Genomic DNA, 57671 nt, shown 5'->3' on the forward strand with positions numbered 1-57671 from the left:
TAATTAGGTTACCATAGGCAACTTTCGCATTTATCAATCGGTCTTGCATTTTCGAAACTACGCTGTTTATTGCTAAACGATAGGCAGAATCTAACCTAAAAAACAAGGCTTCTTCTTTGTACTTTGTTCCTGGATAATCTGAAATAAAGTTATCTAGTGCCACAATTGCCGATTTATAATCTGAAATTGTATTGTATTCTTTAGCATTCTCGTATACTTTCTTCTCGATTTTATCCGTTAATATTTTTAAATCTGCATTAGCTTCAGTAACAAACTCAGAATTTGGATAAACATCAATAAATTCTTGTAATTTATTAATTGCTTTAAAAGTATCTGCTTGATCTAAACTATATACTGGGGATAATTTTGAATAACTTTTAGCTCCTAAAAAAGACGCTTCTTCTACTTTCTCACTTTTTGGATAGCTTGAGGCAAAACTTTCAAATTGATATCCTGCTAAATAATATTGCTTGGTTCTATAATAAGACTGAGCAAACATATAAAACATTTTTTCAGCTTGAGGCTTTCCTCTATAGGCTGGGGCAATTTCCTCAAAAATACGTATCGCTTTTTCAAATTTTCCTAAATCGTATAACTTAGAAGCCATTTCATATTTTACTCCAACATCTTCAGATTTTAATGCTTTTTGATATTCGCTACACGAGCAAAAAAAGCTCACAAGAAGGATATAACATAAAATTTTCTTCATTTTTAATGGCAATATGCTAATGATTTAAAACAATATTGGTATTATAAAACCAACTGCAAATTTAGTTTTTATTTTAATGAATACAAATATTTATTTTATTAAAAAAAACATAATTAAAGTTGGAAGAAATACCAATTGTGAAAGGATATTTAATTTTCACTTGGATAAAGCTTTTTTTGATTTTTTATCAGGACTTTTTTAAACTATAAACTGAATGAATTAAAATAAAAATCGCACACAATATTTAGTTTTTCAAACAATACTAAATTAATTTAATACATTTGAATTCTTTAATATTTACGCTATCAAACAAGATAAAAAATTAAAATTTATTTAAAAATGAAACATAAAATAAATAAGTCACTATTATTGCTACTTTTTATTTTTTTATTAAGTTTTAATGTTTTTTCTCAAATCTCATTCGAGAAGGGTTATTTTATAACTAATACAGAACAAAGAATTGAGTGTTTAATAAAAAATCTCGATTGGAGAAGCAATCCAACAAATTTTGAATATAAATTATCCGACAATGATGAAATTATCAATAATAACATAAAATCAGTAAAAGAATTTGGTATTTATAACAATTTAAAATATATAAGTTATAATGTAAAAATTGATAAATCAAATGAAAATATTAATAATCTTAACTATGAAAGAAATCCAGTTTATAATGAAGAATTACTTTTTTTAAAAGTTTTGGTTGAAGGTAAATCTAATTTATATTTTTATGAAAATGGAAACCTTCAAAAATTCTTTTATAATATTGACAACTCTACTATAAAGCAGTTATTTTATAAAAAATACCTAACTACTGACAATAATATAGGGAAAAACAGTTTATTTAAACAGCAATTAAATAACGATTTAAAATGTCAAACTATAGATTTGAATAAAATTGAAAATTTAGAGTATAAAAAAAACAGCTTAATCAATTTTTTTAATGAGTACAATACATGTTCCAATTCTGATGTAAAAAATTATGATAGGAAAGTAAAAAAAGATTTATTCAATTTAACAATTAGAGCACATGTAAATAACTCTTCTTTATCAATTGAGAAATCTATTTCTGAGCGTAATGTTGATTTCGGAAACAGATTAGGCATTGGTTTGGGAATAGAAGCAGAATTTATTCTTCCTTATAATAAAAACAAATGGGCTGTTGTGATCGAGCCTATATATAGAAGCTTTAATTCTGAAAAAACCTCTGATGTTTCCTTTGTTTCTGGAGGCAAGCTAAAATCAATTATTAATTATAGTTCTATTGAAGTACCTTTAAGCGTTAGACATTATCTTTTTTTAAAAAATGGTTCTAAAATTTTTATCAATGCTTCGTACATCTTTGATTTTAGTACAAATTCTTCAATAGAATTTAATAGATTGGATAACTCTAGTTATGATTCTCTAAAAATTAACGCTCGAAACAATTTAGCTTTTGGTTTAGGATATAAATTTAAAGAAAGATACAGCATTGAAATGAGAGTCCAATCTAATAGAAATATTTTAGGAGATTATGCCTATTGGAAAGCAAACTATAATACATCATCAATAATTTTTGGATATTCTTTGTTCTAATTTAATCAATTAAAAATAGTTTTTTCTGATATTAAGTTGGTATTAAATTTAAGTATATTTGGATTATAGATATTTTATTAATTTTATTTTAACATGTATTTATTATGTTAATTTAATCAAATAAATTGATTTTATTTATTCTCTTTTCTTCTTTATGTAATCTACTTGCTAAATTTTCATCGACATTTACTAATGGCAATCTCACTGTGTTTTCCGACAATCCTAGTGATTTAAAAATTTCTTTTATTCCTGCAGGATTTCCTTGTTCAAAAATCATATCGATACTATCTAATAAAAGATAATGCAGCTCATAAGACTCTTTAACTTTATTTTGCAAGGCTAGTCTTACCATATCAGATGTTTGTTTTGGAAAACCCTCCCCTATAACTGATATGACTCCGCTTCCTCCTGCAAAAATAATAGGCAAGGTTACCATATCGTCACCAGAAATAACCAAGAAATCTTTTGGTTTGTGTTGAATTAATTTCATAGCTTGAACTAAATCACCTGCTGCCTCTTTAATAGCAACAATATTTTTAAAATCAGTAGCTAAACGAATCACTGTCGATGGCAATATATTGCTCGCTGTTCTTCCAGGCACATTATACAAAATAACAGGAATAGATGACGCTTGAGCAATCGATTTGAAATGCTGGTATATTCCTTCTTGAGTAGGTTTGTTATAATAAGGAGAAACCGATAGGATGGCCACAAATGGAGATAAATCTCTGGTTTTTAATTCTGTAACAACCTGATGTGTATCATTTCCTCCAACCCCAAGTACTAATGGCAACCTACCGTTATTAGCATCAATAATAGTTTTTATAACTACTTCTTTTTCCTGGTCATCAAGAGTAGCATTTTCGGCAGTAGTCCCTAAAATTACAAGATAATCAATTCCGTTATCGATTTGATATTGAACGATTCTTTTTAGAGCTTCAACATCTACCGAAAAATCTTTTTTAAATGGTGTAACTAGTGCAACTCCAGTTCCTATTAATGATTGCATATTATATTTTGTTTAATATTTTTAGATATTTAAATAATTCGTCTATAAATACCTTATAGTTTTCAGCATTTGTTTGAATCATAAAATGATTCAGTTTTTTATCAATTGAAGCAAATCCTACTTTAAAACTCGCTTTTGATTGATTGGAAACTAAAAGCAGTGCAGATTTTTCAGTATCGTAATAATTAATTAATAAATCGAATTTTCTTGCAACAAATTCTTTTACTTCTGATTTTTCGAAAGTTGCCGTCCAACTTAAATCTTTATGACTAAATGTTGGATAATCAAAAACCTCGTTCTTCTTTATTTTATCTTTAAAAACCAGTATCTGAATATTACTTTCAAGAATTCTATTCTCAACTAATTCGTGAACTAATGCTTCCTTCTCGTAAAAATAGGTCTCGTCAAATACAATTCCAACCGTTTTTATAGTAGTATCAGAAGAAATATTCTTTACATTTGATAATGTATTTTTAACTATCTTTTTGGTAAAAAAATTCTTTAAGTAATTTAAAAACATAGTATTTTTACTTGGGCTACAAAATTAATTAAATAAGTTGCACTTTAGATGACAAAACTAAAAAACTACAATGCATTATTCCAACATTTTGTTATATTCTTAACATTATTATTTTTTATAGGTTGTGCACAATCAAAAATGTTTGTCACAAAAATTGAGGGTAAAGAAATTGGCATTACTGATAAAAATAAGGAAATACCTTCAATTGAAGAATTCATAAAACCTTATCGAGAAAATATAGACAAAGATTTGAATACAATTTTAGCCTATGCTCCTCAAACTATCGATAAAACTGGAGAGTGGCAAACAACAATTGGAAATTTACTTGCCGATGTTACGCTACAAAGAAGCAATTTGATTTTTAGTTCTAGAGAAAAAAAAGATATTGATATTTGTTTGTTGAATCATGGAGGAATACGCTCAATAATTTCTAAAGGTAATGTAACTGCTAGAACAGCTTATGAAATTATGCCTTTTGAAAACAGTGCAATTATTGTTGCTTTAAAAAGTGATCAAATTATTGAAATTGCCAATTATATAATCTCAGAAAAGAAACCTCATCCTTTGTCAGGATTAAACTTTACTATTGGAAAAGATAAAATGGCAAAAAACATATTGGTACATGGCAAACCATTAGAAAATGAAAGAATGTATTATGTTGTAACTTCTGATTATTTAGCAAATGGAGGTGATAATATGACTTTTTTTAAGAAAGGAATCGCTAGCTATACTATAGATTATAAACTTAGAAATGTATTAATTGATTACTTTAAAGAAGTAGATACCATTCCAATTATTACTGATAAAAGAATTAATATTGAATAAAAAGAAAAGAGGTTGCTTTGTGCTTCGCATTGACATATGAAAAGAAGAGATTTTATACAGAAAACAGCAGCTAGTTCTACACTTTTAGGATTAGGATTATCGTTGAGTAGTTTCGAAAATGTAAAATCGAGACATCTCACTGTACTTCATACCAATGATGTTCATAGTTACATTGATCCGTTTCCGGTAACACACCCTAAAAATCCAAATATGGGAGGAGTATCAAGAAGAGCAGCATTGATAGAAAGTATTCGTAAAGAAAACCCCAATGTTTTATTGCTAGATGCCGGTGATATTTTTCAAGGCACACCATATTTTAATTATTACGGTGGCGAATTAGAGTTGAAGCTCATGAGCATGATGAATTATGATTTGGCAACATTAGGTAATCACGATTTCGATAACGGAATTGATGGATTTTATTCTCAAATGCATCATGCAAATTTCGATTTTGTTTCGGCCAATTATAATTTTGAAAATACTATTTTGAATGGAAAGGTGAATCCTTATAAAATTATTCATAAAAACGGAATAAAAATAGGTGTTTTTGGCCTAGGAATAGAACTAGAGGGATTAGTAGATAAAAAGAACTACAAAGAAACGGTCTATCTAAATCCCATAGAAATTGCTCAAGATATGAGTCGAATTTTGAAACAGGAAAAAAAATGTGATTTAGTGATATGCTTGTCACATATTGGGTATCAATATAAAAATGACCCCGATAAAATTTGTGATGTAAAATTAGCCACTCTTACCAAAGATATTGATTTAATTATTGGAGGACACACACACACTTTTTTAGATAAACCAACCGTTTTAAAAAATGCTGAAGGTAAAGATGTTTTAGTAAATCAAGTAGGATGTTATGGGATTAACCTAGGTAGAATTGATTTTTATTTTGATAATGATACTTCTTTAATTTCTAAAGGTAAATCAATAATTGTTTAACTAAGATGTTTTTAGAAGTATTTTGTAAATCAATAAACTACTATTCTTTCTCCCATTTCCCAATGGCTGATGTAGCTAATGCGTTTCCTAATACATTTGTTGCGCTTCTAAACATGTCACAAAAATGATCTATTGGTAAAATTAAGGCTATGCCTTCTACTGGAATTTTAAACATCCCGCAAGTGGCTGCGACAATTACTAAACTAGCTCTAGGAACACCTGCAATACCTTTACTTGTAAGCATTAAAACAAACAACATCGTTAATTGAGTAGGTAAATCTAAAGGAATATCATAGGCTTGTGCAATAAAAATACTTGCAAAAGTCATGTACATCATACTACCATCTAAATTAAAAGAATAGCCTAAAGGCAACATAAAGGATACAATTTTATCTTTAACTCCAAAACGTTCCAACTCTTCGGTAAGTTTAGGGAAAACGGCTTCAGAACTTGTAGTACCGAATGCTATAATTAAAGGACTAATAATATGTTTTAAAAGTGTAATCATTCGTTTGCCTAGAAGAACAAATCCAATAGCTAAAAGAAAAAACCATAGCGACGTTATCCCAACTAAAAAAGAACCAAAAAACTTGGCATAGGTCAATAGTAAATCATTCAAATCTCGAATGGCAAAAACCCCAGCAATAGCTCCAAAAACACCCATCGGAGCAAACTTCATCACATAATTAACCATTTTTAAAATAATATGTGATGTTTTGTCTAGAGCATTAATTACAGGTTTAGTATACTCCCCTATTGATGCTGCGGCCAATCCAAAAAATATAGAGAAAATTACAATTTGCAAAATCTCATTCATAGCCATAGCTTCTATAATACTCTTTGGAATGATATGTTCTACAAAGTTTTGAGCAGAAAAATTTTGTGTTTTCTCAGTTACTTCGGCAGCAGTTGATAAATCTATTGTATTTAATTGAAGTCCAACACCTGGCTGTAAAACATTTACCCAAAACATTCCTATTAACAACGAAATAAATGAAGCTGAAAAGAACCAAGCCATTGCTTTTCCACCTATTCTTCCTACGGTTTTAATATCGCCTAATTTTGCTATTCCGACCACTAAAGTTGTAAAGACCAGCGGAGCAATTATCATTTGCACCAATCGAATAAAAATAGTAGCCAATATTTTTATTTTATCGCTAAATGCCTTAGCAGTAGCTACATCATAATTTTTGAATACCAATATCCCTAAAGCTGCTCCAAAAAGCATAGCAATAAGTATTTGAACCGTTAAATTGGAGAAATACGATTGCTTTTTGGTTTCTATTGTTGTCATAAATAGTTTAGATTGTTTGAAAAAACTTAAAACTAAGGTAGAGCATTATTAGTAATAATAAATTGACTTCTGTTTACAAATACGTCTTATTTATCAAATAAAAATCAGCTAAAACTAGGGCTGCCATAGCTTCAACAATAGGCACAGCACGTGGTACTACACACGGATCATGACGTCCTTTTCCGGTAAGCTCAACAATGTTTCCTTGATTGTCTAAAACTTCTTGTTTCTGAATTAAAGTAGCCACTGGCTTGAATGCCACTCGGAAATAAATATCCATTCCGTTGCTGATTCCACCTTGAATTCCACCAGATAAGTTAGTTCTTGTAGTCCCGTCAGGGTTGTATAAATCATTGTGTTCGCTTCCTTTCATTCTAGCTCCACAAAATCCGCTTCCGTATTCAAAACCTTTCACAGCATTTATAGAAAGCATGGCTTTACCTAATTCGGCATGTAATTTATCAAAAACGGGCTCACCTAAACCAATTGGAACGTTTTGTATTACACATGTAATGGTTCCGCCAACGGTATCGCCTTGTTTGCGAATGTCACGAATGTGTTCCTCCATTTTTGCAGCTGCCTCTTCGTCAGGACAACGCACAGGGTTGCTTTCTATTTTAGAAAAATCCAATTCTTGATAGGGTTTATCAATAAAAATTTCGCCAACAGACGAAACAAAAGCATTGATTTTAATGTCTTTTAAAACTTGTTTGGCAATAGCACCCGCTACTACTCTACTAGCGGTTTCACGAGCTGAACTTCTACCGCCACCCCGATAATCGCGTATGCCGTATTTTTTTTCATACACATAATCGGCATGACTAGGTCTATACGTATCTTTTATATGCGAATAATCATCCGATTTTTGATTCGTATTCGGAATTATGAAACCCATTGGAGTTCCTGTAGTTTTGCCTTCAAAAATTCCTGAAAGAAATTGAACCTCATCTTCTTCTTTTCGTTGTGTAACAATTGCTGACTGTCCCGGTTTTCTTCGAGACATTTCGTATTGAATATTTTCTAAATCGAGAACGATTCCCGCCGGGCATCCATCAATAATTCCACCTAAAGCTTCACCATGTGATTCCCCAAAAGTGGAAAGTTTAAAAAGTGTTCCGTAACTATTTCCTGCCATTATAATTTAATTTTAAACAAAAGTACCATTTTAGTTTTAGGTTTAAAAGCATAAAATTAAATCTTATAAATAAAAATAAACACTTCAGTCACTTTTTGAACTATTTATTAATGTTTAGTTTATTCCTTGTTAATATACATTGTATTAATTTGTAAAACTTCAAATCATTTACATTGAAAAAGCGAAAAATAGAATTAGTTGTACTCTCTGACATTCATTTGGGTACTTTTGGATGCCATGCTAAAGAATTAGTTAACTATTTATCTTCTATAAAACCAAAAATTTTAGTACTTAATGGAGATATTATTGACATTTGGCAATTTAGAAAATCATATTTCCCATCGACTCATTTAAAAGTAATTCAAAAGATTATAAATCTGGCTTCAAAAGGCACAAAAGTATATTACATCACTGGTAATCATGATGAAATGCTTCGCAAATTTAGCGATCTTACTATGGGGAATATTTCCCTAGTAGACAAAGTCGTTTTAGAATTAGGAGATAAAAAAGCATGGATTTTTCATGGAGATGTTTTTGATGCCTCCGTACAACATTCAAAATGGATAGCAAAATTAGGTGGTGTTGGATACGATTACCTGATTTTAACAAATCGATTAGTAAATTGGTTATTGTTCAAAATAGGAACAGAGCCGTATTCATTTTCTAAAAAAATAAAATCTAGTGTCAAGAAAGCCGTAAAACATATTTCTGATTTTGAGCAAACTGCTACAGAACTTGGAATAGAAAAAAAATATGACTATGTTATTTGTGGTCATATTCATGAACCTAAAATTATAAAGAAAGAAAATAAAAATGGCTCAATTATGTATTTGAATTCAGGCGATTGGGTAGAAAACTTAACTGCATTAGAATACAATTATAAACGTTGGAAATTGTATCGTTACAAAGACACTAACTATACCGAAGATGAAGATTTATTTGAAATGGAAGATATGATTAGCAGTCAATTAATTGCTTCGCTTATTTTTACTGAAAAAAAATAATTGTTTAAATACTCATATGCTTTTTGAAACAAATTTTATTATAAGATTGTATATTTGCAATAACAAATACATTTATTATATGAAAAAACTTATTTTATCTGCTTTTATGCTTATTGGATTAGCATTTAGCTCACAAGCACAAGACATTTCAAAAAATGCTTTAGGACTTAGATTAGGGGATAACAATGGATTTGGTGGAGAAATATCTTATCAAAGAGGACTATCTGATGAAAATCGACTTGAACTTGATTTAGGTTGGAGAAATAGCAAAAGTATAGATGCCTTTAAATTAACTGGAATCTATCAATGGGTTTGGGAAATAGACAATGGTTTTAATTGGTATGCAGGAGTTGGTGGTGGATTAGGAAGTTGGAGTGCCAATAATGATAATAATGGTTCTTTTGTTTATATTGCAGGAGACATTGGAATTGAATATAATTTTGATGAAATGCCAATTCAACTTTCGTTAGATGCAAGACCTGAATTTGGATCTGGGGACTATTTTGATAATGATAACTTCTTAGATATTGCTTTAGGAATTAGATATAAATTCGATTAATAATTTATTTTTTTTAATTAAAATCCTGTTTTTTTAATAGAAACAGGATTTTTTGTTTATAGATTGTATATTTGTAAAAAAATAAAATTATTTTTTATGAAAAAATTCATATATATACTAATTCTTACCGTCTCGTTTTCATTTTTATCTCTAGCCCAAGAAATTGCAACAAATGCAATTGGAGTTCGAATAGGGAGTTACAATAGCTTTTTAGGGGAATTGTCTTATCAGAGAGGGCTTTCAGATAGTGATAGACTTGAGTTTAATTTAGGTTTAAAAAGAAGTAATAAAGATATTGACTCCTATAAATTTACAACTCTTTATCAATGGGTTTGGTATATAGATGACCGATTTTATTGGTACGCAGGTGCAGGTGCAGGATTTGGCATTTGGGAAAATGATGTAAAAAACGAAGACTTTAATGGGAATTTCCTTTTTGCAACTGGAGATATTGGTCTTGAATATTCCTTTTGTGACACCCCATTAATTTTGTCTTTAGATTACAGACCTGAAATGTACTTTAGTGATTACAAAGAAAAAAATCAAGATAATTTTAGAGGGAATATTGGATTAGGAATAAAATTTCGATTTTAAATTAATTTACAACTATTTCTTTTTTAGAATTTATTTTAACAATTGTATACGGATAAACAAAATCAGGAAGTTTTATATTTGAAGCAGTTGATTGTTTTTCCTCCGTCTGAATTATAATTTTATCAGCTGTTTCGGTAACATTTTTTATTACAATTGAAGACCCTGAGATTTCTTTTTCGCCAAGATTTAGAATAATAAAATTACAAGTTTTTACATCATCTTCTTTGATTTTCTTCCTCAAATTAACATCTCCAAGTAACATCTTTATTTCTCTTGGCTCTGTTAGTATTTCAAAAAAACGAATATGGGCACCACCATCCTCCTGCTCAGTTAGTACTTCGTATAATTTTTGATTTGATGTTGTTTTTGTAACTGATTTACATGAAAAAAAGAATGATAAAGTGAAAAGGAGTATTATTTTCCAATACTTCTTTTCAACTATGAATGATGGAAAAATAGTATTCATTTAAACCTTTTTTTTATTTACAACTTCTTTTCCTTTAGAATCATCAATCGCATTACGATAAATCGCTTCATATAAAGGAAGGATATTTCTGATGTCAAATTTCATGGCTGTCTTCAACGCATTCTCTTTGAAATTATTTAATGTACTATCATCTTTTAATATTCTTAAAGCATTTAGAGCCATTTCATCAACATTACCTACATCGCTTAAATATCCTGAAAACCCATCAGAATTTACTTCAGGTAATCCTCCCGAATTACTTGAAATTACTGGAACATTACAAGCCATTGCTTCAAGAGCAGCTAATCCGAAACTTTCAGTTTCAGAAGGCAATAAAAACAAATCAGAATAACTCAAAATTCGGTCTATTTCATTACTGTTTCCAAAGAAAATAACTTTGTCAGCAATTCCTAATTCATTACACAATCGCTCTGCCTTTTCTTTTTCGGGCCCATCGCCTACCATTAATAATTTGGCTGGAATTTCTTTCTGAATTTTGTAAAATATTTTAATGACATCAGGAATGCGTTTCACTTTTCTGAAATTACTGATATGAGTTATAATGCGCTCCTCTTGTTTTGCTAAAACCGAACGATAACAAGGAATATCAGAATCAATTTTTTTAGTATCTAATTCTATAAAATTAGGGATTACAACTATTTCTTTTTTTATATCGAACAACTTTAACGTGTTGTCTTTTAAACTTTGAGAAACCGAAGTTACCACATCTGATTTATTGATACTAAAAGTTACTGCTGGCTTGTAAAAGGGATGATTGCCCACTAAAGTAATGTCGGTACCGTGAAGTGTAGTTACCATTGGGATTTTGATTCCTTCTTCTTTCAGCATTTGCTTGGCCATATACCCTGCATAAGCATGCGGAATGGCATAATGAACATGAAGCAACTCTATTTGATACAATTTGACCATATCGACCAATTTGCTCGATAACGCCAATTCATAAGGTTGATAATGAAACAATGGATATTCAGGAACATTTACTTCATGATAGTGCACATTTGCATTCAATAAAGCCAAACGAACAGGCTGACTGTAGGTAATAAAGTGAATTTCGTGTCCTCGTCTTGCCAATTCAAGACCAAGCTCGGTGGCTACTACTCCGCTACCTCCAAAAGTTGGATAACAAACTATGGCTATTTTCATTTACTTTTTTTAATTGGAAACGAATTTAAGAAAATCAGAGTGTGTTTTAGGAAAACTTACGTTAAAAGATTTAGGGGAAAAACTATTTCACTATCGCCTCGTAAATCACTTTCTGAATATCCTCTCGAATGTTTTCTTTTGACAATTTATTTACAGTGGATTCTGGAAATGTTCTATTAGACAAAAACACATAAATTATATCCGTTTCAGGATCTGCCCAAGTCATGGTTCCTGTAAATCCTGTATGACCAAAGCTAGTTAATGAAGCACAGCCACAAGTAGGCCCAGCAGTTCCAGGTTGTTGCGGTTTATCAAAACCAATTCCTCTTCTATTTCCTTCTGCACAGAAATAACAGGTATTAAAATCGGTAAATGTTTTTTCAGAAAAATATTGGCGATTGCCGTAATTTCCTTTTTGCAGATACATTTGCATTATTTTAGCAACATCCATAGCATTAGAAAAAATGCCAGCATGACCACCAACTCCACCTTCCATAGCTGCTGCCATATCATGAACGTACCCTTGAAGCAACTGATGACGGAAATAGGTGTCGATTTCTGTGGGAGGAATAATGTATTTGTTGAATTTTTGTAACGGATTATAAGTAGTATTATTCATTCCTAGTAAACCGTAAAATTGTTCTTGAACTATAACATCTAGGGTTTTACCTGTAATTTTTTCTAGATATTCTTTAAGAATAATAAAAGTAAAATCGCTGTATTTGTACTCTTTTTTAGGCATTAACTTGCTATCAACAATTTTTTTCATAATCGTGTCATGATAATCATTTCTTAAAAAAAGACTATCAGCTACTTTTTTAGAAAATTGTTCATTAGCTACTTTGCTGTAAAATTTAGGCAAAGGAATTTTCGAACTGTCTAGTGTGGATTTATAAAAAGGAGTCCAAGCCTGAAAACGTGCATAATGGGATAATAACTCTTTAAACGAAATATCTTTTTTATCTGACTGATTAAAAATAGGAAGCATAGTGCCTAAAGTAGTTTCCATAGTAACCTTTCCTAGATCGTATTGTTGCATTACATTAGGCAAAGTTGCAACGATTTTAGTTAATGAAGCAATATCATAAATATCAGAATTTACCACTTTTACTTTATTATCATAGGTATGATACCCGAAAGATTTTTGATAAATTACTTTTCCTTTTCTAGCCACTAGAACCTGAATACCAGGCGTCATTTTTTGATTAATGGCTTTATTGGCCAAATTGTCAATTTTGGATAAAATTTCACTATTCATGCCAACATTTTCTGGTGTAGTAAACCCAAGTCGATTGAATTTTTGAGTCGTTAAACCGTCATTGATTTTAAAATTTGTACTTATAGAAACTGGCAATTTACCTTTGGCATCAACAGCACCAAAAAGCAATTCGGCAGAAACAATCTGTGCTACATCGCTATTTTGATAAGAAAGTACAACACCTTCAATTTCATCAAAATTTGAAATAGTGTTTAGAGCATAGGGCTTTGTAAAAACATCTAAAATAACGATGTTGTTTTTTGCTATTTCTTGCAACCAAAGTAATTCTGTTTCTGTTAAGTCATATTTTTTCCAAGCTTTATCCGACTTATGAAAACCAACAATTACAGTGTCATAATTTTTAAGTTTTACATTTAAACTATCTATATTTTCATCAAAGACATCAGTAACCTCAGTATATTTTTTTAAAGTAGTAACGAAAGAACTATTTACATCATCTCCCAATTTAACATACGCAATTTTGTTGTTTTCTAGATTCTTAAGTGGTAAAATCTCATTTTTGTTTTTTAAAACCGTTATTGCATTTTCATATAATTCATATTGCAATGCATCATTGGCTGTCGAATTTATATCTTTATATATACCAGGAATTGATATCGGTTTAAAATTATTCAAACCCACTTTATATTTGTATTTCAATATTTTTTTAACTGAATACCCCAATCTTTTCTCCGTAATTATACTGTCTTGATAAGCTATACATATTTTTTCTTTAGCAATAGGAACATTTTCGGCACAAAGTAGAATGTCATTTCCTGCAAGAAAAGCTTCTAAATCTATTTCACCTGGATCTCTAAAATTCTTTGCGGCTTTCATATTCAAAGCATCGGTAAAAATAAGTCCTTTAAAACCAAGTTGCTTTTTTAAGATATCGGTAATTATAGTATGAGAAACAGATGATGGTAAATTTTCCTTAGGCTCCAAACTAGGCACGTTTAAGTGTGCAACCATTACTGAGGCTAAACCTTCATCGAATAACTTTTTATAAGGATAAAACTCTATATCGTCTAATCGTTCTTTAGAAAAAGTAATTGTTGGAAGAGCTGCATGCGAATCAATTTCGGTATCTCCGTGTCCCGGAAAATGTTTTCCTGTTGCTAACAAATTCAAACTTTGATAGCCTTTCATTAAAGCTAAAGCACTTTCGGCAACATTTACTTTGTCTTCACCAAAAGAACGAAATCCAATAATTGGGTTTTTAGGATTGGTATTAATATCTAAAACTGGCGCAAAGTTAAAATGTACTCCTACCCTTTTGCTTTGTTCGCCCATTTGAACTCCTACTTTCTCAATCAATTTTTTATCTTGAATAGCGCCAAGAGTCATATTCCAAGGGTAGCGATAGGTAGAATCTAATCGCATACTTAAACCCCATTCGGCATCAATACCAATTAGAAGAGGGATTTTGGATTTTGATTGAAAGCGATTGGTTAATTTAGCTTGACGAACAGGTCCTCCTTGAAAAAAAATTAACCCACCTATTTTATGTTCTTGTATTAATTTATCTATAGCATTTGCATGAACTGAATCTTTATTAGAATAGGCCGAAACCATAAACAATTGTCCTACTCGTTCATCAAAAGTCATTTGATTGTATACGCTATCAACCCATTTTTTTTGATTTTCAGAATCAAATCCGTAAGTATCATCCAAAATTGGTTTCTCTATTGGTGCAACAACAATTTCTGGAGTTTTTATTGGTGTAGAAACCACCTTTTTAGGAGTAACACAACTTGAAAGATAAAGTAAACTAAGAAAAAGTATTTTTAGAATTGTATTTTTCATTCACTCTATTTTGATTAAAAGAACCTGCTGTGCCAACTTTCACCTGCAGGAACTTCCCAATTTTCATTCCATTCCTCAATAGAATTGACTAAATTATTAAATACAATCGTGTTTTCGGTAACGGCTTTATCTTTTGCCATTTTTTTGAAATCGATTAACGTTTTATGTGCAACATGTTCGCCAAGTTTAAAAGTCACATTCATTTTATCTAACAAATCAACATTGTATTTTTTTTCTAAACCCTGAATAAACTGCACCGAAACGTCTATAGAGCAACCTGTTGCGTTTTGCACCTCCTGATTTACAGCTAAAATAATAAAGCGATTGTATTTTAATTGGTAAGAAGCTTCCAAACTAGTGCCATGTGCTGACCAATTTTGTAAAAATGATTGTAAAGCTACTTCTATTTCAGAAATTTCCTCGTCAGAGAATTTTCGGTTAGATTGATATATCCAGATTTTTGATTCTAGCGGTAAATTTTCAAAAGGAACAAACATTTGATTTTAGATTTAGGATTTTATAATCTATTTTATAAATCTTGAGCATTAGCAATTAATTCGGCAATGTCCATGACTTTGACTTCGCCTTCTTTTTCTTTATTCTTAATACCGTCGGTCATCATAGTATTGCAAAACGGGCAACCCGCTGCAATAATATCTGGCTTGGATTCAAGTGCATCTTCTGTTCTTTCGATATTAATTTCTTTATTTCCGGCTTCTGCATCTTTAAACATTTGAGCACCTCCAGCGCCACAGCACAAACCGTTGGCTTTAGAACGTTTCATTTCTACTAATTCGGCGTCCAATTTCTGAATTAAATCTCTTGGTGCTTCATATATATTATTAGCTCTGCCTAAATAACACGGGTCGTGAAACGTAATTCGCTTTCCTTTAAACTGTCCGCCTTCTATGGTTAATCGTCCAGTGTCCAAAAGTGACTTTAGAAACTCCGTATGATGAATTACTTCATAAGTGCCACCCAATTCTGGATATTCATTTTTTAAAGTATTGAAACAATGCGGACAAGCAGTAACTATTTTTTTAGCTTCATAGGCATTCAAAACCTCAATATTCATCATAGCTTGCATCTGAAACAGAAACTCATTTCCGGCTCTTTTTGCAGGATCACCTGTACAACTTTCTTCAGTGCCTAATACTGCAAAAGAAACATTGGCTCTATTTAAAATTCGAACAAATGCTTTCGTAATTTTCTTTGCTCTGTCATCAAAACTTCCTGCACAACCTACCCAAAATAAAATTTCGGGTTGCTTGCCTTGTGCCATCATTTCTGCCATTGTAGGCACGTTTATTATTTCTGACATATTTTTTTTGTTTCAAGTTTCAAGTTTTAATACTCAAACTAAATTTTACTCGTTCATCCAATTCAATCGATCTTGCTGATTGTAAGGCCATGGTGCTCCATTGTTTTCAATATTGCTCATCATGGCATTTATAGGTTGTGGTGCGGAACTTTGCTCCATAACTAAATACCTTCTCATATCCATAATAATTGATAATGGACTAATATTTACTGGACACTCCTCTACACATGCATTACATGAAGTGCAAGCCCAAAGTTCTTCGGTTGTTATATAATCGTTGAGTAACGTTTTATTGTCTGGCACAAAAACACCTTTATTGGTATCGATATTTTTTCCTACTTCCTCTAAACGATCTCTAGTATCCATCATTATTTTTCGAGGAGACAATTTCTTACCGGTTATATTTGCTGGACAGGTAGAGGTACAACGACCACATTCAGTACACGTATAGGCATTTAGCAATTGCACCCAATTTAAATCCATAACATCACTGGCGCCAAATTTACTAGGCATTGCGTTTTCATCTATTGGAGCTGCAGCAAATGGATCGGCATTTGGATCCATCATTAATTTTACTTCTTTAGTAACAGAAGCCAAATTATCAAATTGTCCGTTTGGATTTAAATCGGCAAAATACGTGTTTGGAAAAGCCAACAGAATGTGTAAATGCTTTGAAAAATACAAATAATTTAAAAAACACAAAATACCAATTATATGCAACCACCACACTAATCTTTCGATTAACATAACTGTTGATTCTGATATTCCGTTAAATATTGGTTCTATAAATTGTGAAATGGGAAACGACCCAACCGATTCATAATGTCCGAATGATAATTTTTGCAAATGATAATCGGAAGCATTCATTAAGAGAAATAAAGACATCAATACAATTTCGAAATACAAAATATAATTGGCATCACTTTTGGGCCATCCTTTTAAATCAGAACTTACAAAACGCTTTAGATTGATGACATTTCTTCTAATTAAGAAAACAACTACAGCTACTAAAACTAAAAAAGCTAAAATTTCAAACGATCCTATTAAAATATTATAAAAAACTCCCAGAAATGAAAATACACGATGTGTACCAAAAAGTCCATCGATAATGATTTCAAGCACTTCTATATTTATAATTACAAAACCTATGTAAACTATAATATGTAATATCCCAGATATTGGTCGCTTTACCATTTTAGATTGACCCAATGCAATCATAGCCATATTTGACCAACGTTGAGAAGAATTATCAGAGCGATTAACGGCTTGTCCTAATTTTATATTTCGAATTATCTTTTTGATGTTAATTACAAAAAAGCTTACTCCAAAAATTAAAATTATTGCAAATAAAATATTATCTAAATAGCTTATCATATGCTAGTTTTTTTGCTTTGATACAGAATCGTTTATTGGAGCAACATAAGGTTTGTTTTTCTTACCAAATAAAGAAACATTGACATATCGAGTAGGATTTAATCGTAAATCTTGTAACAATAATTCTAATTCTTTAGATGTTTTACTAAAATTAGTATACAACGCATCGTCTTTCACTAATTTACCAAATGTCCCTTTTCCGGACTGTACATCAGCCATAATACTGTTTACTTTTGACAATGTATTTTCTAAATTATTTATAGTTTTTCCAATATTTGCTTTAGATAGCGTATCGGAAATTTTACTAAAATCATTAGAAACTTTATTAAAATTCGTAACAATCCCTCCTATTTTCTCTTTATTTTGTTCAAATATGACATTTACATTTTTTGAAGCTTTACTAAATTCTGCCAATGTTTGGTTTAGATTAGCAATGCTACTTTTTAAATTCTCTTTGGTTTTTGCATCGAGGACTTTATTTAAATTGATTAAAAGCGAATCTGCACTAACTACCATTTTTTCTACTTTTTCTTGAAGTGGAGTTAGCTTTTCAGCAACAAGATCTGTTAATCCTGGTTTGATAGAACCTAATAAATAGGATTCTGATTCTGCAATTGATTTATCGGCTAAATTTGGAATAATTTGAATTTGCTTTCCTCCTATTAATCCCGGCTCATAAATTTTTACAATACTAGATTTAGAAATTGGGAAATCACTTTTTATAAGTAACTCAACAATTAATTTTCCAGTAGTGTTTTGAAGTTTTATACTATTTACTTTACCAACAACTAAACCGTTTATAGTCACAGGTGCAGCACTTGCTAAACCTTCAACATTTTGATATTCTACATAAAAGATTCTATAATTAGTAAATAAATCTTTTCCTTTTAAGAAACCGTATCCCCAAATAAATAATAAAATGGAGGCTATAACTAATATTGCGGTTTTAATTTCTCTTGATATTTTCAAAATTTTGTTATTTAAGCAAATTTAAAATAAATTATCTGAACTAAATGTTATTTTATGGCTTCTTGAACACTTATTTTCTTCCCATCTTTAAAAGCAATTAAATAAGCTGAAGTAAACCCTTTCGATTTTGCTTCTTCTAAATTACTTTTTGCAATACCGTAATCTGATGTTTCTCCATAAGTATATTTAAAAAACGTTCCATTATCAGTATTGACAGCTACATTCTTTAAACCTTTGAAATTACTTGGAATTAATTCTAATTTTTTTGCAACTGCTGCAATTTGAACTTTAAAAATAACTCCCGAAGTTTCTTCTACTGGCTTAATTACTGGCTTTTCGATAGTTGTTTTTTGAGTAACTTTCTCAGCTTTTTTTATTGTTGCTGTATCTAATTGTTTTTCAACAAATCGTTTTGATGGTTTCTCATAAACTTCATTAGCACCATTACCAAAATATTCTTTTTTATAACTTAATATTGCATCTGCTATGGTTTGAGCTACCTGATCTTGTCCGTCTTCTGAATCTAATAATTGTCCGTCTTTTGGATTGGAAATAAAACCAGTTTCTATTAATACTCTTGGCATATATGCTTTATGCAAAACCATAAATGGTGCTTGCTTTACTCCTCTACTCTTTCTATCAAAATTGGCTATAAATTGATCTTCTATTTTACTGGCTAAAGAAATACTGTTTTCTAAATATTCCTCTTGCATCAAGGTCATACCAATCATTGTACTCGGATTATTAGGATCAAAACCTTCGTATTTTTGTTTGTAATCTTTTTCTAAAGTAATTACAGCATTCTCACTTTTTGCTACTGCAAGATTAGATGCATTTTTATTCAAACCCATAACATAAGTTTCCGTTCCTGCTGCAGCTGCATTTTTATTAGCATTGCAATGAATAGAGACAAAAATATTTGCATCTGCTCTATTCGCAATACTTGAACGCTCAACAAGTTCAATAAAAACATCTGTTTTTCTGGTATAAACAACATCAATATTAGGATTTTGTTCCAGAATTTTTCCTACTTTAAGTACTATAGCTAAGGAAATATTTTTTTCAATATGTCCATTATAAACCGCCCCAAAATCATGACCACCGTGACCAGCATCCAGAGCAACTTTAAATTTAGAGTTCGATTGTCCATATGAAATATAAGCAATTGATATGAAAAAAAAGGCAGAAAGGAATTTAAATTTAGATATTATATTCATTATATTTTAAAAGTTAATTTAAATAAAAACGTTTGTTCTTTAATTTTTATAATTGTTTACTTTTGACCAAAAATTATGTTTAAGTTTGGCTCGTCAAAAACTAAGCCATATTTTTACAAAAATAGCATTTAAAGCTTTGCGTACAAACTTATTTAATATCGTTTTATTAGCATTTTTCCTAACAATTGGAAGTGCTAAAATTTATTCGCAAGAAATAAACAACAAATCGACTGCTATACCGATTAATAAACAGGCTGATAGCATAAAAATTGTTACTACCAATCCTATTATTGTAGACACCATTAATGTAGACACCATTAAAAAGAAACCAATTCTTGAAGGTAAAATAAAATACAAAGCAGAAAAATATGCTAAAATAGACCAAAAGAAGAAGTTAATAACTCTTTATGATAAAGCTGAATTATATTACCAAGATATTGAATTAAAATCAGGAATCATTGTTTTTAACTACGAAAAAAATGAGGTTTATGCTGGTAGAATTAAAGATTCGGCTGGGGTATATACTCAGTTACCCAGTTTTAAACAGGGTAGTAATGTAGTCGAACCCGATTCAATTCGATTCAATTATAAAACAAAAAAAGCCCTTATATGGAACTCCAGAACCGAGCAAAGTGAATTTAGAGTAAAAGCAGAAATATCAAAAAGAGTTAATGATTCTGTATATTTTATGAAAGGCGCACGTTTTACCACATCAAAAGATGTTGACGACCCTGAATATTATTTTAAAACAAATAAAGTTAAGTATGTTCCTGGTAAAAAAGTGGTTACTGGTTTAACCAATATGGTTATTGCAAATGTTCCCACTCCAATTGCGCTTCCTTTTGCATTTTTTCCCATGACCGAAGAAAGTCAATCGGGTATAATTATTCCAACTTTCAATGATACAAGACAAAGAGGTTATTCCTTGCAAAATGGCGGTTATTATTTTGCATTAAGCAAAAACTATGATTTAGCCATTCTTGGTGATTATTTTACCAACGGAAGTTACGCCTTGCGTTTTGAATCAAGCTATGCACAACGTTATAAGTTTAGAGGAAATGTAAATATTAGATATGAAAATTTAATTCAGAGCGAAAGAGGTTTTCCTGATTATTCTAAAACAAATATCTATAACATTCAATGGTCGCACTCACAAGATTCTAAATCAAATCCAAATTCTCGTTTTTCAGCTTCAGTGAATTTAGGAAGTAGTAGGTATTTTCAACAATCTATAAATCAACTAAATGCTAACGGAAATCTAAACAACACGTTAAACTCATCTATATCCTATTCAAAGACATTCAATTCTGTGCCGCAAGTTAATTTATCTTTAACAGCTTCACATTCACAAAATACTCAAACTGAAGAAATCAATATGACCTTACCCACACTTCAAATGAGTGTTGACAGAATTTTTCCATTTGCATCTGGTGAAGGCTTAAAAAAAGGATTTTTTAAAAATATCAATTTTCAATACAACTTAAGAGGAGAAAATCAAATTAGAACAACGGATTCTTTGTTTTTTAAACCACAAATGTTTCGAGATGCAAAAGCTGGGTTTCAGCACAGTATCCCTTTAAGTACAAACTTTAAAATATTTAAGTATTTTAGTGCTTCAACCTCCTTAAATTACCAAGAAGTTTGGTATATAAAAACCATAAATAAATCTTTTGATTCTGATTTAAATAAAGAAGTAATAAAAGATGTAAATGGTTTCGATGCTTTTAGAACGTATTCTTTTTCATCAAGTATTGGTACAACGATATACGGTACTTTTAATTTAGGAGAAACTAAAAAAATAAAAGCTATTCGTCATGTAATGAGACCTGCAATTTCATACAGTCAAACACCCAGTTTTGCTAAATATTATGACACTTACGCTGCCGATGCCAGTGGAACTATGATTAAAGAGTATACTCGTTTTGAAGGAGGCGCTTTTGGAGCACCAGGAAAAAATAGGTCTAACAACGTAGGTATTAGCATAAGTAATACTTTCGAAGCAAAAGTTACTGATAAAGATTCTACCAAAACTGAACCTAAAAAGGTTATGCTTTTAAACAATCTAAATCTTTCTACGAGTTATGATATTGCAGCCGATTCATTGCGCTGGGCTCCAATGAGAGTTAGTGCAGGGACACAATTTTTTAACAACAAAATGAATGCCAATTTTGGAATGACCTTAAACCCATACGCAATAAACAATTCAGGTAGAGAAATTAACACATTTAATATTGACAATGGTGGAAGTTTATTTAGAATGACTAGCGCAAATATGACGTTAAACTATTCCCTAAGCAGTCGTGATGGTGATAAAAATAAGAAAAAAGAAAACAAACAAGGACAAAGAAATGGAGGTCGTGATGACGATTTGTTTGGTACCAACACCGATTTTAGTGATAGAAGAGAAAGCCAATTTGGGAATGATGACGATAGCGAAGAAGATTCCTTTAAGGGTTTTTATAAAGCGGAATTGCCATGGGACATCACATTAGCCTATCAGCTTACGTATTCTAATACAAATAGAGAAAATGCAATCAGTGGCAACTCGCTAATGGTTTCTGCTAATACTGATCTCACACCAAAATGGAAAGTAGGAGCTTCAACAGGTTATGATTTTGTACAAAAAGGAGTTACCTTTACTCAACTTCGGTTTGAACGAGACTTATTGAGCTGGAGAATGGATTTTAATTGGACACCCTTTGGAAATAATGCCTTTTGGGGTTTCTTTATTGGAATTAAATCTGGAGTATTAAGCGATATAAAATGGGACAAACGAACTATTCCAGATCGAGTGTTGAGATAAGTTAATGTTTATTTTATAATTCTAAATAAATACTCTTTAATTACAAAAATTTATATTTTCAATCATGAGCAAAAAAATAATCACAACCCAAAATGCACCAGCTCCTATTGGCCCTTACAATCAGGCTGTTTTAAAAAGCAATACTTTATATATCTCGGGTCAAATTGCACTAAATCCAAAAACTATGGAATTGGTTTTAGAGACTATAGAACAAGAAACAACTCAAATAATGAATAACTTAAAAGCAATTCTTGATGAAGCAGGGATGACTTTTGAAAATGTAGTAAAATCGTCTATTTTTATCATGAATATGAATGATTTTTCAGCTATCAATACCGTTTATGGTAGCTATTTTGATGAAAAAACTGCACCAGCTCGAGAAACGGTTCAAGTTTCCTGCTTGCCCAAAAATGTAAATGTTGAAATTTCTATGATTGCCGTCTTGTAAAATGCTGAAATATTTTTTTACAACCCAAACCCAGTTATTTTTAATTTTATACAGGATTAAAATATTGATTTAAAAGATTTTAAAAGCTAGATAAATAATAAAACCTTACTTGGTCTTAGATTTTTTAAACCTTACAAATAATCAATTTTTGATGATTTCTATTTTAATGTAGCTTTACAATTCTAAAAATGAAATTAGAAAGATAAAACCTTTTTATCTCATAAATCTTATTTCAATATTTATTAATTTTTTTATCTCCAAATATTTAAATGATATATAGTTTTTACTAACTTTGTTGAACCAGCCACCTAAACTAAATTAGTAATGATTTTAAACTAATGTTATTAATTTAGATAAAAACTTTAATAATGAAAAAATTTATATTTATGGTATTGGCATTGTATGCTAATAGTTCTCTTTACGCTCAAATTACTGGGATTAACTTACAAGAAAGTATAATTACTTGGAATGGAAAAAAAGTAACTGGTGCCCATGAAGGTACTATTAGCTTTAAAGAAGGCTTCTTTATTTACGAAAATGATAAAATTGTTGGTGGTGATTTTATCGTTGATATGACAACCTTAAGCAATACAGACCAAACAGGCAAACACAAGTTAGAATTAGAAAAAAATCTAAAATCTTTTAATTTTTTTAATACTGGGGATTTTAAAACGTCACAATTAGTTTTCAAATCAATAATTGACAAAGGAAAAAACCTATATAAAGTAACAGCCGACCTGACCATAAAAGGAATAACAAATTCTGTTAAATTTGATCTTATTTTAAACAAGGAGGGTGCTACAGCCAAATTAAAAGTCGATAGAACTAAATACGGCATTCAATATGGTTCAGGTACTTTTTTTGACGATATAGGCGATTGGACTATTTATGAAGAGTTTGACTTAAATATTGACATCAAATTTTAAACAAATTCACCACTAAAATTTAAATTGTTTTTAAAACAATCCTTCAATAGACAAATAACGTTCTCCAGTATCATAATTAAAAGTCAAAACAACAGAACCGTCTGGAATAGAATCTAATTTTTTTGCTACGGCAGCCAATGAAGCACCAGTAGAAATGCCTACCAATATCCCTTCTTGATTTGCAATACTTTTAGCATATTTAAAGGATTCCTCTTTACTCACTTGAATTACTCCATCAATTAAATCACTTTGATAAATAGAAGGAACAAATCCGGCACCTATTCCTTGTAATGGATGCGGACTTGGGCTACCACCGCTCAATACTGGTGACAATTCAGGCTCTACCGCAAATACTTTTAAATTAGGATATTTAGCTTTCAACACTTTTGCAACACCAACAATATGTCCTCCCGTTCCTACTCCAGTAATAATATAATCTAAACCATCAGGAAAATCGGCAAGAATTTCTTGTGCCGTTGTTCTTTCGTGTACTTCCACATTTGCAGGATTATCAAATTGTTTTGGAGACCAGGCATTGGGAGTTTCTGAAACTAGTTCGGCAGCTTTTTCGATAGCGCCTTTCATTCCTTTTTCCCTTGGAGTCAAGACAAACTCTGCCCCATAAATTTCCATTAGTTTTCTGCGTTCTACACTCATCGACTCTGGCATTACCAAAATCACTTTATAGCCTTTAACTGCCGCCACTAAAGCCAAACCAATTCCTGTATTTCCAGAAGTAGGCTCAATAATTACACTATTAGGATTCAACATCCCTTTACGCTCTGCATCCTCAATCATTGATAATGCTATTCTGTCTTTGATACTACTACTTGGATTTGTTTTTTCTAACTTAATCCAAACATTTTTAGTGTTTCCAAACAATTTATTAATTCTAACTACGGGGGTTTTACCTATAGTTTCTAAAATGGTATTTGCTTTCATTTTTTTAAAATGGTTTATTATAGTGATAATAAATATTGAAGTCTATGGTAAATATACCTAAAAAAGCAAGGACTTCTTCTCAATTAGCATTAACTTATGAAAGATATAACTATTCCATTTTTATTTGTTTAATTTTTGAAAAAAAACAAAATAATATTTGATAAGTTAAAAATGATTTTTACATTTGTAATAATTAATGTAAATATGAAATTAATACTTAAAAATACTTGGTGGTGGAGCAACTTACGTCAAACGTCGTGAAATAGTCTACTTATAAGTATATTTAATCAAATATAAAAAAAGGCTTGTCATTCACGACAGGCTTTTTTTATGTTCAGTATTAATCCAATGAATAAAACAAACCAAATGAAATCATTTAAATTAAAAACGATATACAAGCAAATACTAGCCGACACGATTACGCCGGTAAGTATATATCTTAAAATTAGAGATAAATTTCCGAATAGTTTATTATTAGAAAGTAGTGATTATCATGGCAACGACAACAGTTTCTCCTATATTTGTTGCAATCCAATTGCTTCTATTAAAATTGAAAATGAAACTATTTATAAAACATACCCAGATGGAAGCGCTGAAAAAATAGCAATAGATAGCAAAACCAATATTCCAGAGATTATTCAGGAATTTTCAGGCGAATTCCAATCGGATAAAAATAATTTTAAATTTATCAATAACGGTTTGTTCGGTTATATTTCGTACGATGCGGTTCGGTATTTTGAAAAAATAAGCATCTCCAAAAAAGAAAATAGTAATACCATACCTGATGTTTACTACGCCATTTATCAAAATATTATTGCTATTAACCATTTTAAAAATGAGGCCTATATCTTTTCACACAGTTTAGACCAAACCAATAATATTCCCGAAATTGAGCAATTATTGCAATCTAGAAATATGGCCTCATACAAATTCTCGAAAGAAGGCGAGGGTTTTTCCAATTTAACCGACGAAGAGTTTAGACAAAATGTTGCCTTAGCCAAAAAACATTGTTTTAGAGGAGATGTGTTCCAATTAGTGTTATCCAGACGATTTACGCAAGGCTTCAAAGGGGATGAATTTAATGTTTATAGAGCTTTACGAAGCATCAACCCTTCTCCCTATTTGTTCTTTTTTGATTATGGTGATTTTAAAATTTTTGGATCTTCACCTGAAGCCCAAATTATTGTAAAAAACAGAAAAGCTGAAATACATCCCATAGCAGGAACTTTCAAAAGAACAGGTGATGATGAAAAAGATGCGGTCATTGCCAAACAACTCTCAGAAGACAAGAAAGAAAATAGTGAACACGTGATGTTGGTCGATTTGGCCAGAAATGATTTGAGTAGAAACGGTCACGATGTGCAAGTAGAAAAATACAGAGAAGTGCAGTTTTTCTCTCATGTCATTCATTTGGTTTCAAAAGTAATAGGCCATTTGCATGAAAAAGCCACAACAATGCAGGTCGTTGCCGATACCTTTCCTGCGGGTACCTTGAGTGGTGCTCCAAAACACAGAGCGATGCAACTTATTGAAGAGTATGAAAAAACAAATCGTAATTTTTATGGTGGCGCCATTGGATTTATGGATTTTGAAGGGAATTTTAATCATGCCATTATGATTCGAACTTTTTTGAGTAAGAATCATCAATTGCATTACCAAGCGGGAGCAGGAATTGTTGCCAGTTCTGATGAAGAAAGCGAAATGCAAGAAGTATATAATAAATTAAGAGCCTTGAACACCGCTTTGGAATTAGCGGAAACAATTTAACGATTTAATAATTAACTAATGCGAGATTGCTTTATGCATCGCAATGACATCATAAAATGAAAAAAATACTAGTCATAGACAATTACGATAGTTTTACTTATAATCTAGTACACTATTTACAAGATTTAAACTGTGAAGTAACAGTGTATAGAAACGATGAATTTGATATTGATGAAGTCAAAAAATTTGATAAGATTTTACTGTCTCCTGGGCCTGGCGTTCCTGATGAGGCTGGCTTATTGAAAGAAGTCATTAAAACCTATTCACCAAGCAAAAGCATACTTGGAGTTTGTTTGGGGCAACAAGCCATTGGTGAAGTTTTTGGCGGAAGCCTTACTAATCTTGACAAAGTATATCATGGAGTGGCGACAAATGTTACTATTCTTGTAGATAACGAAAACCTATTTAACGGTTTAGAAAAACAAATTGAAGTTGGGAGATACCATTCATGGGTCATAAACCCTCAAGATTTCCCCGAATCTTTAGAGATTACTTCAGTGGATGAAAACGGACAAATCATGTCTGTTCGCCATCGGACATTAGATGTGAAAGGAGTACAATTTCATCCCGAAAGTGTTTTGACTCCTCATGGCAAAAAAATGTTAGAAAATTGGGTTAATAATTAATCTGTACAACAAATACTTGAATCATTTTTATAAAAAGTAAAACATTAAATGAAAACTATACTCAACAGACTCATTAATCACGAAATTCTCAGTAAAGAAGAGGCCAAAAATGTCTTGTTTAACATTTCAAATGGAAGTTATAATCCAAGCCAAATTGCGAGTTTTCTTACCGTTTATATGATGCGAAATATCGCTATAGACGAGCTGGCCGGTTTCAGAGAAGCGCTATTGGAATTGTGCATTGCTGTGGATTTGTCTGCTTATAATACTATTGATTTGTGTGGAACGGGAGGAGACGGTAAAGACACTTTCAATATTTCTACTTTAGCTTCCTTTGTTGCTGCTGGAGCAGGAATTAAAGTAGCTAAACATGGGAATTACGGAGTATCTTCCATTTCGGGGTCTAGTAATGTGATGGAAAATTTAGGCGTTAAATTCAGTAATGATAAAGGTTTTCTTGAAAAATGTATTGATGAGGCTGGGATCTGTATTTTGCATGCACCATTGTTTCACCCTGCCATGAAAAATGTAGCTCCCATCAGAAAAGAATTGGGTGTAAAAACCTTCTTTAACATGTTAGGTCCAATGGTCAATCCTTCTTTTCCTAAAAACCAATTGGTGGGTGTATTCAATCTGGAGCTAGCAAGAATGTACAGCTATTTGTATCAAAATACGAATATCAATTACACTATTTTGCACAGTTTAGATGGCTATGATGAAATCTCATTGACTGGAAATACCAAAACCATTTCTAATAGTATTGAAGCCATGCTAAAGCCAGAAGATTTTGGAGTGGAACAATTAAGCCAAAAAGATATTGAAGGAGGAACAACCATCGAACAATCGGCTCAACTATTTGTTGACATTATTTCTGGCAAAGGAACTGAAGCTCAAAACAATGTCGTTTATGCAAATGCCGGAATGGCAATTGCAACAGTAAATCATCTCACACCAATTGAAGGATTTCAATTAGCAAAAGCGAGTTTACTGTCTGGAAAAGCATTAAATGCCTTGAAAAAATTACAACAATTAAGCAAATAAAAAAGGTTAGAAAGTTTAGAAGGTTTATAAGTATAACTTCTAACCCTTCTAAACTTCTAACCCTTCTAAACTTTATAGAAATGAATATTTTAGATAAAATAATTTTAGACAAAAAACGGGAAGTTGAACTTAAAAAATCGATAATTCCAGTTTCTCAATTAGAAAGTTCAGTGCTTTTTGATAGCAGAACTGTTTCTTTAAGTAAAATACTCCGAAGCAGCCAAACAGGTATAATTGCCGAGCACAAACGCCGTTCGCCTTCTAAGTCTGAAATAAATTACAACTTTACTGTAGAAGAAGTGGTAAAAGGTTATGAAAGTGCTGGAGTTTGTGGCATATCCGTTTTGACAGACGGGAAATATTTTGGAGGTTCGTTAGACGATTTACTTTTGGCTAGAGCCTCTGTTAATGTGCCTTTACTTCGCAAAGAATTTATCGTAGATGAATACCAAATTCTAGAAGCTAAAGCCCATGGAGCCGATTTAATATTACTTATTGCAGCCGTTTTGACTCGTGAGGAAATCAAACAGTTATCTGAATTTGCAGAATCTCTAGGATTGGAAGTTTTACTTGAGGTTCATAATTTAGATGAATTACGAAAATCAATTATGCCGAGTTTGAATATGATCGGTGTCAACAATCGTAATCTAAAGACCTTTGAAGTGAGCTTAGATTTTAGCAAAACATTAGCTAGCGAAATTCCAAATGAGTTTGTGAAAGTTTCTGAAAGTGGTATCAGTTCCATAGAAGCTATCAACGAACTGAAACTTTATGGTTACAAAGGATTTTTAATTGGCGAAAATTTTATGAAAACCGATAATGCTGGAGCAAGTGCAAAAGAGTTTATTTCAAAATTAATTTAAACAAAAAGAACACAGCGGAAACACTAAGCACACAAAGCTTTGTGAACTTTATCGTTAAAAAACAGCATACTATGAAACTGAAAATCTGCGGCATGAAATACCCCGAAAATATTCTAGAAGTAAGCGAATTACTTCCGGATTATATGGGATTTATTTTCTGGGAAAAATCGAGCCGTTTTTTTGATGGTACTATGCCGGATTTACCAAAATCAATCCAAAAAGTGGGGGTTTTTGTTGATGCTACTTTAGATGAAATCATTTTAAAAATTAAGAAATACAATTTAAATCTGATTCAATTACACGGAAAGGAAAGCGTTTCATTTTGTTTGGATTTAAAAACTGAAATCAAAAATTTGAAACAAAATCAGATTGAAATCATAAAAGTGTTTTCAATACTTGATGATTTTGATTTTAGTATTTTGAATGATTACGAAACGGTTTGCAACTACTTTTTATTTGATACCAAAGGTAAACTACCTGGCGGTAACGGAACTGTATTTGATTGGAATGTATTGAAAAAATACCCTTCAAAGAAACCCTTTTTCCTGAGTGGTGGAATTGGAATAGAAGAAATAGCATCCGTAAAACAACTGTTAAAAACCAATTTACCCATTCACTCCATAGATATAAATAGTAAATTTGAAATCGAACCTGGTTTGAAAAATATGCAATTATTAAAAGACTTTAAAATAAATATAAAATGAGCTATCACGTTAATGAAAAAGGATTTTATGGCAACTTTGGTGGTGCCTTTATACCTGAGATGCTGTATCCAAATGTAGAAGAATTGCGTCAAAATTATTTAAAGATTAGTTCTGAACCTAGCTTTCAAGAAGAATTTAAATACTTATTAAAAGATTATGTTGGTCGCCCTACTCCACTTTATTTTGCAGAGCGATTGTCTAAGGAATACAACACCAAGGTATATCTAAAACGAGAAGATTTATGTCATACAGGTGCCCATAAAGTGAACAACACCATTGGTCAAATTCTAATGGCAAAGAAATTAGGTAAAACCAGAATCATTGCAGAAACTGGAGCAGGACAACATGGCGTGGCAACTGCAACGGTATGCGCTTTGATGGGACTTGAGTGTATAGTATACATGGGAGAAGTCGATATTAAACGTCAAGCTCCAAATGTAGCAAGAATGAAAATGCTTGGTGCTGAAGTTCGTCCAGCTACTTCAGGCTCAAAAACGCTAAAAGATGCTACCAATGAAGCCATTAGAGATTGGATTAACAATCCTGAAAATACTTATTATATTATTGGTTCAGTTGTAGGACCACATCCGTATCCAGATATGGTGGCGCGTTTTCAAGCTGTTATTTCTGAAGAAATTAAGCAGCAATTATTAGAAAAGGAAGGTCGTGAAAATCCTGATTATTTGGTGGCTTGTGTCGGTGGGGGTAGCAATGCTGCTGGTACTTTTTATCATTTTTTAGATGATGAAGAAGTGAAAATCATTGCCGTAGAAGCCGCTGGCTTAGGCGTAGATTCTGGAGAAAGTGCTGCAACATCAGCTCTAGGAAAAATTGGTGTTATACACGGAAGTAAAACCCTTTTGATGCAAAGTGCTGATGGTCAGATTACCGAACCATATTCAATCTCTGCTGGATTAGATTATCCTGGTGTAGGACCAATGCACGCTCATTTATTTGAATCTAAACGTGCCGAATTTATTGCTATTACTGATGAAGATGCTATGAATTGGGGAATTAAATTATCCAAAACAGAGGGAATAATTCCTGCTATTGAAACGGCGCATGCCTTTGCAGTTCTTGACACAAAAAAGTTTAAACCTACTGATATTGTTGTGATTAATCTTTCTGGTCGTGGCGATAAAGATTTAAATACATATATTGATTATTTTAAATTGTAAATCCTAGATTAAATAAGTTTATGGAAAAATTATTCACTTATGGAACCTTACAAGATAGAGACATTCAAGAAAATATTTTTGGAAGAATATTAAGAGGTACTTCCGAAACATTAGTGGGTTATGAATTAAAAAAAATTAAAATTGAAGAAGAATTTGGAATAGTTCAATACCCTATCATCATTGAAACTAAAAATCCTGAAGATACTATTGTGGGAATTGTTTATGAAATCTCAGCAAATGATTTGCGTAAAGCTGATCTATATGAAGGAATGCATTACAAACGCATAGAAGTTCATTTGCAATCTAATGAAAAAGCTTGGGTTTATAGTGTTGCAAACTAAATTAATGAAACTAAAAAACAGATTTATATCTGAAAAAACATTTATAATGAATCGAATAAATCAAAAATTACAAGAAGACAAAAAGTTACTTTCAATCTATTTTTCAGCAGGTTATCCTAGTTTAAATGATACTGTAAAAATCATTCAAGATTTAGAAAAAAGCGGTGTAGATATGATTGAAATTGGTTTGCCTTTTAGCGATCCTTTGGCCGATGGACCAACTATTCAAGAGAGTTCGACCCAAGCATTGCATAATGGTATGACCACAAAATTGCTTTTTGAACAATTAGCAACCATTCGGGAAACGGTAAAAATTCCATTAATTATTATGGGCTATTTTAATCCGATGTTGCAATACGGCGTAGAAGAGTTTTGTAAAAAATGTGCTGAAATTGGTATTGATGGTCTCATCATTCCTGATTTGCCTGTTGCCATTTACGCAGATGATTACAAAGCCATTTTTGAAAAATATGGCTTAATCAATGTTTTTTTAATAACTCCTCAAACCTCAGAAGATAGAATTCGATTTATAGATAGTGTATCAAACGGCTTCATATATATGGTTTCGTCTGCCAGTGTTACTGGTTCGCAATCTGGTTTTGGAAGTTCACAAGAAAGTTATTTCAAACGAATTGCCAATATGAATTTGAAAAACCCTCAAATCATTGGCTTCGGAATCAGCGATAAAACAACGTTTAACCAAGCGACTCAATACGCAAAAGGAGCCATTATTGGTAGTGCTTTTATTAAAAATCTGACTGAAAACGGAGTGGGTAGCATTGATAAATTTATTGGTAATATTGTTTAATTTAGAACAAACCGTTTCATCATACAGACAGTTTGTTTTAGACTTAAAAAAAAGAATCAACGCGTTAAAAACCAATTTATTCTCTTTCGATAAAGTAGCACTCTATAGCGTGATAGCTAGTATTTGCTATTCGTGTAAACCATCAACTTACAAATAAATTTAATACAAGAACTTCTGATGTAGCCATAATGGCTTATAGAAACTTATTCTACTTATTAACAATTGCTATTAATTATAAAAAAAATATTTATATTTGATTGACTTTAAATTAGTTATTTAATTTTAAATTTTAATCGTTATGGCTTTTTTTAGAAATAATACCAAGAGAATGGTTCAGGAGTTTAAAAACAAAAACGAATACTATTCTAATGATTTAAATAAAGAAATTATAGAGTCCTATGAAGATTTGAAATCAGATTTTGAGAATTACAGCCAAGTTATTCCTGAATTTTCGGAATTTGTTTCAGATATTAAAAGCAAATTAACTTCAACAGAAGCAACTAAATTAGAAGAATTTTACAATCAACTTCGTCGTGTAAACCTTTGTGCAAAAAATGGTGTTGAATCATTGAGACATTTATCACTTAATCACCGAAAAGTTACTAGAGAAACTTTGCGACTTTATGACGAATTTGAGTAAATACAAATAGTTATTTACTCATTATCTAGTAAAAACCAATTTATTCTCTTTCGATAAATTAGCATCAAACTGATAACCCTCATAATTAAAACCTTTCAAATCGTCAACGGTTTCAGCATTTGTGTCAACGATATAACGAACCATTAGTCCTCTCGCTTTCTTTGCAAAGAAGCTTATCATCTTTAGCTTTCCATCTTTAAAATCTAGAAATTCAGGAGTAATTACAGCAACTTTTAATGACTTGGCATCTATTGCTGAAAAATATTCATTGCTCGCCAAATTGATAAATAATTCGCCTTTATGAAGTTCCTTATTTAAAGAATCGGTTATCTTGTTCTTCCAGAAATCATATAAGTTTTTACTTTCTTCAATAGCCATTTTTGTTCCCATTTCTAAACGATACGGTTGAATTAAATCAAGAGGTTTGAGCAAACCGTATAATCCAGATAAAATTCGAAGTTTTTCTTGTAAAACCATTACTTTTTCTGTTGGAATTGTTGTTGCATTCAAACCTATATATACGTCGCCCGCAAAAGCATAAATGGCAGGTCTAGCATTTTCTGGTGTAAAAGGAGTTTTCCAGTTTTTATTGCGTTGCCAATTCAATTCACCCAATTTATCTGAAATCGACATCAGTTCAGACAATTCTTTTGGAAATTTTTGCTTGATGACTTTGTTTATTACTGTACTTTCTTTTATGAAACGAGAATTTGTATATTCTTGTGTTGGTAATGTTGTTTCAAAATCTAATGATTTCGCAGGAGAAATGACTATTTTCATGTTTAATATATTGTGAAATATGTTTTTTATTCGATTAATTTCTTCAAATCTCTACCCCAACCAACCATCTCTATCCAAACTTCTGTATTGTATGGCTTCTGCAATATGAGAGGCACCAACAGCTTCTGATCCTTCTAAATCTGCAATGGTTCTGGAAACTTTTAGAATTCTGTCATAGGCGCGAGCTGATAAATTCAATCGCTCCATAGCTGTTTTTAGTAATTGTAGAGATGTTTCATCTAGTTTACAAAACTCCCGAATTTGTTTGGTATTCATTTGAGCATTATAATTCACCGTTTCATTTGTTTCGAAACGAGCGGTTTGAATTTCTCTCGCTTTTGTAACTCGAGCTCTAATATCAACACTGCTTTCAGCTTTTGCATTATCCGATAATTTCTCGAAAGGAACTGGAGTTACTTCTATATGAATGTCTATTCTATCTAAAAGTGGCCCAGAAATCTTGCTTAAGTACCGCTGCATTTCATGTGGTGAAGAAGTTTGTGGAGCGTCAGGATCATTAAAAAAACCACTCGGGCTTGGATTCATACTTGCCACCAACATAAACGAAGACGGATAGGTTACCGTAAACTTCGCTCTCGAAATCGTCACTTCTCTATCTTCAAGCGGCTGTCGCATGACTTCTAATACATCTCTCTTGAATTCAGGCAACTCATCTAAAAATAAAACACCATTATGCGCCATAGAAATTTCACCAGGTTGCGGGTAACTTCCGCCACCTACTAACGCCACGTTCGAAATCGTGTGGTGCGGACTTCGAAAAGGCCTTTGATTCATTAATCCTACTTCTTTTAATTTTCCAGCAACGCTGTGAATTTTTGTAGTTTCTAATGCTTCTCTAAGTGTCATTGGTGGTAAAATACTAGGCAAACGTTTGGCTAACATTGTTTTCCCAGCACCAGGTGGACCAATTAATATTACATTATGTCCACCAGCTGCTGCTATTTCCATGCATCGCTTTATACTTTCTTGACCTTTAACGTCACTAAAATCATGTTCGGGAAAATCTAGCGTTTTATAAAACTCAGCGCGAGTGTCAATAGTTGTTGGTTCTAAAGTTCCTTTCCCTTCAAAAAAATCGATAACTTCTTGCACATTTTCAACACCATAAACTTCTAGTCCTGCAACAATAGCAGCTTCTTTTACATTTTGTTTTGGGAGAAAAAAACCTTTAAAGCCTTCTTCTTTTGCTTTTATCGCTATAGGTAATGCCCCTTTAATAGGTTGTAAACTTCCATCTAAAGACAATTCGCCCATAATGATGTACTTATCGACTTCATAAGCTTTAATTTGAGATGAAGCAACAAGAATTCCTACTGCTAAAGTCAAATCATAGGCGGAGCCTTCTTTCCGTAAATCCGCGGGAGCCATGTTTATGGTAATCTTTTTTCCAGGCATATTATAACCATTATTCTTTAAGGCGGCAGCAATACGATAACTACTTTCTTTAATGGCATTATCTGGCAACCCTACAAGATGGTACCCTATTCCTTTATCCATATTCACTTCTACAGTGATTGTTGTGGCTTCGACTCCAAAAACGGCGCTTCCGAAAACTTTAATTAGCATAAAACTTAAATTTGAATGTAAATTAATAAAATATTAGCAGTTACTACAAGTAAATTAATTTAATTTTGAAGTTCTAAAAATAAAAAAATAATTATGGGACTATTTAATGCCATTTTAGGAAACGCTTCGGAAGTAAATATCGAATCCGTATCTAAAGAATTTGAACCTATCTTAATTGATGGTGAAAATATTGAAAAAGCGTATAAACTTATTAAAGACATGTTTATTTTTACCAATAAACGATTAATTCTGGTAGAGAAACAATTGGTTGGTTCAAAAGTCGACTATATGTCTATTCCCTATTTCAATATTCAAAAATTTTCTAAAGAGAGTGCTGGTATTTTAGATTTAGATGCCGAATTGAAAATTTGGCTTAGAAGCGAAAGCACGCCTATTATTAAACAGTTTGGAAAAGGGGGTAATAATATTAATGAAGTATATAAAATTTTGAGTCAACACATATTAAAGTAAATCTATTATAATTAATCTATTATAATATTAAAGGAGTGAATAGCACTATAGTTATTTACTCTTTTTTTTTATGATTTTTTTTATAAGCCCAAAACCTTTTCAATAAAAGTATGAATAATACCTATTCTTTAATTCGGTGTTATTAAAATGTAAAAAAATCATTGAATAACACAAAAAACACATTATTAAATTATAAATTTTGCTATTTAATAATCACATACCCTCAAAATATTGGGGTATATAATGAAAAAATCATAAAAATAATTGTTTATTGACGATTTTTTTAAGGGGTATAAAATCATTTTATACTTTTATCAAAACTTTAAAATCAAAAACAATGCGAAAAATTATTTTAAGTGTGATTCTAATCACGATTTTGGTGTTATCCATTTTTTCTATTTATTTATTTCCAGAGGTTGCAACTTTAGGCGCACACGTTGTAGAACTTAAGTTAGATACTGGAGATACTGCTTGGATGTTAGCAGCTACTGGTCTAGTGTTATTAATGACTCCTGGACTTGGATTCTTTTACGGAGGTATGGTAGGCAAAAAGAATGTTATTAGTACTGTTTTACAAAGCTTTATTGCTATGGTAATTGTTACAGTTCTATGGGTTGTTGTAGCTTTTGGTTTATGCTTTGGTCCATCTATTGGTGGTTTCATTGGTGACCCATCCTACAATATGTTCTTTCAAGGGGTAAGTGCTAACACTGCTTGGGAGCTAGCTCCTACAATTCCTTTTATCTTATTTGCTTTATTTCAAGCTAAATTTGCAATTATTACACCAGCTTTAATAACAGGTGCATTTGCAGAGCGAGTACGTTTCTGGGCTTACCTATTATTTATGGTTTTATTCATATTAGTTGTATATGCTCCTTTATGTCATATGACTTGGCATCCTGACGGCATTTTCTTCGGATGGGGAGTTCTTGATTTCGCTGGTGGTACAGTAGTACACATGAGTGCTGGTTGGGCTGCTCTTGCTGGAGCGATGTTCTTAGGAAAAAGAAAAGTGCCAAAAGCTAATCCTGCACGTATTACTTATGTATTATTAGGAACTGGTTTATTATGGTTTGGTTGGTTCGGTTTCAATGCAGGATCTGCTGTAGGTGCTGGAAGCCTTGCTGCTCAAGCTTTAGGAACTACTACTGTAGCTGCCGCTGCCGCTGCAATGGGTTGGGTATTCCTTGACAAAATATTAGGTCATAAACTTTCTGCAATGGGTGCTTGTATTGGAGCTGTTGTTGGATTAGTTGCTATTACTCCTGCTGCTGGTTTCGTAACCATTCCTTCTGCTCTTGCAATTGGTTTTATTGCGAGTATCGTTAGTAACCTTGTAGTAAGTAAATTCCCTAAAGGTAAAATTGATGATGCTTTAGATGTATTTGCTTGTCACGGAGTTGGTGGTATGGTTGGAATGTTATTAACTGGTGTATTTGCTTCTAAATCTGTAAATGCTATTGTAGGTGATAACCAAGGTTTGATTTATGGTGACGCTACTTTGTTTTTAATTCAATTAAAAGCTTTAGTTCTTGTTTCTATATTTGCTTTCGTAGTATCTTATGCATTATTCTTTATTGTAAATAAAATTACTCCATTAAGAGTTTCTGAAGAAAAAGAAGAATTAGGATTGGACATCTCTCAACATGGTGAATACTTATAGTAATCACTTTTAATTTAATTTTAAAACACTCTAAAGATTCGTTTTTAGAGTGTTTTTTTTTATACTTTATTTCTAGATCAGGCATTTCAATGAATTAACTAAAATCTAGATATATAATAAATTTAGAGAATAGTCAAGGCAACCATTTATTCTCCCCAAAATTTGGTTTTCGTTTTTCTAAAAAGGCATTTCGCCCTTCTTTGGCTTCCTCAGTCATATAAGCTAATCGAGTCGCTTCGCCAGCAAAAACTTGTTGCCCAACCATACCATCATCTGTTAGATTCATGGCAAACTTTAGCATTTTTATAGATGTTGGTGATTTTTGTAGAATTTCTTGCGCCCATTCATAAGCAGTACCTTCTAGCTCAGCGTGCGGAATTACAGCATTTACCATTCCCATATCCATAGCGTCTTGTGCAGAATAATTACGACCTAAAAAGAAAATTTCTCTAGCTTTTTTCTGCCCCACCATTTTAGCCAAATAAGCCGAACCGTAACCGCCATCAAAACTAGTTACATCGGCATCCGTTTGTTTAAAAATAGCATGTTCTTTGCTGGCTAATGTCAAATCGCAAACCACGTGCAAACTGTGTCCGCCGCCAACTGCCCAACCCGGAACGACTGCAATAACAACTTTTGGCATAAATCGAATAATCCGTTGCACTTCAAGAATATTCAATCGGTGTTGACCATCTTCTCCTACATATCCTTGATGACCACGTGCATTTTGATCGCCACCGCTACAAAAAGAGTATATTCCGTCTTTAGAAGAAGGTCCTTCGGCAGAAAGTAAAACCACTCCAATAGAAGTATCTTCTTGAGCATCATAAAATGCAGTATACAATTCTGAAGTCGTTTTTGGACGAAAAGCATTGCGCACATCAGGACGATTAAAAGCAATACGGGCTACACCATTGCATTTTTTATAGGTTATATCTTCAAATTCTCTTACGGTTTTCCAATCTATCATTTTAAATCTCAATTATAGTGTTCAAAAAATTAATCTGCATTTTGAATCAAGTAAATACCATCTTCTTTTATCTCAATTTGTTTGTCTTTATACAAAGAACCAATTGCTTTTTTAAAAGTTTTCTTACTCATTTTCAATACCGTTTTAATATCTTCAGGATGTGAATTGTCATTCAATCGCAAAAAACCACGACTGGCGCGTAACTCATCCAAAATGATTTGGGCATTGGGTTCGATATTCAAATACCCTTGTATTTGAAAAGAAACATCTATTTTATTATCAGGACGAATGGTTTTGATATAACCACGCATTCTATCTCCAGTACGAATGGCATCATCATAAACTTCATCCTTATACACTAATCCTTTGTGCTTTTCATTGATGATGACATTAATACCAATTTCAGTAATATGCGAAACGATTAAATCGACTTCTTCCCCTTTTTCAACAGTTAAATTATCATTATTTAAAAACTGATTGGTTTTGCTTGACGCTACCAAACGATTCGTCTTTTCGTCCATATACAAATAAACGAGATAGCGTTTGCCTTTTTCCATTGGTCGAGCTTGCTCTTTAAACGGAACTAGAATGTCTTTCTCCATTCCCCAATCCATAAAAGCGCCTACCTGATTGACATAATTCACTCGTAAAAGCGCGAATTCGTTCAATAAAATATAAGGTTCTAAAGTAGTGGCAACAGGACGCTCTTCGTGATCTAAATAAACAAAAACGATAAGCTCCTCGCCTATTTCCCATTCGTTAGGGACGTATTTATTAGGTAAAAGTATGTCGTGAATTCCTTCTGGATCAGCGGTTGGATTTCCTAAAAACAATCCTACTTTGGTATCTCTTAATATGGTTAGTGTATTGTATTTTCCTATTTCAATCATTTATATAAGTTGCAAAGGTTCTGAAATGCAAAGGTACAAAGAGGAATGCAAAGTTTTAGAATTATTCGAATATTGCTATAAAAACAAATTAAACCAACTCTTTAAAATATTGCAACAAAATCTTATCGTTTTGTAAAGTTGGAGTAAATACTTCTAAAATACTCGGCTTTTCATTTTGGCTGTATAATGTATCTAAAGCTGATGTCAAACTTTCTGCATCACTGGCTATTGAATATTCAAAACCATACATTTTTGCCAAATGTTCAGCTGTATGGCAATGTGCTGTTTCGAAAAAAGTATTGTATACTTTGGTTTCTTGATGTCCCGGTAAAATTCTAAAAATGCCGCCACCACCGTTATTAATAAGAATTATTTTGAAATTTTTAGGCACATAATCATTCCAAAGACCATTGCTATCGTATATAAAGCCTACATCACCTGTAATTAAAACCGTTTGTCGCTTGCTCATTACTGCGGCTCCAATTGCCGTAGAAGTACTTCCGTCTATACCACTAGTACCTCGATTGCTAAATACAGAAATACTCGAATCTATTGGAAATAATTGCGCATAACGAATGGGTGAACTGTTACTCAATTGCAGCATACTATTTTTAGGTAAACTCGGCATAATAATTTCAAAAGCTTTCAAGTCAGAAAACGGAATTTTATCTAAGTATTTTTGGTGATTAATTATACGCAGTTTTTTAACTGCTTTTCCTTTTTCAAAATAATCACTTAAAACTGTTTTTGTAAAAGGTAATATTTGATTAAAAAAATCATTCGGACAAGCTTCAAAATGATGATTTAAGCAACCGAAAGTATTATACGCTCTTAAAGAATCTATATGCCAATGGTGCTTCGGTTTATACTGTCTTAAAAAAGCTTTAACTCTTTTAGAAACAATCATTCCACCAAAAGTTATTAAAATATCAGGCTGAAAAGCTTTAAAATCTTTCTCTTTAAAAGGAGTTATTATAGTATCAATGTTCGAAAGAAAACTAGGATGATGCCAATTTGATGTTGTTTCGGTCATGACGATAATAGAAGGGTCATTAGCAATTGCATTTGTGATTTCCTCATCTATTTCGTTTGGAGCATTTACCCCTACTACTATCAATTTTTTTGTTGCTGAGTTCCATAAATTCGTATAAGCAATGATATCATCAATCGCTATTGTTTTATACACTTTAGAAAATGCCGAAATGGTTGGATCAACAGTCATTTTTCGAACCGTTTGATACAAAGGCTCTTCAAAAGGTGCATTGATGTGCGTTGGTCCTTTTTGGGTGTAAGCAATATTTATGGCATTGTTAATCTTACTATCATTTTCATTAGATTCACCTTCTGTAAGATTGGCATTGTACAACGAATGGTTTTGAAACACATCCATTTGCCTGATGGTTTGTCCATCGCCAATATCAATTTTTGAGAATGGCCTATCGGCAGAGATTACAATTAAAGGTATTTGACTGTAAAAAGCTTCAGCAAAAGCGGGATAATAATTTAATAAAGCAGAACCTGAAGTACAAACTAATGCAACTGGCTTACTAAGTTGTTGTGCAATACCCAATGCAAAAAAAGCGGCACAACGTTCGTCGGCAACACTGTAACAAGTAAATTCTGGATTATTCACAAAACCCAAAGTTAATGGTGCATTTCTAGAACCGGGAGAAATAACAATTTGAGTAATCCCTTTGGTTAAACAAATTTGAATAATACTTTGAGCAAGTGGAATTTTAGGATAAATCATTATATAAAATTGATACTTCAATTGAAACAATATGAGTAGGCTAACAAATTTAACATTTTGCCTTTACATTTTTAGAAAAAAGGCATAAACTTTATATATATTTGATTAAAGTATCAAAAAATCCGATGAACGTAACAATTAGGCCAGCAACGATTAATGATTTACCAGCAATTTTAGCAATAGTTAATTATGCTATACTACATACTACTGCAAATTATAACTATGATATTCAAACTATTGAAATTCAGAGTCAATGGTTTTTTGATAAAGAAAAGCAAAATTTCCCAGTAGTTGTTGCTGAAATTAATGGTCTAACAATTGGTTATGGAACCTATGGCACTTTTAGAGAAAAAATTGGCTATAAATACACTGTTGAACATTCTGTTTATGTTTCAGAAGATTATATTGGAAAAGGAATTGGAAAACTCCTTTTAAACGAATTAATTGTATTGGCTAAATCACAAAGGTACCACACTATGATAGGCGCCATAGATGCTAATAATTCAGGAAGCATTGCTTTTCATAAAAAATTTGGTTTTAAAGAATGTGGAGTTGTTAAAGAAGCGGCTTTTAAATTTGATAAATGGCTCGATTTGTTATTTATGCAATTAATTTTAAAAGAATAAAAATTAACTTTTTATCCAATTTATAATAACATCATCTGTAGGTGAAACTTGAGGTGAAATTACCTTTTCTAATTCGCCTTTTTCATTGATTAAATATTTTTGAAAATTCCATTCTACTTCTGAATCTTGCAAACCATTTTTAGATTTTTGTGTCAAAAATTGATACACTTTATCCATATCATTTCCTTTCACCGAAATTTTACTCATCATTGGAAAAGTGACTCCATAATTTTGTTGACAAAAAGCACCTATTTCTTCATTTGTACCTGGCTCCTGCTGACCAAAATTATTCGCTGGAAAACCAATAATTACAAAATTTTTGTCTTTATACTCTTTGTAAATTTTTTCTAAGCCTTTGTATTGTGGAGTCAAACCGCATTTAGAAGCCGTGTTTACAATCATTATTTTTTTACCTTTAAGAGTTGCAAAATCAAAGGTTTTACCTGATAAATCTTCTACCTTAAATTGATAGATGTTTTGTTTTTCCATAACAGTAGTTTTCGTAACGGTTTTAGTTTGACTTTGTCCTTGGCAAGATACCAGTAAAATGGAGCCTACTAAAATTGTAACTATTTTTTTCATTTGAAATTTTTTATAAAATTAGTTTAAATTGTAAAGGTAAAACGATGAGCAACTATTAAAGTTATAATAATCTTTATTTAATAAACCCATCGATAAAATCACCAATTGGTTTAACAACAAAAACATACAAATATCTATTTATAACTTATATATTATTTTAGCATTAATAAAAAATGAGTTCCAGTAAAAAATGAATAAAATCTAAACTTTGTATTGATTTTGTAACTTAGATTAAGTGGAAATTAAGTTTAGTTCAATTAGTATTAAAGGTGTTTTTTCTATTTTTAAATTGTTTTACTCCAAATATTTTATAGAAAAACTATATAGATTTATCATTTATAGAATCAAAGATTAAATCATAGCCTACTTTCACTAAAACTTAAAAATTTAAATGGATTCATTTTAAAGTAACGATTTATAAATGTAAATTTGTATTCCAAAATATTCAAATGAAAGTTAAAGTTATAATTGCCTATATCATTTTATGTTTTTCCAGCATTTCGTGTTCGCAAGCTCAAAAAACAGAATTTTCAAGAAAAGCATTAGAAGAAAAGATTATTACTGTAGACGGAAATCCTATTGCCTTTCAAGACGTTTTAAATCAATACAAAGGAAAAACTATAGTAATAGAGATTTGGGCATCGTGGTGTGGCGACTGTATTAAAGCAATGCCCAAAATAAAAGAACTACAAAATACCAATCCCGAAGTTACTTACCTGTTTTTTTCATTAGATAAAACAATCGACAAATGGAAAGCTGGTATAGAGAAACATCAAATTAATGGGGACCACTATTTTATTAAAAACGGAATGAACGGTTCGTTTGGAAAAGCATTAGACTTAGATTGGATTCCAAGATATATAATCATTGATAAAACTGGAAAAATTATTGTCTATCGAGCAATAGAAACTGACTTTGAATTAATAAACACAACCTTAAAATCACTTAAATAATGAGACACAAAATTGTTGCAGGGAACTGGAAAATGCATAAAAATGCTGAAGATACAGAAGATTTATTAAACGACTTAATCGATAAATTGCCAAATGACAAAGATGTAGAAATTATAGTTGCTCCAACTTTTGTAAACCTATCCTCGGCAGTAAATCATTTAGAGTTTACAAACATTCAAGTAGCTGCACAAAACATGCATCAAGCTGAAAGTGGTGCTTTTACTGGAGAAATATCAGCCGATATGCTAAAAAGTATTGGTGTAAACACTGTGATTTTAGGTCATTCAGAACGTCGTGCAATTTTTCATGAAACTGACTCTATAATTTCATTTAAAGTAGACGCAGCGTTAAAACACGATTTAAGAGTAATTTTTTGTTTTGGAGAAGAACTAAAAGATCGTCAAAACAATCAACATTTTAATGTAGTTGAAAACCAATTAAAAGACGGATTATTTCAAATTGATAAATCAGATTGGGAAAACATCGTACTAGCTTATGAACCGGTTTGGGCAATAGGAACGGGTGAAACGGCATCGCCAGAACAAGCTCAAGAAATGCACGAATTTATTAGAGAAACTGTTCGTAAAGCTTTTGGAAGTGATATTGCCGAAAACGTTTCGATTCTTTATGGAGGAAGTGTAAAACCTGACAATGCTAAAGAAATTTTTGGAAAACCAGATGTTGACGGAGGATTAATTGGAGGTGCTGCACTAAAAGCAGATGATTTTGCTGCAATTGCTAATGCTATTTAAAACGAATTAAGTAAGTAACGTAAAGAGATTTGGATATAAGTATTCAAGTCTCTTTTTTTAATTCAACAAAAGAGATTCTTACCTTTACAAAAAAATAAAATGTCAAATATCTATTTAGGTTATCATTTTACAGTTGAACCAAAAGATTTGGGTTCTGAAATTCTAGTTGCTGAATTAGGCGAATTGCCTTTCGAAAGTTTCATAGAAAGTGATTTTGGAGTTACCGCCTATATTCAAAAACAATTTTGGAATGAAACAATTTTAGAAGAGGTTCAAATCTTGAATTCGCCTGAATTTGTAATTTCTTACACCATCGAAGAAATAGAACAAGTAAATTGGAATGAGGAATGGGAAAAGAATTTTGAAGCAATTGATGTTGACGGAAAATGTCATGTACGTGCTCCATTTCATCCAAAAACCAATGCTGAGTTTGATATTATTATTGAGCCAAAAATGAGTTTCGGAACAGGTCATCACGAAACTACCCACATGATGATTCAGCATTTATTAGAAACAGATGTTGCTGAAATGAAAACACTTGATATGGGCTGTGGAACAGCAATTCTTGCCATTCTTGCAGAAATGAAAGGAGCAAAACCTATTGATGCTATAGATATTGACAATTGGTGTTATTTAAACTCTATTGAAAATGCCGAACGCAACAATTGCAAAAACATTACGGTTTATGAGGGAGATGCAGCAATATTAAAAGATAAAAAATACGATTTGATTATTGCAAACATCAATAGAAATATTTTGTTGAACGACATGCAAAGTTATGTAGATTGTCTTAATCCAAAAGGCACGATTTTATTTAGCGGATTTTATACAGAAGACATTCCATTTATTGATGCTTCTTGTATTGAAAAAGGATTAACTTTTGTTAAAAAATTGGAAAGAAACAATTGGGTTTCTTTAAAATATGTAAATTAGCATTTGTATTTTTTAGAACAAAAGTCAAATAATTATAAAGGTCTGAAAATGGCAACAATAGAAAAAACTCAACAGGATACCTCAGTACTAGAAGCAGTAGACATTAACAATGAAATTGTACTTTTTAATGATGATGTTAATACTTTTGATCATGTTATTGAAACTTTAATAGCGGTTTGCAATCACACTGCTATTCAAGCCGAACAATGTGCTATTTTAGTACATTACAAAGGAAAATGCACCGTAAAAACAGGTTCATTTGAAGAACTAAAACCACAATGTACACAATTATTAGAGGCAGGTTTGAGTGCAGAGATTGTATAAATAAACCTGATTTAATTTAATGCGGTAATTTATTTTTAATTAATCCGTAAATAAAAGTTCCTAATAAAGCTCCAAAAAGCACCAATACCATTGGCAAAAATCCTGCACCTAACAAAATAAAAATGGGTCCAGGACATGACCCAACCAATGCCCAGCCTAGTCCAAAAATAATTCCACCAGCCAAAAACCTTACAGATCCTTTCTCTTTATCAGGAACTACGATTGGCACTCCTTGTATATTTTTTAATTGTAATTTTTTTATAATTTGTAGTCCAATAATACCTGTTGCAATAGCCACCATAATAATTCCATACATATGAAACGATTGAAATTGAAACATTTCATAAATGCGATACCAAGAAACAGCTTCCGATTTTGTGAGTACAATCCCGAAAACAAATCCAACAAGTAGGTATTTTAATGCTTTCATATTTCTAAAAAATTAAGGGTAAAATTAAATGTGACATTACTAATCCGCCTATAAAAAATCCAATAACGGCTTTTAAAGATTGTATTTGCAAATTACTTATTCCTGCAATGGCATGACCAGAAGTACATCCAGAAGCATAACGTGAACCAAAACCAATTAAAATTCCTCCAATAATAAGTATAAAAATCATCTTTGGAGATTGAAAAACTTCATTTTCAAATAAAGTATTTGGTAATAACTTTCCGTTTGGAGCATCAATTCCCATTTTTGCTAATTGCTCGATAGTTTTAGGATTAATTGATACATTGGTAGAATGACTCAAAAAATGTACCGCTACAATTCCACCTAAGATAGATCCAAGAACAACTGCCAGATTCCATCTATTAGACTTCCAATTAAACTTAAAATAATCTGAAAACCTATCAGCGCCCACCATAGTACAAAGTGTTTCTAAATTAGAAGACATTCCAAATGTTTTTCCAAAATAATTTAGTGTTAGCATGATTATTGCAATTAAAAAGCCGGAAACATACCAAGGCCAAGTCTGAAATAAAATATCCATAAATATAATAGTTTATACAAAAATAAGAATTCAAATGATTTTAGAAGCTAAATATGTAGAATTTGAAATAAACTAGTATTTTTGAATAGAAATTTAAAACTGAATTCGATGAAAAAAATAGCCATAGAAATAAAATGGGGACTCCTTTTTAGTATTGCTACTCTCGTTTGGATGATAATAGAGAATGTCGTTGGACTACATGATAAATACATAAGTAAACACCTCATATACACAAATTTATTTGCTATAATTGCGATTGCAATATATTTTTTAGCATTAAAAGAAAAAAAACACTCTATTTTTAACGGGAAAATGACTTGGCGACAAGGCTTTATTTCAGGTGTTACTTTATCAATTGTTATTAGTTTTTTGAGTCCATTGGTACAATACATCACATTTACCCTTATTACTCCTCAGTTTTTCACAAACATAATTAAGTATGCTGTTGAAAATAAAGTACAAACACAAGAACAAGCAGAGGCCTATTTTAGTTTAAAAAACTATATGCTACAGGGTGTCTTTGGTGGATTGTCTATGGGAGTTTTTACGTCAGCAATTGTTGCCTTTATTCTAAAAACTAAAAATTATAAAAACTAAAAATGAAAGTACACTTTTTTATTCTTCTTGTATTTTGCTCATTATGTTCCTGCGTTAGTACAAAATCAACTTTAAAAAACATTGATGAGTCAGCCCCTATTCCTAAACTTACAAACCAAAATACTTTTGTAATAACTGCATATAGTAAAGACGAAAAATACGGATATGACAAAGATTATCCAATAAATGTATTTTTTGGGAATACAAAAAATGAAGTCATCAATCAGGAACGCTTTTTAAATGCATTGGCAGGACCAAAAGGCGAAAAAATTAAATTCGAAAAAATAGAAAGTTGTTGCCCTTTTCCAACCAAGAAAAGTGAAATGGGTGTTGGATTACTTGATGTTTATGAAATAACATGGGAAGGACAAAAAACACCAATTAAATTATACTTTAATATCTATGAGAAAGGTGCTTTGATGGTTCCTCTTGGTTTAAGTTTAAAAAAATAATTTTAAAAACATTTGAATACCTTTCTTTATTAGATATTCATATTTCCTAATTACATTTGTTTCCTCAAAAAAATCACTATGAACTTACAACATATTCCACAAATAAAACATCTTGATAGCGGTAATTTTTTTCTTCTGTCAGGTCCATGCGCTATAGAAGGTGAAGAAATGGCTATGCGAATTGCCGAAAAATTAGTTACAATTACCGATACATTAAAAATTCCATACGTTTTTAAAGGGTCATTTAAAAAAGCAAATCGTTCTAGAATTGACAGCTTTTCAGGAATTGGTGATGAAAAAGCATTAAAAATACTCAGAAAAGTTTCTGAAACTTTTGGAGTTCCAACCGTAACAGATATACATACTAATGAAGATGCCGTGATGGCTGCTGCTTATGTTGATGTATTACAAATTCCAGCATTTTTAGTTCGCCAAACTGATTTAGTTTTAGCAGCAGCCAATACTGGAAAGGTTGTTAACTTAAAGAAAGGGCAATTTATGAGTCCAGAAAGTATGAAGCATGCTGTACAAAAGGTATTGGATTGTAACAACCAAAACGTAATGGTTACTGATAGAGGAACCATGTTTGGCTATCAAGATATGATCGTAGATTTTAGAGGAATACCAACTTTACAACAATTTGCTACGACTGTTCTTGACGTAACACATTCCTTGCAACAACCGAATCAAACTACTGGAGTTACTGGTGGAAGACCTGATATGATTGAAACTGTTGCAAAAGCAGGAATAGCTGTTGGTGTAGATGGTATATTTATTGAAACCCATTTCGATCCTGCAAATGCTAAAAGCGATGGTGCAAATATGCTTCATTTAGATCTTTTTGAAGGTCTAATGACAAAATTAGTAGCGATAAGACAAACTATAAATCAATTTTAATTATTTTCACTTCTATATTTTAAAAAGCGTCTTAACAATTATTTGTTAAGACGTTTTTTTATTAAAAGACCTTATCGGTACTATTCAAAAATAAAAATTATAAAGGATATCATATAATCAATTAATAAATGAATTTTAAAGAATATTGCATTATTTATATTGAAAAATGATTTAGTTGATAAAAATTGACTTTTTTATTATAATATGATGTATTTTTATCAATGATTACTCGAAAACAATGTTTTTTTTACAATATTTGTATAAATGATTTAAATAAAAAAACATGTCCATCAAAATAGCCATTTCACACAAAACAGCTTACAAATTTGACCGAAGTGTAAAGCTATTTCCCCATATTTTCAGACTTCGCCCTGCTGCTCACTCTCGAACATCGATTGAAGGATATACCTTTAAAATTTATCCAGAAAACCATTTTATCAATTGGCAACAAGACCCTTTTGGTAATTACCAAGCAAGAGTTGTTTTTAATGAATTGGCTACTGAGTTAAGAGTAGAAGTTGAAGTTATTGCCAAATTACAGGTGATAAATCCTTTTGATTTTTTTGTTGAAGAATATGCTGAAAAATTTCCATTTAAATATGATAAAAATCTTGAGAAAGAGTTATCTCTCTATTTGGAAATAAAAGAAACTGGGATTGAGATGTCAAAGTTTATTTCGCATTTGGCATTACAAAAAGACCTCATCACAGTTGATTTTTTAGTTTACGCCAATCAGCAAGTATTCAATTTATTAAATTATAATATTCGATTGGAAGTTGGAGTACAAAGTTGCGAAGAAACCATGACCATTAAAAGTGGCTCTTGTCGCGATTTTGCTTGGTTATTGGTACAAGTACTTCGAAGCCTAGGATTAGCAGCACGCTTTGTTTCTGGTTATTTAGTACAGCTTACCCCAGATGTAAAATCGCTTGATGGTCCTTCTGGTCCTGAAAAAGACTTTACCGATTTGCATGCATGGGTAGAAGTTTATTTGCCTGGAGCGGGCTGGATTGGACTTGATCCTACTTCTGGACTTTTTGCTGGCGAAGGTCATATTCCTTTATGTTGCACTCCTGATTATGAAAGTGCAGCACCTGTAACTGGAGCTACCGAAATTTGTAATGTAGAATTTGAATTTGATAATAGTGTATTCCGAATTCATGAAAATCCTAGAGTAACCAAACCCTACACAGAAGAACAATGGAGTAAGGTAATGAAAGTAGGTAATGATGTAGAAAAAGACTTGATGGAAGGTGATGTAAGACTTACCATGGGTGGCGAACCCACCTTTGTTTCTATAGATGATTTTGAATCTCCTGAATGGAATTCTACCGCTGATGGACCTTTAAAACGGAAATTGGCTTATGATTTAGCACTTCGTTTAAAAAAACGTTTTGCTCATGGTGGTTTATTACATTTTGGACAAGGAAAATGGTATCCGGGCGAATTATTTCCTCGTTGGCAATATGCACTTTACTGGAGAAAAGATGGGCTTCCATTATGGAAAAATGATGATTTGATAGCTAAAGAAGGACAAACCAATTTTACTTTTCACGATGCTGAACGATTTGCTATTGAGCTAACAAAATATTTAGGAATTGCAGTAACCAACATTACTCCTACTTATGAAGATCCAATTTATTGGGCTTTAGAAGAAGGAAAACTTCCTGTAAATCTTGATCCTTTGGCAGTAAACTTAAAAGATTCTGTGCAGCGACATACTTTGGCAAAATTATTAGAAAAAAGGCTTGAACAATCCTGCTGGTTTTGTAGTTCCAATTAAATGGATACACGAATCCAATTCTTGGTTAAGTTGCGTTTGGGAATTTAGAAGACAACAATGTTATCTCATACGAGGTAATTCTCCAATAGGTTTGCGATTGCCATTAGAATCTTTACCTAAAGTCTCAAAACTGAAAAGAGAACAACCCATTGAGCGAAGTTTATTTGAAGAGTTGCCTCCATTAGGAAATTATTATCAATCGCTTGAAGAGCGTTACGAAACTACTTCTGCAACATTTAAAGCTCCAAAACGAAAACCAATAGAAGATGAAGTCGAAGAAAATGAATCTTTACTTTTTGAAACAGAGACATTTTCAACGGCATTATGTGTGGAAGAACGAGACGGTATCATTTATGTTTTTCTTCCTCCAACGGATTATTTAGAAACCTATTTAGACTTGATTGCTTCGGTAGAAACTACTGCTGAAAAATTACAAATACCAGTTAGAATTGAAGGGTATCAGCCCAAATCTGATTATCGTATAGAAAAAATGATGGTTACCCCAGACCCCGGAGTAATTGAGGTAAATGTGCATCCCGCAAAATCATGGCAAGAAATTGTTGATAATACAACTGCGCTTTATGAAGAGGCATTTTTATCTCGTTTAGGAACTGATAAATATATGGTTGATGGTCGTCATACCGGAACCGGCGGAGGCAATCACGTTACCCTTGGCGCTGCAAAGCCCGAAGACAGTCCGCTTTTAAGAAGACCTGATTTGCTCCGAAGCTTAATTACTTATTGGCAACATCACCCGGTTTTGAGTTATCTTTTTGCTGGTCCGTTCATAGGTCCTACAAGTCAAGCACCTAGAATTGACGAAGGACGAGATGAACGCCTTTATGAAATGGAAATTGCTTTTGAGCAAATACCTGACGATGAAGAAGTTCCTTTTTGGATGGTTGACCGAATTTTTAGAAATTTATTGGTAGATATAACAGGAAACACGCATCGCACTGAGTTTTGCATTGATAAATTGTACTCTCCAGATTCTTCGACTGGAAGATTAGGGATATTAGAACTAAGAGCTTTTGATATGCCACCACACAAACACATGAATTTAGTACAGACTTTATTAGTAAGGGCATTAGTAGCAAAATTTTGGAAAAATCCTTATAAGAAAAAATTAGTAAGATGGGGAACAGAACTTCATGACAAATTTTTATTGCCACATTTTGCCTATTTGGATATGATAGATGTAGTGAATGACTTAAAAGAGTCCGGTTATGACTTTGATATTTCTTGGTTTGATCCATTTTTTGAATTTAGATTTCCACATCATGGCGGAATTACGGTTGATAATATCCAACTAGAAATACGATTAGGAATAGAACCTTGGCACGTTTTGGGCGAAGAATTATCCAATTCTGGAACTGCTCGCTTTGTAGACTCTTCTTTAGAAAGGTTACAAGTAAAAGTTTCAGGTATCATTCCTGATCGCCATATTTTGCTATGCAAAGGTTGCCGAATTCCACTGAGAAGTACAGGTACAAAAGGCGAATATGTTGCTGGGATTCGCTACAAAGCGTGGAATCCACCATCAGCTTTACATCCAAATATTGGTGTTGATGTACCGTTAGTTTTTGATATTGTTGATACTTGGAACGATCGCGTCATTGGTGGTTGTACCTATTTTGTATCACATCCCGGAGGAAGAAGTTTTGAAACCTATCCTGTAAACAGTTATGAAGCTGAATCTCGAAAAATTAGTCGTTTCTGGGATTTTGGGCACACTCCTTCTAGTACCTTAGAACAAACTTCACCAATTATAAATTCACCAACAGCTTCTCGTTTTGTTGCTGAAAATAAATCAGACCTTAAACCAGAAACCCCAATAGAATTAATAAATCCTGAATATCCAAGTACTTTAGATTTAAGACATTATTGGGTAGCAAAAAAATAAAAAGATGATGGAAGCATTCAAAAAAGTATAATTTCTTGTCGTTTTACAATAAAACTAGTATTTTGCAGGAATTATAAAGAATGTAAATCATAGAAAAAACAGATATGATTCAAGATATTTCGTTGGGGCTTTTAAATTCATATAAAGAAGCCATCAACTCATATGATGAAGTAATAGACCAAAACGGCGATGTAAAACCCTATTGGAAGAATCTTTTCGATACCCTAGAATCTATAGGTATGGAAAAATTAGAAGTACTGAATCACGAAATTATAAAAAAATTAAAAGAGAATGGTGTAACATATAACGTTTATAACTCTTCCAATGGAATGAATCGGCCTTGGAAATTAGATCCTATCCCGTTTCTTATTCATCAATCAGAATGGGAGACTATTGAAAAAGGAATAAAACAAAGAGCTCATTTATTAGATTTAATTCTGAAAGACCTATACGGCCCTCAACTTTTGATTAAAAATGGAATAATTCCTGCAGAATTGGTTTTTGATAATTCTGGTTTTCTTTTACCTTGTTTTGATATCAAACAAAAACAAAATCACCAACTGCTCTTGTATGCTTGTGATTTAGCCAGAGGTCCAGATGGCAAAATGTGGCTATTAGACAATCGAATTCAATCGCCTTCAGGATCAGGTTATGCTTTAGAAAATAGAATTGTAATGAGTAAGGTGTTTCCTGAACTTAACAAAAATATTTTTAGAAGTAAACTTTCCCCCTATTTCAATCATTTACAAGAAACTGTTGACTCTTTAGGCTCTGTTAATAACGAAAACCCTAATGTTGTTTTCTTAACCCCTGGACCCGGAAATGAAACCTATTTTGAACACGTTTACCTTTCATCCTATTTAGGATACACACTTGTTCAAGGAAATGATTTATTAGTTAGAGATGGCTATGTTTGGCTAAAATCAATAGATCAATTAGAACGAGTTGATGTTATTATTAGAAGAGTTGATGATGAATGGTGTGACCCTTTAGAATTAATAAAGACTTCACTTCTTGGGGTACCTGGTTTACTGCAAGTCATGCGTTTAGGAAATGTTACCGTTTTAAATCCGCCAGGAACTAGTGTTTTAGAGAATTATGGGTTAATGGCATTCATGCAAAATGCGTGCAAATTTTTACTTAACGAACCTTTACTAATAAGCTCAGTGGCAACGTGGTGGTGTGGCCAAAGTAAAGAATTAGATTATGTTTTAAATAATTTACCCAAATTAATCATTAAAAGAACCAATCGCAAACAAGGTTTTAGATCTATTTATGGAAGACTTTTAACTTTTGAAGAATTAATAGATTTAAAAAATTTGATTTTAAAAAGTCCAAAAGATTATGTAGCACAAGAAGAAGTTAGTCTTTCTACAACTCCATCATTAATTGACGGGAAAATAGTTCCAAGATTTGCTGCAATGAGAGCTTTTTTAGTTTCTGACGGAAATAACGATTATAAGGTTATGCAAGGCGGATTAACGAGAAGTTCTGTGATAAAAGACAAGTTTGAGATTTCTAATCAATTCGGAGGTCTATCAAAAGATACTTGGATAATTACAGATGCGCCCAAAGATAACGAACGTTTAATAGTTAGAAAAAACACTACAAATCAACATACAAATTCCTTAACTAGTAGAAACGCTGAAAATCTTTTTTGGTTAGGAAGATTATGCGAACGCACTATGGCATTGCGATGTTTCTTAAAAATTATTCTCAATCGACTTAATGAAAATGTAAATCGAAAAGGAAAAAAACAGCCCGAATTTTTAATCGTTTTGCTCAAATCGCTTACTCATTTAACACAAACGTATCCTGGTTTTGTAGGAAAAGATTCTAAAGATGGTGAAGAAGAAATAAATGACGCTATTTTTGAAAATCCAATACCAGAATTAGTGCTACTTATTAATGACTCTAAAAAAGTAGGTTCAGTAACTTATAATCTTCAATCGTTGTTGAATACCATTAATCAAGTAAGTGAAAAATGGAATCACGATAATCGTAGAATCATTAATTTATTAGAAGATAGTCTCTTTTATTTAAAAAAATCACATTCAAGAAACATAAGCGAGTTTGATCACAGTCTAGATAAATTATACATTAGGCTTTTTTCTTTTTATGGAAATATATTTGAGACACTCCCAAGAGATAATGGGTTCTATTTGTTAGAAGCAGGAAAAAATATTGAACGAATATTATCTTTGATTTCTGTTTTACGCTCTACTTTTAACTTCAAAAATAATGAGGAAGTAGAAAGTGTATTAATGGAAGCAGTTTTAGAAAATCATCATTTGCTTGCACAATACCGAAGCATCTATAAATCACATTTAAGCTTAATAACGGTAATTAACTTGATTTTCTTAGAGAAAAACTTACCTTACACCCTTTCGTATTTATTAGACACATTATCGAATTGTTTGTCAAAACTTCCAAAAACTATTGACCCTAACAGATTAAGTATTGCAGAGAAAACTGTTTTAGAAGCTAGTACAATAATTCAATTGATTGATGCAGAACGATTGGTAATAGCCGATGAAGAAACAAATTTTCGTGCTGAATTTGACAAAACGCTAGAGCAAGTTTTCGAATTGATTTCAACCGCTACAAGCAATCTTACCAGCCAATATTTTAATCATTCTATGATGCAACATTCCTTTTTAGATACCACAGAAAAAATAAATTCTGATGAAATATAAGTTAAGACATCAAACGGTATATACTTATGTAAATCCTGTACATAATTATCAGAGTGTGCTTTGTTTGCAACCTTTAACATTACCCAATCAAATATGTCGTGATTTTAAAATAGAAATTGAACCCACTCCATCAAAAATATATTCAAGAGTAGATTATTTTGGTAATACTCAACATTATTTTTCAATTCATGAACCTCATAAAGTACTAAAAGTTATAGTGACTAGTGAAATAGAAAACACACCTAAAAATACACTGCCCATAAATAATATTAGTTGTCAAGAAGCCAAATTATTGTTTAGTAGCAATCATACTCTAAAGCTGGAACTTTTACAATACCAATTGCCAAGTCAATTCATTGTTTGGGATGAAGAAATCATAAGTTTTGCTAAGACTTGCTTCTCTCCTTCAGCATCATTATATGAAAGTGTTGAACGATTATCAAAAAAGATATATACAGAATTTCAATTTAAATCAGGTTTTACAACTATAAATACTCCATTAAAAACTGTTCTTAAAGAGAAAAAAGGGGTTTGTCAAGATTTTTCTCACTTAGCTATAGCCTGTATTCGTAGTATGGGTTTTGCAGCAAAATATGTGAGCGGTTATATCGAAACATTACCACCGAAAGACAAACCAAAATTACAAGGTTCTGATGCTTCACATGCTTGGATATCTGTATATATTCCAGAAATGGGCTGGTGTGAATTTGACCCTACTAATAATATGATTCCACAACAAAGACATATTGTAACTGCATACGGCAGAGATTTTGCAGATGTATCTCCACTAAAAGGAATCATTTTTAGTTCAGGTGAACATAAAGTAAAGGTAGAGGTTGATGTAATTCCTGTCTTTAATGAATAATCTTTATATTTTAGCTTAAACTAGCTTTCGATTTCTCATAAAAAGTGTAGTTTTGCACCCAATTCTTGTTATACAAGTATTTTCTTTATAAATTTTCCTAAAACTAAAATCCCATTCGCTCTAAACATCCTCTATTATCTGACGGAAAAGCCACCGTTGTAGATCAAAATAAGGCTAATTTATTATTTCAAGAAATCTTGACATTAGAATTGCCTTTTGGTTATCAGCAAGCTAATTGCCATAATCTATCCCATTATATTTGTTTGTATTTTGAATCTAAAAAAATTACAACTTCTAAAATTTGGGCCTTTACACCAGGAATCTATTCTGATACAAGCACAAAACTTATTTCGTTTACTGATAAAAAAAAGTTATCTCCAAACGGAAAAATTGACTGGGGATATCATGTAGCTACAGTATTACATGTAGAAATGGGTAGTAAAATTAAAAAGATGGTATTTGATTTAGGTTTGTTTCCTAACCGAATGGTACATTATAGAGAATGGCTTGCCAAATTAAAAACTCGAAAACTTATTTATCTTATAATGGATTCAGATTGGTATTTGTTTAACTCTACGCTAGTATCCAATTCTCAAAATCAATTTTATCAAGAAAATAATGAAAACTTAGTAAAACCGAATGTGGTATTACCTGAATGGTTTTCTGACAAACTTATTACTGATTTCTTTAAATACGAAGAAGACAGCAAAGACAATCATTGGTTAGAAAAAGGAATTGCTATTAATGCGACAGCTATTCAATTTTATCATACCGAAATAGAACCAATTTTAAATTCAAAAAGTGATTTACTTAATGATTATCGTGATTTAGCAGGTAATGTTTTCAATTTTGAAACTGTTTTTCGTGACAACATGTTCAATTATGAAATGACTAAAGAGTTTCAAAAGAAACACTTTGTAATAATTGAAGAATATCGAAAAATTTATGAAAGTGAATTTGAAAAATGGAAATGGAGAGTATTCAATTTAAACAAAAATTAGTAGAATAAGTTCATAATTGGAATTTAAAAAAGAGTAAGATTTTATGCTTACTCTTTTAATACTCTAATACTTTTATCTCGAATAATTTGGCGCTTCTTTAGTTATGGTTACATTATGAGGATGACTTTCATTGATTCCACTAGCCGTAATGCGAACAAAACGACCTGTTTCTTGTAAAGTAGGAATGTCTTTAGATCCGCAATAGCCCATTCCGGCACGAAGTCCGCCTATGAATTGTTGCATGCTTTCGTTCAATTCTCCTTTATATGGTACACGCCCCACAATTCCTTCAGGAACCAGTTTCTTAACATCGTCTTCTACATCTTGAAAATAACGGTCTTTAGAACCTTCTTGCATGGCTTCAACGGAACCCATTCCTCGATAGGATTTGAATTTTCTGCCTTCAAAAATGATTGTTTCACCAGGTGATTCCATGGTTCCTGCTAATAGGGAACCAAGCATCACACAGTCGGCACCTGCTGCAATTGCCTTAGGAATATCTCCTGTATATCGAATACCACCATCGGCTATTACTGGAACTCCTGTTCCTTTGATGGCTGCAGCCACTTCTAGAACAGCGGAGAATTGGGGAAACCCTACTCCTGCTACAATACGAGTGGTACAAATGGAACCAGGACCGATTCCAACTTTAACTCCATCGGCACCATTTTCTACCAAGAATTTAGCTGCTTCTGGAGTAGCTATATTGCCCACAATAATGTCGATTTTAGGATACTGAGCTTTAATCGCTTTTAGAACATTAACAACACCTTGAGTATGCCCGTGAGCAGTATCAATAATTAAGGCATCTACACCAGAATGAATAAGTGCAGTAGCTCTTTCTAGAGAATCCGCTGTAACGCCAATAGCCGCTGCAACTCTCAAACGTCCGTATACATCTTTGTTAGCAATAGGTTTTTGAGTAAGTTTCGTAATGTCTCTAAAGGTAATTAGGCCTACTAATTTATAATTGGCATTCACTACAGGGAGTTTTTCTATTTTGTTGCCTTGCAAAACTACTTCGGCTTGTTCTAAGGATGTACCTTCGGCTACGGTTACTAAGTTTTCACTTGTCATTACCTCAACAATAGGTCTAGCATTGTTTTTTTCGAAACGTAAATCTCTATTGGTAACAATTCCTTTTAATATTTGATTTTCATCCACAATTGGAATACCGCCAATGCCATATTCTTTCATGGCATTTTTAGCATCGGCTACCGTAGATGTTAGCGGTAAAGTGACTGGATCGATAATCATTCCAGATTCGGCACGTTTTACTTTACGCACTTTAGCAGCTTGTTGCTCGATGGTCATGTTTTTATGCAAAACACCAATTCCTCCTTCTTGAGCCATAGCTATTGCCATCGAAC

The 57671-nt window shown here is 31.9% G+C and carries 56 protein-coding genes (2 of these 56 cut by a window edge); 33 read left to right on the top strand and 23 right to left on the bottom strand.

Annotation, left to right across the window (positions count from 1 at the left end; genetic code table 11):
- Positions 1-709, bottom strand: the 5' portion of a protein-coding gene (locus tag ACFQ0S_RS12915; RefSeq protein ID WP_379759394.1) for an outer membrane protein assembly factor BamD. The gene continues 86 nt to the left of window position 1, outside the view; 709 of the gene's 795 nt are visible here — the first part of the coding sequence; the start codon lies at positions 707-709; its stop codon lies beyond the left edge, outside the window.
- A 339-nt stretch (positions 710-1048) separates the two neighbouring features.
- On the opposite strand from ACFQ0S_RS12915, the gene ACFQ0S_RS12920 reads away from it, so the two are divergent.
- Entirely contained in the window at positions 1049-2284 is a 1236-nt protein-coding gene (locus ACFQ0S_RS12920; RefSeq protein ID WP_379759391.1) for a tRNA modification GTPase, read from the top strand.
- Positions 2285-2396: 112 nt separating this feature from the next.
- Here the strand turns inward: ACFQ0S_RS12920 and dapA are convergent, their stop codons facing one another.
- Positions 2397-3293: a 4-hydroxy-tetrahydrodipicolinate synthase gene (gene dapA / locus ACFQ0S_RS12925; protein ID WP_379759388.1), complete on the bottom strand. Its 897-nt coding sequence runs from the start codon at positions 3291-3293 to the stop codon at positions 2397-2399.
- A 1-nt stretch (position 3294) separates the two neighbouring features.
- The gene (locus ACFQ0S_RS12930; RefSeq protein ID WP_379759385.1) at positions 3295-3813 is read right to left on the bottom strand and encodes a DUF6913 domain-containing protein; all 519 of its coding nucleotides are present in this window, start codon (positions 3811-3813) and stop codon (positions 3295-3297) included.
- 138 nt (positions 3814-3951) lie between these two features.
- On the opposite strand from ACFQ0S_RS12930, the gene ACFQ0S_RS12935 reads away from it, so the two are divergent.
- Together ACFQ0S_RS12935 and ACFQ0S_RS12940 are read left to right on the top strand one after the other, a co-directional pair.
- On the top strand, positions 3952-4638 hold the full coding sequence (locus ACFQ0S_RS12935) for a 5'-nucleotidase C-terminal domain-containing protein (RefSeq protein WP_379759382.1): 687 nt from the start codon (positions 3952-3954) through the stop codon (positions 4636-4638).
- Positions 4639-4674: 36 nt separating this feature from the next.
- Entirely contained in the window at positions 4675-5586 is a 912-nt protein-coding gene (locus tag ACFQ0S_RS12940; RefSeq protein ID WP_379759379.1) for a bifunctional metallophosphatase/5'-nucleotidase, read from the top strand.
- 40 nt (positions 5587-5626) lie between these two features.
- Here the strand turns inward: ACFQ0S_RS12940 and ACFQ0S_RS12945 are convergent, their stop codons facing one another.
- Both ACFQ0S_RS12945 and aroC read right to left on the bottom strand, forming a co-directional pair.
- On the bottom strand, positions 5627-6880 hold the full coding sequence (locus ACFQ0S_RS12945; RefSeq protein ID WP_379759376.1) for a dicarboxylate/amino acid:cation symporter: 1254 nt from the start codon (positions 6878-6880) through the stop codon (positions 5627-5629).
- A 73-nt stretch (positions 6881-6953) separates the two neighbouring features.
- Positions 6954-8015, bottom strand: coding sequence for a chorismate synthase (aroC, locus tag ACFQ0S_RS12950; protein WP_379759373.1), 1062 nt, complete (start codon positions 8013-8015; stop codon positions 6954-6956).
- 173 nt (positions 8016-8188) lie between these two features.
- On the opposite strand from aroC, the gene ACFQ0S_RS12955 reads away from it, so the two are divergent.
- From ACFQ0S_RS12955 to ACFQ0S_RS12965, 3 genes are all read left to right on the top strand, one after another.
- Positions 8189-9019, top strand: a complete 831-nt coding sequence (locus tag ACFQ0S_RS12955; protein ID WP_379759370.1) for a UDP-2,3-diacylglucosamine diphosphatase — start codon at positions 8189-8191, stop codon at positions 9017-9019.
- 79 nt (positions 9020-9098) lie between these two features.
- Positions 9099-9578 carry a hypothetical protein gene (locus ACFQ0S_RS12960; RefSeq protein ID WP_379759367.1) on the top strand — a complete coding sequence of 160 codons (480 nt, stop codon included), beginning with the start codon at positions 9099-9101 and terminating at the stop codon, positions 9576-9578.
- A 96-nt stretch (positions 9579-9674) separates the two neighbouring features.
- On the top strand, positions 9675-10172 hold the full coding sequence (locus ACFQ0S_RS12965) for a hypothetical protein (protein WP_379759364.1): 498 nt from the start codon (positions 9675-9677) through the stop codon (positions 10170-10172).
- 1 nt (position 10173) lies between these two features.
- On the opposite strand, the gene ACFQ0S_RS12970 is transcribed toward ACFQ0S_RS12965, so the two are convergent.
- The 8 genes from ACFQ0S_RS12970 to ACFQ0S_RS13005 all read right to left on the bottom strand — a co-directional run bounded on the left by ACFQ0S_RS12970 (position 10174) and on the right by ACFQ0S_RS13005 (position 19747).
- Complete coding sequence (locus ACFQ0S_RS12970) at positions 10174-10638, bottom strand: protease complex subunit PrcB family protein (protein WP_379759361.1); 465 nt, start codon at positions 10636-10638, stop codon at positions 10174-10176.
- Positions 10639-11802, bottom strand: coding sequence for an N-acetyl-alpha-D-glucosaminyl L-malate synthase BshA (gene bshA, locus ACFQ0S_RS12975; protein WP_379759358.1), 1164 nt, complete (start codon positions 11800-11802; stop codon positions 10639-10641).
- Positions 11803-11884: 82 nt separating this feature from the next.
- Entirely contained in the window at positions 11885-14866 is a 2982-nt protein-coding gene (locus ACFQ0S_RS12980) for a glycoside hydrolase family 3 N-terminal domain-containing protein (protein WP_379759355.1), read from the bottom strand.
- A gap of 14 nt (positions 14867-14880) precedes the next feature.
- The gene (locus ACFQ0S_RS12985) at positions 14881-15363 is read right to left on the bottom strand and encodes an ABC transporter ATPase (protein WP_379759352.1); all 483 of its coding nucleotides are present in this window, start codon (positions 15361-15363) and stop codon (positions 14881-14883) included.
- 32 nt (positions 15364-15395) lie between these two features.
- Positions 15396-16187, bottom strand: a complete 792-nt coding sequence (locus ACFQ0S_RS12990; RefSeq protein WP_379759350.1) for a (Fe-S)-binding protein — start codon at positions 16185-16187, stop codon at positions 15396-15398.
- A gap of 45 nt (positions 16188-16232) precedes the next feature.
- Positions 16233-17558, bottom strand: a complete 1326-nt coding sequence (locus ACFQ0S_RS12995) for a 4Fe-4S dicluster domain-containing protein (RefSeq protein ID WP_379759505.1) — start codon at positions 17556-17558, stop codon at positions 16233-16235.
- A 6-nt stretch (positions 17559-17564) separates the two neighbouring features.
- The gene (locus ACFQ0S_RS13000; RefSeq protein ID WP_379759347.1) at positions 17565-18530 is read right to left on the bottom strand and encodes an MlaD family protein; all 966 of its coding nucleotides are present in this window, start codon (positions 18528-18530) and stop codon (positions 17565-17567) included.
- 47 nt (positions 18531-18577) lie between these two features.
- Complete coding sequence (locus ACFQ0S_RS13005) at positions 18578-19747, bottom strand: N-acetylmuramoyl-L-alanine amidase family protein (RefSeq protein WP_379759344.1); 1170 nt, start codon at positions 19745-19747, stop codon at positions 18578-18580.
- Between the two features lie 85 nt (positions 19748-19832).
- On the opposite strand from ACFQ0S_RS13005, the gene ACFQ0S_RS13010 reads away from it, so the two are divergent.
- From ACFQ0S_RS13010 to ACFQ0S_RS13020, 3 genes are all read left to right on the top strand, one after another.
- A complete protein-coding gene (locus ACFQ0S_RS13010; protein WP_379759341.1) occupies positions 19833-22550 on the top strand; it encodes a putative LPS assembly protein LptD in 2718 nt (905 codons plus the stop codon).
- Positions 22551-22614: 64 nt separating this feature from the next.
- Positions 22615-22998, top strand: coding sequence for a RidA family protein (locus tag ACFQ0S_RS13015; RefSeq protein WP_379759338.1), 384 nt, complete (start codon positions 22615-22617; stop codon positions 22996-22998).
- 368 nt (positions 22999-23366) lie between these two features.
- Entirely contained in the window at positions 23367-23924 is a 558-nt protein-coding gene (locus tag ACFQ0S_RS13020; protein WP_379759335.1) for a YceI family protein, read from the top strand.
- A gap of 30 nt (positions 23925-23954) precedes the next feature.
- On the opposite strand, the gene cysK is transcribed toward ACFQ0S_RS13020, so the two are convergent.
- On the bottom strand, positions 23955-24866 hold the full coding sequence (gene cysK, locus ACFQ0S_RS13025; protein ID WP_379759332.1) for a cysteine synthase A: 912 nt from the start codon (positions 24864-24866) through the stop codon (positions 23955-23957).
- Positions 24867-25232: 366 nt separating this feature from the next.
- Here cysK and ACFQ0S_RS13030 point away from each other — a divergent pair, with 366 nt between their 5' ends.
- From ACFQ0S_RS13030 to ACFQ0S_RS13070, 9 genes are all read left to right on the top strand, one after another.
- Positions 25233-26633, top strand: a complete 1401-nt coding sequence (locus ACFQ0S_RS13030; protein ID WP_379759329.1) for an anthranilate synthase component I family protein — start codon at positions 25233-25235, stop codon at positions 26631-26633.
- Between the two features lie 56 nt (positions 26634-26689).
- On the top strand, positions 26690-27259 hold the full coding sequence (locus ACFQ0S_RS13035; protein ID WP_379759326.1) for an anthranilate synthase component II: 570 nt from the start codon (positions 26690-26692) through the stop codon (positions 27257-27259).
- Between the two features lie 48 nt (positions 27260-27307).
- Positions 27308-28300 (top strand): anthranilate phosphoribosyltransferase, encoded by a 993-nt coding sequence (gene trpD, locus ACFQ0S_RS13040; RefSeq protein ID WP_379759323.1) that lies wholly within the window; start codon positions 27308-27310, stop codon positions 28298-28300.
- Between the two features lie 80 nt (positions 28301-28380).
- Positions 28381-29163 carry an indole-3-glycerol phosphate synthase TrpC gene (gene trpC, locus ACFQ0S_RS13045; RefSeq protein ID WP_379759320.1) on the top strand — a complete coding sequence of 261 codons (783 nt, stop codon included), beginning with the start codon at positions 28381-28383 and terminating at the stop codon, positions 29161-29163.
- A gap of 71 nt (positions 29164-29234) precedes the next feature.
- A complete protein-coding gene (locus ACFQ0S_RS13050; protein WP_379759318.1) occupies positions 29235-29867 on the top strand; it encodes a phosphoribosylanthranilate isomerase in 633 nt (210 codons plus the stop codon).
- A complete protein-coding gene (gene trpB, locus ACFQ0S_RS13055; RefSeq protein WP_379759315.1) occupies positions 29864-31045 on the top strand; it encodes a tryptophan synthase subunit beta in 1182 nt (393 codons plus the stop codon). The genes ACFQ0S_RS13050 and trpB overlap by 4 nt, the downstream gene beginning before the upstream one ends.
- A 20-nt stretch (positions 31046-31065) precedes the next feature.
- Entirely contained in the window at positions 31066-31386 is a 321-nt protein-coding gene (locus ACFQ0S_RS13060) for a gamma-glutamylcyclotransferase family protein (protein WP_379759312.1), read from the top strand.
- Between the two features lie 46 nt (positions 31387-31432).
- On the top strand, positions 31433-32194 hold the full coding sequence (gene trpA / locus ACFQ0S_RS13065; protein ID WP_379759309.1) for a tryptophan synthase subunit alpha: 762 nt from the start codon (positions 31433-31435) through the stop codon (positions 32192-32194).
- Between the two features lie 298 nt (positions 32195-32492).
- Positions 32493-32834, top strand: a complete 342-nt coding sequence (locus ACFQ0S_RS13070) for a hypothetical protein (RefSeq protein WP_379759306.1) — start codon at positions 32493-32495, stop codon at positions 32832-32834.
- Positions 32835-32855: 21 nt separating this feature from the next.
- Here ACFQ0S_RS13070 and yaaA read toward each other — a convergent pair whose 3' ends face one another.
- A complete protein-coding gene (gene yaaA / locus ACFQ0S_RS13075; protein WP_379759303.1) occupies positions 32856-33614 on the bottom strand; it encodes a peroxide stress protein YaaA in 759 nt (252 codons plus the stop codon).
- A 51-nt stretch (positions 33615-33665) separates the two neighbouring features.
- A complete protein-coding gene (locus ACFQ0S_RS13080; RefSeq protein WP_379759300.1) occupies positions 33666-35201 on the bottom strand; it encodes a YifB family Mg chelatase-like AAA ATPase in 1536 nt (511 codons plus the stop codon).
- Between the two features lie 93 nt (positions 35202-35294).
- Between ACFQ0S_RS13080 and ACFQ0S_RS13085 the strand changes: the two genes are divergently transcribed.
- Positions 35295-35672 (top strand): PH domain-containing protein, encoded by a 378-nt coding sequence (locus ACFQ0S_RS13085; protein WP_379759297.1) that lies wholly within the window; start codon positions 35295-35297, stop codon positions 35670-35672.
- A gap of 337 nt (positions 35673-36009) precedes the next feature.
- Positions 36010-37335, top strand: a complete 1326-nt coding sequence (locus ACFQ0S_RS13090; RefSeq protein WP_379759294.1) for an ammonium transporter — start codon at positions 36010-36012, stop codon at positions 37333-37335.
- A 133-nt stretch (positions 37336-37468) separates the two neighbouring features.
- Here the strand turns inward: ACFQ0S_RS13090 and ACFQ0S_RS13095 are convergent, their stop codons facing one another.
- The 3 genes from ACFQ0S_RS13095 to menD form a co-directional block, all read right to left on the bottom strand.
- Positions 37469-38302 (bottom strand): 1,4-dihydroxy-2-naphthoyl-CoA synthase, encoded by an 834-nt coding sequence (locus ACFQ0S_RS13095; RefSeq protein ID WP_379759502.1) that lies wholly within the window; start codon positions 38300-38302, stop codon positions 37469-37471.
- Positions 38303-38334: 32 nt separating this feature from the next.
- A complete protein-coding gene (locus ACFQ0S_RS13100) occupies positions 38335-39195 on the bottom strand; it encodes a CvfB family protein (RefSeq protein ID WP_379759291.1) in 861 nt (286 codons plus the stop codon).
- Positions 39196-39283: 88 nt separating this feature from the next.
- Positions 39284-40945 (bottom strand): 2-succinyl-5-enolpyruvyl-6-hydroxy-3-cyclohexene-1-carboxylic-acid synthase, encoded by a 1662-nt coding sequence (gene menD / locus ACFQ0S_RS13105; RefSeq protein ID WP_379759288.1) that lies wholly within the window; start codon positions 40943-40945, stop codon positions 39284-39286.
- A 125-nt stretch (positions 40946-41070) separates the two neighbouring features.
- Between menD and ACFQ0S_RS13110 the strand changes: the two genes are divergently transcribed.
- On the top strand, positions 41071-41571 hold the full coding sequence (locus ACFQ0S_RS13110; RefSeq protein WP_379759285.1) for a GNAT family N-acetyltransferase: 501 nt from the start codon (positions 41071-41073) through the stop codon (positions 41569-41571).
- 3 nt (positions 41572-41574) lie between these two features.
- Here ACFQ0S_RS13110 and ACFQ0S_RS13115 read toward each other — a convergent pair whose 3' ends face one another.
- Complete coding sequence (locus tag ACFQ0S_RS13115) at positions 41575-42153, bottom strand: glutathione peroxidase (RefSeq protein WP_379759282.1); 579 nt, start codon at positions 42151-42153, stop codon at positions 41575-41577.
- Between the two features lie 449 nt (positions 42154-42602).
- On the opposite strand from ACFQ0S_RS13115, the gene ACFQ0S_RS13120 reads away from it, so the two are divergent.
- The 4 genes from ACFQ0S_RS13120 (at position 42603) to ACFQ0S_RS13135 (ending at position 45115) form a co-directional block, all read left to right on the top strand.
- On the top strand, positions 42603-43106 hold the full coding sequence (locus ACFQ0S_RS13120; RefSeq protein WP_379759279.1) for a TlpA family protein disulfide reductase: 504 nt from the start codon (positions 42603-42605) through the stop codon (positions 43104-43106).
- Complete coding sequence (gene tpiA / locus ACFQ0S_RS13125; protein WP_379759276.1) at positions 43106-43858, top strand: triose-phosphate isomerase; 753 nt, start codon at positions 43106-43108, stop codon at positions 43856-43858. Before ACFQ0S_RS13120 ends, tpiA begins: the two co-directional genes overlap by 1 nt.
- A 99-nt stretch (positions 43859-43957) precedes the next feature.
- A complete protein-coding gene (gene prmA / locus ACFQ0S_RS13130) occupies positions 43958-44791 on the top strand; it encodes a 50S ribosomal protein L11 methyltransferase (protein WP_379759273.1) in 834 nt (277 codons plus the stop codon).
- A 48-nt stretch (positions 44792-44839) separates the two neighbouring features.
- Positions 44840-45115: an ATP-dependent Clp protease adaptor ClpS gene (locus tag ACFQ0S_RS13135; RefSeq protein WP_379759270.1), complete on the top strand. Its 276-nt coding sequence runs from the start codon at positions 44840-44842 to the stop codon at positions 45113-45115.
- 16 nt (positions 45116-45131) lie between these two features.
- On the opposite strand, the gene ACFQ0S_RS13140 is transcribed toward ACFQ0S_RS13135, so the two are convergent.
- Both ACFQ0S_RS13140 and ACFQ0S_RS13145 read right to left on the bottom strand, forming a co-directional pair.
- Positions 45132-45545 (bottom strand): DUF6691 family protein, encoded by a 414-nt coding sequence (locus ACFQ0S_RS13140; RefSeq protein WP_379759267.1) that lies wholly within the window; start codon positions 45543-45545, stop codon positions 45132-45134.
- A gap of 4 nt (positions 45546-45549) precedes the next feature.
- The gene (locus ACFQ0S_RS13145) at positions 45550-46107 is read right to left on the bottom strand and encodes a YeeE/YedE family protein (RefSeq protein WP_379759264.1); all 558 of its coding nucleotides are present in this window, start codon (positions 46105-46107) and stop codon (positions 45550-45552) included.
- A 108-nt stretch (positions 46108-46215) separates the two neighbouring features.
- Here ACFQ0S_RS13145 and ACFQ0S_RS13150 point away from each other — a divergent pair, with 108 nt between their 5' ends.
- The 8 genes from ACFQ0S_RS13150 to ACFQ0S_RS13185 all read left to right on the top strand — a co-directional run bounded on the left by ACFQ0S_RS13150 (position 46216) and on the right by ACFQ0S_RS13185 (position 56301).
- Positions 46216-46704, top strand: a complete 489-nt coding sequence (locus ACFQ0S_RS13150) for a DUF4199 domain-containing protein (RefSeq protein ID WP_379759261.1) — start codon at positions 46216-46218, stop codon at positions 46702-46704.
- A gap of 2 nt (positions 46705-46706) precedes the next feature.
- Positions 46707-47156: a 2-dehydro-3-deoxyphosphooctonate aldolase gene (locus tag ACFQ0S_RS13155; protein WP_379759258.1), complete on the top strand. Its 450-nt coding sequence runs from the start codon at positions 46707-46709 to the stop codon at positions 47154-47156.
- Positions 47157-47234: 78 nt separating this feature from the next.
- On the top strand, positions 47235-48053 hold the full coding sequence (gene kdsA / locus ACFQ0S_RS13160) for a 3-deoxy-8-phosphooctulonate synthase (RefSeq protein WP_379759255.1): 819 nt from the start codon (positions 47235-47237) through the stop codon (positions 48051-48053).
- A 283-nt stretch (positions 48054-48336) separates the two neighbouring features.
- Positions 48337-49836: a transglutaminase family protein gene (locus ACFQ0S_RS13165; protein ID WP_379759252.1), complete on the top strand. Its 1500-nt coding sequence runs from the start codon at positions 48337-48339 to the stop codon at positions 49834-49836.
- Positions 49802-51739 (top strand): transglutaminase family protein, encoded by a 1938-nt coding sequence (locus tag ACFQ0S_RS13170; RefSeq protein WP_379759249.1) that lies wholly within the window; start codon positions 49802-49804, stop codon positions 51737-51739. Before ACFQ0S_RS13165 ends, ACFQ0S_RS13170 begins: the two co-directional genes overlap by 35 nt.
- 104 nt (positions 51740-51843) lie before the next feature.
- Positions 51844-54435: a circularly permuted type 2 ATP-grasp protein gene (locus ACFQ0S_RS13175; protein ID WP_379759246.1), complete on the top strand. Its 2592-nt coding sequence runs from the start codon at positions 51844-51846 to the stop codon at positions 54433-54435.
- Entirely contained in the window at positions 54425-55300 is an 876-nt protein-coding gene (locus ACFQ0S_RS13180) for a transglutaminase family protein (protein ID WP_379759243.1), read from the top strand. The genes ACFQ0S_RS13175 and ACFQ0S_RS13180 overlap by 11 nt, the downstream gene beginning before the upstream one ends.
- 197 nt (positions 55301-55497) lie before the next feature.
- On the top strand, positions 55498-56301 hold the full coding sequence (locus ACFQ0S_RS13185) for a protein-glutamine glutaminase family protein (RefSeq protein WP_379759240.1): 804 nt from the start codon (positions 55498-55500) through the stop codon (positions 56299-56301).
- Positions 56302-56373: 72 nt separating this feature from the next.
- Here the strand turns inward: ACFQ0S_RS13185 and guaB are convergent, their stop codons facing one another.
- Positions 56374-57671, bottom strand: partial view of an IMP dehydrogenase gene (gene guaB / locus ACFQ0S_RS13190; RefSeq protein ID WP_379759237.1) — the 3' portion only. 175 nt of this gene lie beyond the right edge of the window; 1298 of the gene's 1473 nt are visible here — the last part of the coding sequence; the start codon falls outside the window, past its right edge; the stop codon is at positions 56374-56376.

The sequence above is a fragment of the Flavobacterium myungsuense genome (genome assembly GCF_042677265.1).
GTDB lineage: Bacteria > Bacteroidota > Bacteroidia > Flavobacteriales > Flavobacteriaceae > Flavobacterium > Flavobacterium myungsuense.

Bases quoted from the DNA above. Each gene is read 5' to 3' on its own strand.
- ACFQ0S_RS12920 (WP_379759391.1), top strand. From the start codon at position 1,049: ATGAAACATAAAATAAATAAGTCACTATTATTGCTACTTTTTATTTTT.
- dapA (WP_379759388.1), bottom strand. From the start codon at position 3,293: ATGCAATCATTAATAGGAACTGGAGTTGCACTAGTTACACCATTTAAA.
- ACFQ0S_RS12930 (WP_379759385.1), bottom strand. From the start codon at position 3,813: ATGTTTTTAAATTACTTAAAGAATTTTTTTACCAAAAAGATAGTTAAA.
- ACFQ0S_RS12935 (WP_379759382.1), top strand. From the start codon at position 3,952: ATGTTTGTCACAAAAATTGAGGGTAAAGAAATTGGCATTACTGATAAA.
- ACFQ0S_RS12940 (WP_379759379.1), top strand. From the start codon at position 4,675: ATGAAAAGAAGAGATTTTATACAGAAAACAGCAGCTAGTTCTACACTT.
- ACFQ0S_RS12945 (WP_379759376.1), bottom strand. From the start codon at position 6,880: ATGACAACAATAGAAACCAAAAAGCAATCGTATTTCTCCAATTTAACG.
- aroC (WP_379759373.1), bottom strand. From the start codon at position 8,015: ATGGCAGGAAATAGTTACGGAACACTTTTTAAACTTTCCACTTTTGGG.
- ACFQ0S_RS12960 (WP_379759367.1), top strand. From the start codon at position 9,099: ATGAAAAAACTTATTTTATCTGCTTTTATGCTTATTGGATTAGCATTT.
- ACFQ0S_RS12965 (WP_379759364.1), top strand. From the start codon at position 9,675: ATGAAAAAATTCATATATATACTAATTCTTACCGTCTCGTTTTCATTT.
- ACFQ0S_RS12970 (WP_379759361.1), bottom strand. From the start codon at position 10,638: ATGAATACTATTTTTCCATCATTCATAGTTGAAAAGAAGTATTGGAAA.
- bshA (WP_379759358.1), bottom strand. From the start codon at position 11,802: ATGAAAATAGCCATAGTTTGTTATCCAACTTTTGGAGGTAGCGGAGTA.
- ACFQ0S_RS12980 (WP_379759355.1), bottom strand. From the start codon at position 14,866: ATGAAAAATACAATTCTAAAAATACTTTTTCTTAGTTTACTTTATCTT.
- ACFQ0S_RS12985 (WP_379759352.1), bottom strand. From the start codon at position 15,363: ATGTTTGTTCCTTTTGAAAATTTACCGCTAGAATCAAAAATCTGGATA.
- ACFQ0S_RS12990 (WP_379759350.1), bottom strand. From the start codon at position 16,187: ATGTCAGAAATAATAAACGTGCCTACAATGGCAGAAATGATGGCACAA.
- ACFQ0S_RS13005 (WP_379759344.1), bottom strand. From the start codon at position 19,747: ATGAATATAATATCTAAATTTAAATTCCTTTCTGCCTTTTTTTTCATA.
- ACFQ0S_RS13015 (WP_379759338.1), top strand. From the start codon at position 22,615: ATGAGCAAAAAAATAATCACAACCCAAAATGCACCAGCTCCTATTGGC.
- ACFQ0S_RS13020 (WP_379759335.1), top strand. From the start codon at position 23,367: ATGAAAAAATTTATATTTATGGTATTGGCATTGTATGCTAATAGTTCT.
- cysK (WP_379759332.1), bottom strand. From the start codon at position 24,866: ATGAAAGCAAATACCATTTTAGAAACTATAGGTAAAACCCCCGTAGTT.
- ACFQ0S_RS13030 (WP_379759329.1), top strand. From the start codon at position 25,233: ATGAAATCATTTAAATTAAAAACGATATACAAGCAAATACTAGCCGAC.
- ACFQ0S_RS13035 (WP_379759326.1), top strand. From the start codon at position 26,690: ATGAAAAAAATACTAGTCATAGACAATTACGATAGTTTTACTTATAAT.
- trpD (WP_379759323.1), top strand. From the start codon at position 27,308: ATGAAAACTATACTCAACAGACTCATTAATCACGAAATTCTCAGTAAA.
- trpC (WP_379759320.1), top strand. From the start codon at position 28,381: ATGAATATTTTAGATAAAATAATTTTAGACAAAAAACGGGAAGTTGAA.
- ACFQ0S_RS13050 (WP_379759318.1), top strand. From the start codon at position 29,235: ATGAAACTGAAAATCTGCGGCATGAAATACCCCGAAAATATTCTAGAA.
- trpB (WP_379759315.1), top strand. From the start codon at position 29,864: ATGAGCTATCACGTTAATGAAAAAGGATTTTATGGCAACTTTGGTGGT.
- ACFQ0S_RS13060 (WP_379759312.1), top strand. From the start codon at position 31,066: ATGGAAAAATTATTCACTTATGGAACCTTACAAGATAGAGACATTCAA.
- trpA (WP_379759309.1), top strand. From the start codon at position 31,433: ATGAATCGAATAAATCAAAAATTACAAGAAGACAAAAAGTTACTTTCA.
- ACFQ0S_RS13070 (WP_379759306.1), top strand. From the start codon at position 32,493: ATGGCTTTTTTTAGAAATAATACCAAGAGAATGGTTCAGGAGTTTAAA.
- yaaA (WP_379759303.1), bottom strand. From the start codon at position 33,614: ATGAAAATAGTCATTTCTCCTGCGAAATCATTAGATTTTGAAACAACA.
- ACFQ0S_RS13080 (WP_379759300.1), bottom strand. From the start codon at position 35,201: ATGCTAATTAAAGTTTTCGGAAGCGCCGTTTTTGGAGTCGAAGCCACA.
- ACFQ0S_RS13085 (WP_379759297.1), top strand. From the start codon at position 35,295: ATGGGACTATTTAATGCCATTTTAGGAAACGCTTCGGAAGTAAATATC.
- ACFQ0S_RS13090 (WP_379759294.1), top strand. From the start codon at position 36,010: ATGCGAAAAATTATTTTAAGTGTGATTCTAATCACGATTTTGGTGTTA.
- ACFQ0S_RS13100 (WP_379759291.1), bottom strand. From the start codon at position 39,195: ATGATTGAAATAGGAAAATACAATACACTAACCATATTAAGAGATACC.
- menD (WP_379759288.1), bottom strand. From the start codon at position 40,945: ATGATTTATCCTAAAATTCCACTTGCTCAAAGTATTATTCAAATTTGT.
- ACFQ0S_RS13110 (WP_379759285.1), top strand. From the start codon at position 41,071: ATGAACGTAACAATTAGGCCAGCAACGATTAATGATTTACCAGCAATT.
- ACFQ0S_RS13115 (WP_379759282.1), bottom strand. From the start codon at position 42,153: ATGAAAAAAATAGTTACAATTTTAGTAGGCTCCATTTTACTGGTATCT.
- ACFQ0S_RS13120 (WP_379759279.1), top strand. From the start codon at position 42,603: ATGAAAGTTAAAGTTATAATTGCCTATATCATTTTATGTTTTTCCAGC.
- tpiA (WP_379759276.1), top strand. From the start codon at position 43,106: ATGAGACACAAAATTGTTGCAGGGAACTGGAAAATGCATAAAAATGCT.
- prmA (WP_379759273.1), top strand. From the start codon at position 43,958: ATGTCAAATATCTATTTAGGTTATCATTTTACAGTTGAACCAAAAGAT.
- ACFQ0S_RS13135 (WP_379759270.1), top strand. From the start codon at position 44,840: ATGGCAACAATAGAAAAAACTCAACAGGATACCTCAGTACTAGAAGCA.
- ACFQ0S_RS13140 (WP_379759267.1), bottom strand. From the start codon at position 45,545: ATGAAAGCATTAAAATACCTACTTGTTGGATTTGTTTTCGGGATTGTA.
- ACFQ0S_RS13145 (WP_379759264.1), bottom strand. From the start codon at position 46,107: ATGGATATTTTATTTCAGACTTGGCCTTGGTATGTTTCCGGCTTTTTA.
- ACFQ0S_RS13150 (WP_379759261.1), top strand. From the start codon at position 46,216: ATGAAAAAAATAGCCATAGAAATAAAATGGGGACTCCTTTTTAGTATT.
- ACFQ0S_RS13155 (WP_379759258.1), top strand. From the start codon at position 46,707: ATGAAAGTACACTTTTTTATTCTTCTTGTATTTTGCTCATTATGTTCC.
- kdsA (WP_379759255.1), top strand. From the start codon at position 47,235: ATGAACTTACAACATATTCCACAAATAAAACATCTTGATAGCGGTAAT.
- ACFQ0S_RS13165 (WP_379759252.1), top strand. From the start codon at position 48,337: ATGTCCATCAAAATAGCCATTTCACACAAAACAGCTTACAAATTTGAC.
- ACFQ0S_RS13175 (WP_379759246.1), top strand. From the start codon at position 51,844: ATGATTCAAGATATTTCGTTGGGGCTTTTAAATTCATATAAAGAAGCC.
- ACFQ0S_RS13180 (WP_379759243.1), top strand. From the start codon at position 54,425: ATGAAATATAAGTTAAGACATCAAACGGTATATACTTATGTAAATCCT.